General features: G+C 63.4%; 46 protein-coding genes and 5 pseudogenes. 31 read left to right on the top strand and 20 right to left on the bottom strand.

What is annotated here, in order from left to right:
* Positions 1 to 262 precede the first annotated feature (262 nt).
* From NDY25_RS11310 to NDY25_RS11300, 3 genes are all read right to left on the bottom strand, one after another.
* Positions 263 to 643, bottom strand: a complete 381-nt coding sequence (locus tag NDY25_RS11310; RefSeq protein ID WP_168959192.1) for a cupin domain-containing protein — start codon at positions 641 to 643, stop codon at positions 263 to 265.
* Between the two features lie 127 nt (positions 644 to 770).
* The gene (locus NDY25_RS11305) at positions 771 to 1,070 is read right to left on the bottom strand and encodes a hypothetical protein (RefSeq protein ID WP_168959191.1); all 300 of its coding nucleotides are present in this window, start codon (positions 1,068 to 1,070) and stop codon (positions 771 to 773) included.
* A gap of 148 nt (positions 1,071 to 1,218) precedes the next feature.
* Positions 1,219 to 3,354 carry a TonB-dependent receptor family protein gene (locus tag NDY25_RS11300; protein ID WP_168959190.1) on the bottom strand — a complete coding sequence of 712 codons (2,136 nt, stop codon included), beginning with the start codon at positions 3,352 to 3,354 and terminating at the stop codon, positions 1,219 to 1,221.
* A gap of 156 nt (positions 3,355 to 3,510) precedes the next feature.
* On the opposite strand from NDY25_RS11300, the gene NDY25_RS11295 reads away from it, so the two are divergent.
* The 3 genes from NDY25_RS11295 (at position 3,511) to NDY25_RS11285 (ending at position 6,757) form a co-directional block, all read left to right on the top strand.
* Positions 3,511 to 4,713: an amino acid aminotransferase gene (locus tag NDY25_RS11295; protein WP_168959189.1), complete on the top strand. Its 1,203-nt coding sequence runs from the start codon at positions 3,511 to 3,513 to the stop codon at positions 4,711 to 4,713.
* 251 nt (positions 4,714 to 4,964) lie between these two features.
* Positions 4,965 to 5,981: a class 1 fructose-bisphosphatase gene (locus NDY25_RS11290; RefSeq protein ID WP_168959188.1), complete on the top strand. Its 1,017-nt coding sequence runs from the start codon at positions 4,965 to 4,967 to the stop codon at positions 5,979 to 5,981.
* Positions 5,982 to 6,289: 308 nt separating this feature from the next.
* The gene (locus tag NDY25_RS11285; protein ID WP_104551966.1) at positions 6,290 to 6,757 is read left to right on the top strand and encodes a LuxR family transcriptional regulator; all 468 of its coding nucleotides are present in this window, start codon (positions 6,290 to 6,292) and stop codon (positions 6,755 to 6,757) included.
* Between the two features lie 367 nt (positions 6,758 to 7,124).
* Here the strand turns inward: NDY25_RS11285 and NDY25_RS11280 are convergent, their stop codons facing one another.
* The 3 genes from NDY25_RS11280 to NDY25_RS11270 form a co-directional block, all read right to left on the bottom strand.
* Positions 7,125 to 8,672 carry a M61 metallopeptidase family protein gene (locus NDY25_RS11280; RefSeq protein WP_256627953.1) on the bottom strand — a complete coding sequence of 516 codons (1,548 nt, stop codon included), beginning with the start codon at positions 8,670 to 8,672 and terminating at the stop codon, positions 7,125 to 7,127.
* A 137-nt stretch (positions 8,673 to 8,809) separates the two neighbouring features.
* Entirely contained in the window at positions 8,810 to 9,199 is a 390-nt protein-coding gene (locus NDY25_RS11275; protein ID WP_168959233.1) for an MAPEG family protein, read from the bottom strand.
* Between the two features lie 2 nt (positions 9,200 to 9,201).
* Positions 9,202 to 10,002, bottom strand: a complete 801-nt coding sequence (locus NDY25_RS11270; protein ID WP_233366600.1) for an alpha/beta fold hydrolase — start codon at positions 10,000 to 10,002, stop codon at positions 9,202 to 9,204.
* An 80-nt stretch (positions 10,003 to 10,082) separates the two neighbouring features.
* Between NDY25_RS11270 and NDY25_RS11265 the strand changes: the two genes are divergently transcribed.
* The 10 genes and pseudogenes from NDY25_RS11265 (at position 10,083) to NDY25_RS11220 (ending at position 25,967) form a co-directional block, all read left to right on the top strand.
* Positions 10,083 to 11,039, top strand: a complete 957-nt coding sequence (locus NDY25_RS11265; RefSeq protein WP_168959187.1) for an AraC family transcriptional regulator — start codon at positions 10,083 to 10,085, stop codon at positions 11,037 to 11,039.
* Between the two features lie 201 nt (positions 11,040 to 11,240).
* On the top strand, positions 11,241 to 12,869 hold the full coding sequence (locus NDY25_RS11260) for a TldD/PmbA family protein (protein ID WP_168959186.1): 1,629 nt from the start codon (positions 11,241 to 11,243) through the stop codon (positions 12,867 to 12,869).
* A gap of 1,994 nt (positions 12,870 to 14,863) precedes the next feature.
* Positions 14,864 to 16,498 (top strand): TldD/PmbA family protein, encoded by a 1,635-nt coding sequence (locus NDY25_RS11255; RefSeq protein ID WP_168959185.1) that lies wholly within the window; start codon positions 14,864 to 14,866, stop codon positions 16,496 to 16,498.
* A 14-nt stretch (positions 16,499 to 16,512) separates the two neighbouring features.
* On the top strand, positions 16,513 to 17,847 hold the full coding sequence (locus NDY25_RS11250; RefSeq protein ID WP_168959184.1) for a TldD/PmbA family protein: 1,335 nt from the start codon (positions 16,513 to 16,515) through the stop codon (positions 17,845 to 17,847).
* Positions 17,848 to 17,991: 144 nt separating this feature from the next.
* Entirely contained in the window at positions 17,992 to 18,663 is a 672-nt protein-coding gene (locus NDY25_RS11245; RefSeq protein ID WP_256627987.1) for a DUF4159 domain-containing protein, read from the top strand.
* A gap of 101 nt (positions 18,664 to 18,764) precedes the next feature.
* The gene (locus tag NDY25_RS11240; protein ID WP_104551793.1) at positions 18,765 to 19,757 is read left to right on the top strand and encodes an AAA family ATPase; all 993 of its coding nucleotides are present in this window, start codon (positions 18,765 to 18,767) and stop codon (positions 19,755 to 19,757) included.
* 13 nt (positions 19,758 to 19,770) lie between these two features.
* A pseudogene (locus tag NDY25_RS11235) lies at positions 19,771 to 20,667 on the top strand (DUF58 domain-containing protein).
* Between the two features lie 70 nt (positions 20,668 to 20,737).
* On the top strand, positions 20,738 to 21,928 hold the full coding sequence (locus tag NDY25_RS11230; protein ID WP_168959181.1) for a BatA domain-containing protein: 1,191 nt from the start codon (positions 20,738 to 20,740) through the stop codon (positions 21,926 to 21,928).
* Positions 21,925 to 24,201, top strand: a complete 2,277-nt coding sequence (locus tag NDY25_RS11225) for a hypothetical protein (protein WP_168959180.1) — start codon at positions 21,925 to 21,927, stop codon at positions 24,199 to 24,201. Before NDY25_RS11230 ends, NDY25_RS11225 begins: the two co-directional genes overlap by 4 nt.
* Positions 24,198 to 25,967 (top strand): carboxypeptidase regulatory-like domain-containing protein, encoded by a 1,770-nt coding sequence (locus NDY25_RS11220; protein WP_256627952.1) that lies wholly within the window; start codon positions 24,198 to 24,200, stop codon positions 25,965 to 25,967. Before NDY25_RS11225 ends, NDY25_RS11220 begins: the two co-directional genes overlap by 4 nt.
* A gap of 287 nt (positions 25,968 to 26,254) precedes the next feature.
* Here the strand turns inward: NDY25_RS11220 and NDY25_RS11215 are convergent, their stop codons facing one another.
* A complete protein-coding gene (locus tag NDY25_RS11215) occupies positions 26,255 to 26,893 on the bottom strand; it encodes a DUF938 domain-containing protein (RefSeq protein ID WP_256627951.1) in 639 nt (212 codons plus the stop codon).
* 622 nt (positions 26,894 to 27,515) lie between these two features.
* Entirely contained in the window at positions 27,516 to 28,310 is a 795-nt protein-coding gene (locus tag NDY25_RS11210) for an EcsC family protein (RefSeq protein WP_168959231.1), read from the bottom strand.
* A gap of 171 nt (positions 28,311 to 28,481) precedes the next feature.
* Between NDY25_RS11210 and NDY25_RS11205 the strand changes: the two genes are divergently transcribed.
* Positions 28,482 to 28,931: an SRPBCC family protein gene (locus NDY25_RS11205; RefSeq protein ID WP_168959177.1), complete on the top strand. Its 450-nt coding sequence runs from the start codon at positions 28,482 to 28,484 to the stop codon at positions 28,929 to 28,931.
* 42 nt (positions 28,932 to 28,973) lie between these two features.
* On the opposite strand, the gene proP is transcribed toward NDY25_RS11205, so the two are convergent.
* The 5 genes from proP to NDY25_RS11180 all read right to left on the bottom strand — a co-directional run bounded on the left by proP (position 28,974) and on the right by NDY25_RS11180 (position 33,305).
* On the bottom strand, positions 28,974 to 30,464 hold the full coding sequence (proP, locus tag NDY25_RS11200; RefSeq protein ID WP_168959230.1) for a glycine betaine/L-proline transporter ProP: 1,491 nt from the start codon (positions 30,462 to 30,464) through the stop codon (positions 28,974 to 28,976).
* Between the two features lie 325 nt (positions 30,465 to 30,789).
* Entirely contained in the window at positions 30,790 to 31,134 is a 345-nt protein-coding gene (locus tag NDY25_RS11195) for a thioredoxin family protein (protein ID WP_168959176.1), read from the bottom strand.
* Positions 31,135 to 31,152: 18 nt separating this feature from the next.
* Positions 31,153 to 31,551 carry a host attachment family protein gene (locus tag NDY25_RS11190; protein WP_006453262.1) on the bottom strand — a complete coding sequence of 133 codons (399 nt, stop codon included), beginning with the start codon at positions 31,549 to 31,551 and terminating at the stop codon, positions 31,153 to 31,155.
* A 102-nt stretch (positions 31,552 to 31,653) separates the two neighbouring features.
* Positions 31,654 to 32,793 carry an alpha/beta hydrolase gene (locus NDY25_RS11185; RefSeq protein ID WP_256627950.1) on the bottom strand — a complete coding sequence of 380 codons (1,140 nt, stop codon included), beginning with the start codon at positions 32,791 to 32,793 and terminating at the stop codon, positions 31,654 to 31,656.
* Positions 32,794 to 32,858: 65 nt separating this feature from the next.
* Positions 32,859 to 33,305, bottom strand: a complete 447-nt coding sequence (locus tag NDY25_RS11180) for an NUDIX hydrolase (protein ID WP_425510764.1) — start codon at positions 33,303 to 33,305, stop codon at positions 32,859 to 32,861.
* 242 nt (positions 33,306 to 33,547) lie between these two features.
* Here NDY25_RS11180 and NDY25_RS11175 point away from each other — a divergent pair, with 242 nt between their 5' ends.
* The 4 genes from NDY25_RS11175 (at position 33,548) to NDY25_RS11160 (ending at position 37,186) form a co-directional block, all read left to right on the top strand.
* Entirely contained in the window at positions 33,548 to 34,204 is a 657-nt protein-coding gene (locus tag NDY25_RS11175) for an SDR family oxidoreductase (RefSeq protein ID WP_168959173.1), read from the top strand.
* 110 nt (positions 34,205 to 34,314) lie between these two features.
* On the top strand, positions 34,315 to 35,379 hold the full coding sequence (locus tag NDY25_RS11170; protein WP_168959172.1) for a M4 family metallopeptidase: 1,065 nt from the start codon (positions 34,315 to 34,317) through the stop codon (positions 35,377 to 35,379).
* A complete protein-coding gene (locus NDY25_RS11165; RefSeq protein WP_115036813.1) occupies positions 35,376 to 35,687 on the top strand; it encodes a protealysin inhibitor emfourin in 312 nt (103 codons plus the stop codon). Before NDY25_RS11170 ends, NDY25_RS11165 begins: the two co-directional genes overlap by 4 nt.
* Positions 35,688 to 36,007: 320 nt before the next feature.
* Positions 36,008 to 37,186: an HDOD domain-containing protein gene (locus tag NDY25_RS11160; RefSeq protein ID WP_168959171.1), complete on the top strand. Its 1,179-nt coding sequence runs from the start codon at positions 36,008 to 36,010 to the stop codon at positions 37,184 to 37,186.
* Positions 37,187 to 37,973: 787 nt separating this feature from the next.
* On the opposite strand, the gene NDY25_RS11155 is transcribed toward NDY25_RS11160, so the two are convergent.
* Entirely contained in the window at positions 37,974 to 38,957 is a 984-nt protein-coding gene (locus NDY25_RS11155) for a hypothetical protein (RefSeq protein ID WP_168959170.1), read from the bottom strand.
* A 163-nt stretch (positions 38,958 to 39,120) separates the two neighbouring features.
* On the opposite strand from NDY25_RS11155, the gene NDY25_RS11150 reads away from it, so the two are divergent.
* The 4 genes from NDY25_RS11150 to NDY25_RS11135 all read left to right on the top strand — a co-directional run bounded on the left by NDY25_RS11150 (position 39,121) and on the right by NDY25_RS11135 (position 42,661).
* Positions 39,121 to 40,641: a helix-turn-helix transcriptional regulator gene (locus NDY25_RS11150; RefSeq protein ID WP_168959169.1), complete on the top strand. Its 1,521-nt coding sequence runs from the start codon at positions 39,121 to 39,123 to the stop codon at positions 40,639 to 40,641.
* A 132-nt stretch (positions 40,642 to 40,773) separates the two neighbouring features.
* Positions 40,774 to 40,962: a CsbD family protein gene (locus NDY25_RS11145; RefSeq protein ID WP_006451426.1), complete on the top strand. Its 189-nt coding sequence runs from the start codon at positions 40,774 to 40,776 to the stop codon at positions 40,960 to 40,962.
* Between the two features lie 358 nt (positions 40,963 to 41,320).
* Positions 41,321 to 41,605 carry a hypothetical protein gene (locus NDY25_RS11140; RefSeq protein ID WP_168959168.1) on the top strand — a complete coding sequence of 95 codons (285 nt, stop codon included), beginning with the start codon at positions 41,321 to 41,323 and terminating at the stop codon, positions 41,603 to 41,605.
* A gap of 21 nt (positions 41,606 to 41,626) precedes the next feature.
* The gene (locus NDY25_RS11135) at positions 41,627 to 42,661 is read left to right on the top strand and encodes a serine hydrolase domain-containing protein (protein ID WP_168959167.1); all 1,035 of its coding nucleotides are present in this window, start codon (positions 41,627 to 41,629) and stop codon (positions 42,659 to 42,661) included.
* Between the two features lie 817 nt (positions 42,662 to 43,478).
* Here NDY25_RS11135 and NDY25_RS11130 read toward each other — a convergent pair.
* From NDY25_RS11130 to NDY25_RS11115, 5 genes and pseudogenes are all read right to left on the bottom strand, one after another.
* Positions 43,479 to 43,901, bottom strand: a complete 423-nt coding sequence (locus NDY25_RS11130; protein ID WP_256628028.1) for a hypothetical protein — start codon at positions 43,899 to 43,901, stop codon at positions 43,479 to 43,481.
* A 15-nt stretch (positions 43,902 to 43,916) separates the two neighbouring features.
* Positions 43,917 to 44,087, bottom strand: a pseudogene (locus tag NDY25_RS23165) (type III secretion system effector XopAI); the annotation flags it as partial.
* A 256-nt stretch (positions 44,088 to 44,343) separates the two neighbouring features.
* Positions 44,344 to 46,431: pseudogene (gene xopAA / locus NDY25_RS11125) on the bottom strand (type III secretion system effector XopAA).
* Between the two features lie 592 nt (positions 46,432 to 47,023).
* Positions 47,024 to 47,494: a hypothetical protein gene (locus NDY25_RS11120; protein ID WP_256627949.1), complete on the bottom strand. Its 471-nt coding sequence runs from the start codon at positions 47,492 to 47,494 to the stop codon at positions 47,024 to 47,026.
* 983 nt (positions 47,495 to 48,477) lie between these two features.
* The gene (locus tag NDY25_RS11115; RefSeq protein WP_168959163.1) at positions 48,478 to 49,515 is read right to left on the bottom strand and encodes a hypothetical protein; all 1,038 of its coding nucleotides are present in this window, start codon (positions 49,513 to 49,515) and stop codon (positions 48,478 to 48,480) included.
* A 94-nt stretch (positions 49,516 to 49,609) separates the two neighbouring features.
* On the opposite strand from NDY25_RS11115, the gene NDY25_RS11110 reads away from it, so the two are divergent.
* The 9 genes and pseudogenes from NDY25_RS11110 to NDY25_RS11070 all read left to right on the top strand — a co-directional run bounded on the left by NDY25_RS11110 (position 49,610) and on the right by NDY25_RS11070 (position 56,658).
* Complete coding sequence (locus NDY25_RS11110) at positions 49,610 to 49,801, top strand: hypothetical protein (protein WP_168959162.1); 192 nt, start codon at positions 49,610 to 49,612, stop codon at positions 49,799 to 49,801.
* Complete coding sequence (gene istA, locus NDY25_RS11105; protein WP_168959161.1) at positions 49,798 to 51,333, top strand: IS21 family transposase; 1,536 nt, start codon at positions 49,798 to 49,800, stop codon at positions 51,331 to 51,333. Before NDY25_RS11110 ends, istA begins: the two co-directional genes overlap by 4 nt.
* A gap of 15 nt (positions 51,334 to 51,348) precedes the next feature.
* Positions 51,349 to 52,092 (top strand): IS21-like element helper ATPase IstB, encoded by a 744-nt coding sequence (gene istB, locus NDY25_RS11100; RefSeq protein ID WP_011347650.1) that lies wholly within the window; start codon positions 51,349 to 51,351, stop codon positions 52,090 to 52,092.
* Positions 52,093 to 52,196: 104 nt separating this feature from the next.
* Positions 52,197 to 52,337, top strand: a pseudogene (locus tag NDY25_RS23160) (serine hydrolase domain-containing protein); the annotation flags it as partial.
* A gap of 53 nt (positions 52,338 to 52,390) precedes the next feature.
* Positions 52,391 to 52,666 carry a hypothetical protein gene (locus NDY25_RS11090; RefSeq protein ID WP_256627948.1) on the top strand — a complete coding sequence of 92 codons (276 nt, stop codon included), beginning with the start codon at positions 52,391 to 52,393 and terminating at the stop codon, positions 52,664 to 52,666.
* Between the two features lie 70 nt (positions 52,667 to 52,736).
* Positions 52,737 to 53,444: a hypothetical protein gene (locus tag NDY25_RS11085; protein WP_233366649.1), complete on the top strand. Its 708-nt coding sequence runs from the start codon at positions 52,737 to 52,739 to the stop codon at positions 53,442 to 53,444.
* 98 nt (positions 53,445 to 53,542) lie between these two features.
* A pseudogene (locus NDY25_RS11080) lies at positions 53,543 to 54,192 on the top strand (hypothetical protein).
* A 20-nt stretch (positions 54,193 to 54,212) separates the two neighbouring features.
* Entirely contained in the window at positions 54,213 to 56,108 is a 1,896-nt protein-coding gene (locus NDY25_RS11075; protein ID WP_168959159.1) for an XVIPCD domain-containing protein, read from the top strand.
* Positions 56,109 to 56,211: 103 nt separating this feature from the next.
* Positions 56,212 to 56,658 (top strand): hypothetical protein, encoded by a 447-nt coding sequence (locus tag NDY25_RS11070; protein WP_168959158.1) that lies wholly within the window; start codon positions 56,212 to 56,214, stop codon positions 56,656 to 56,658.
* Positions 56,659 to 56,926: 268 nt separating this feature from the next.
* Here the strand turns inward: NDY25_RS11070 and NDY25_RS11065 are convergent, their stop codons facing one another.
* Positions 56,927 to 57,334, bottom strand: a complete 408-nt coding sequence (locus NDY25_RS11065; RefSeq protein WP_256627946.1) for a hypothetical protein — start codon at positions 57,332 to 57,334, stop codon at positions 56,927 to 56,929.
* Positions 57,335 to 57,671 lie beyond the last annotated feature (337 nt).

Below are 57,671 nucleotides of genomic sequence, written 5' to 3'. Positions count from 1 at the left end.
AGTGGCTGCGATGATAGGTGTCATGCAAAGTTGGTTGCGTGCCCTGCAACTTACTGGCATGCACTACTCACAACCAAGCACACCGACCATGTCGACAGGTCCTTGCCCGCCCACCGTCGCGGGACCTTACGCGGCATGGATGCCGCGTAAGAGCCTACACGGACGTACTTGCGGCGTGTCCCGCGACGGTGGGCGGGCAAGGGCCCTGCAACTAACCCCCAGATCAGCCGCTCTGCACCCGCACGCACGCACCGCACAACAATCAAATCCAGACGTCGTTGTCAGCCGTGTACGCACCACCCGCCTCACCGGTGTTGACCACGCCGCGCGGCTCGACCAGCAACACGCTGCATTCCTGCTCCGCCACCGGCCGGTGTTCGACACCCTTGGGCACCACATGCATCTGCCCGGCCGACAGCGCCACCACACCATCGCGAAATTCGATCGACATGTTGCCGTCCAGCACGATAAACACCTCGTCCGTGTCCGCATGCTGATGCCACACGAAGGCGCCTTGCAGCTTGACCAGCTTGAACTGGTAGTCGTTCATTTCCGCCACCACACGTGGCGACCAGTGCTGCGACAGCATGGCGAGCTTGTCGCTGAAATCGATCGGGGCGTAGCGCGTGTTCAACGGAAACATCCTTGTGCGGTGAATGCGCTTGCAAGCTTAGTGCATCGCATTGCCGGCAGTCACCGCTGCATCAACGCAACGCCTTGGAGCGACGCGCGGCAAACAGCGCGAGCGGTTTGCCCGGCGCGATGCGCGCTCATGCGCGAGTGGTGCCGGTGTCTGCCGCGCGCCACGCCTGCACGGCCGCGGTGACCTGCGCACCGTGACTGGCGCTGACATCACGCGCGGCAAAGTCGTGCGGCCGCCATTGCACCTGCGCGGCCAGCCGTGCGCAGGCGGCATGCCCGTCTGCCAGCACATCGGCCTGCTCGGTTGCGTTCAATGCCAGCAGGAGCGAGAAGCCGGTGGCCGAGATTGTGCAGTTGATGTCCAGCCAGTAGCGGTTGTCCTCGCGCAGGAGAAACCAGTCTGCGGGGGCGTGATCGATGACGATCATGTGGGGCCTGGGGTGGTGTTGGAGATGCAATTGCGCTGCTGTGGCCGTTGCTTGGCGACGCGCGTGTTATCGGGAAGGCTTCGTCGCGCCCGGGTGCGCTCCTACGGGGCAGCGGCGCGTTGTTGGACGCGCGCCGCCTGCGGCCTGCTCAGCCGCCGAAATCCCACTGCAGCCCCACCGTATACGTGCGATCCGGGCCCGGCTCGTAATAGCGCCCGTTGCCGTCGTTGACGATCACCGAACCCACATATTGCCGGTCCAGCACATTGTCGATGCGTGCGAACGTGCGCAGCCCGCCCAGCGTGGTGGTCCAGCGCCTGGAGGCTTCCAGATTGACCAGCGCATAGCCCGGTGCGCGTTCGGTAGCCAGGTCGTTGACCACGGTGGCGTCGGAGGCCACCGTTTCGGCGGCGAACTGCCATTGCATCGGCTGCCACTGCCAGCGTGCGAACAATTGTTGACGCGGCACGCCCGGCAGGCGCGCGCCGCTTGCCACTGGCGCGGTGGGTGTGGCGCAGCCGCTGCTGGCGCAGGTGAGATAGCCATCGCGCACGGTGGCATCGACGAAGGTATAGGCCAGCTGCACTTGCTGGGTGTCGCCCACCGGTTGATTCCAGCTCAGCTCCGCGCCCTGGCGGCGGGTGGCGCCGATGTTGCGAAAGGTGCTGCGCCCGTTGGTGTTGCTGGCCACTGCCAGTTCGTTATCGGTGTCGGCGCGGAACAGCGCGAACTCCACCGCTGCACCGCTTTGCGCGCGCCACTTGCTGCCGACTTCATAGTTGCGGCTTGTCGCCGCGCCCAGATCCAGCGCCAGGCCGGCGCCGCCGTCGTTGCGATAACCCAACTCGTTGAAGGTGGGCGTTTCGAAACCGCGTCCCACCGAGGCGTAGAAACGCAGATCCTCGGCAGCACGGAACACGATGCCAGCCACCGGCGTGGTTGCCGAATAATCGCGCTGGCCGCTGTCGTCGGGATTGCGGCCGACGATGTAATGGTCGTCCGAGTCGAAGCGCACCTCGCTATGGCGCACGCCCAGCAGTGCCGACCAGCGGTCGCTCCACTGCCACCACAGCTGCGCGAACTGATCCACGTTCTCGACCTGGTCACGCTGATTGCGGCGCAGTGCGCCTTTGGCGCCGAGCGTGTCACCAACAAAATTTTCGTAACCGGTGCGGTGCTGACGCTGGCGATCGACATTGGCGCCCACGGTCAGCTGCAGCGGCCGGCCCAACGCGTCGCCCTGCCAGGCCCAACGTGCATCGGCACCTTCGTAATTGCTGTCCAGATCGATCAGCCCACCCGAATGCAGCGGATTGCGCTGCACCGCCACCGGGATCGCCAGATACTGCTCCACGCTGCGCTGCCCGCCGTAGGCCATCAGCCGCAGCGTCTGGCTGTCGAACTGCTGGGTCAAGATCGCCCCGGCCTGCGATTGGCGCACCGATTTGCGGGTATTGAACTGGGTGGCCACCGCCGTGGCCTGGGCCGGGTCGGCATTGAACTGGGCGCGGGTCAGCCCGAGTGGGTCCTGCGCATCCGGTGCGTCCAGATAATTGAGCACCAGGTCCAGCCGGCGGCCCTCGGCCAGATCGAAGCCGAGCTTGGCGTTGACCGAATCGCGTTTGGCGCGGCTATGGTCGCGGAAGCCGTCGGTTTCGAAGTGATTGGCGGCCAGGCTGTAGTGCACCGCGCCCTGCTGGCCGAGCAATTGCGCGCCCACGTTGACGGTGGCATTGCTGCCATAGGTGGCACGCAGCCGCCACGGGTCGCCCGGCTTGCCGTCGGCACTCCACAGCTGCAGCACCCCGCCCGAAGAGTTGCCGTACAGCGCCGAGAACGGCCCGCGCAGCACTTCCACCCGCTCGGCGCCCAGCACGTTGAAGTGCGAGAGCTGGCCCTGGCCATCGGGCATGCTGGCCGGGATGCCGTCCACCAGCAGCCGCACGCCGCGCACGCCGAAGGTGGAGCGTGCGCCGAAGCCGCGGATCGACAGCTGGGTGTCTTGCGCGTAGTTCTGGCGGTCGCGCGCCACCAGGCCGGGGATGCCATCGAGCAGCTCGGATACCTGCGCGCCGCGGCGGTTGTCGTCGTCGGCCGCCACCACGGTGAAGGAGGCCGGCAGGTCGAAGTCGTCCACCCCGTGCACGCGCGCGGCGTCCACCTGCACGGTGGGCAAGCGCTGGATCGGTGTAGACGACGGCGCCGTGTCGGCGGCCAGGGCGAGCGGCGCGGCGCTCGTCGCGAACAGGCCGCACGCGGCGGCCAACAAGGTGAGTCTGGGCATGGGCGTAGTGTCCCTCATCCGTACTGCGAGCGCATTGTTGCGTACGGAACGAAGCATGCTACGCCCGCCATGGGCTGCTACGATGAAGTGGTTTGGCCCAGCCGCGGTCAAGCACCCGGAAGTCCCTCACTCTTTCGTCCTTCAGCGAGTCATGCCGTGTCCTTCTTTGCAAATGTGGAACAGGTTCCAGGCGACCCCATCCTGGGCCTGACCGAGGCCTATAACGCCGATAGCCGCCCCAACAAGGTCAACCTGGGTGTGGGCATCTATTACGACGAAAACGGGCGCATCCCGCTGTTGCGTGCCGTGCACAAGATCGAGCAGCAGCTCGCGCTGGAGGCCAAACCGCGCGGCTATCTGCCCATCGACGGCCTGGCCGCTTACGACAAGGCCACCCAGGAGCTGCTGTTCGGCGCCGAGTCGGCGCTGGTGGCCTCCGGCCGCGTGGCGACCTCGCAGACCGTTGGCGGCAGCGGCGCGTTGCGCGTGGGCGCGGACCTGCTCAAGAAGCTGCTGCCCACCTCCACCATCGCCATCAGCAACCCGAGCTGGGAAAACCATCGCGCGGTGTTCGGCGCGGCCGGCTTCGAGGTCGTGGATTACACCTATTTCGACGCCGCCAGCCATGGCCTGAATTTCGACGGCATGCTGGCCGATCTGGCCAAGCTCGAGCCGGGCACGGTGGTGCTGTTGCACGCCTGCTGCCACAACCCGACCGGCGCCGACCTGACCAAGGAGCAGTGGAAGCAGGTCGCCGGCGTGTTGAAGGAGCGCAACCTGTTCCCGTTCGTCGACATCGCCTACCAGGGCTTCGACAAGGGCATCGAGGCCGATGCGTACGCGGTGCGCCTGCTGGCTGCCGAAGGCATCGACAGCTACGTGGTCGCCAGCTCCTATTCCAAGTCGTTCTCGCTGTATGGCGAGCGCGTGGGTGCGTTGTCGGTGGTCTCGGCTACCGCGACCGAAGCCAAGGCCGTGCAGTCGCAGGTCAAGCGCATCATCCGCACGATCTACTCCAGCCCGTCCACGCACGGCGCCGCCCTGGTGGCCGGCGTGCTGACCAGCCCGGAGCTGCGCGATCTGTGGGAGCAGGAACTTACCGAAATGCGCGAGCGCATCCACGCCTTGCGCGCGGGCCTGGTCGCCAAGCTCGCCACGCTGGGCGCGCCGGAGTTCGACTTCATCCAGCGCCAGGCCGGTATGTTCTCGTACTCGGGCCTGACCAGGACCCAGGTCGACCGCCTGCGCGACGAGTTCGCGATCTACGCCGTCGGCACGGGCCGCATCTGTGTGGCCGCATTGAGCCAGCGCAACCTGGAATACGTGGCACAAGCGGTGGCCACCGTTAGCCGCATGTGACTGCAGCCGTTGGTTGAAACGCCTAAACCGGGAGCGCGCAAGCCTCCCGGTTTTTTTGTGCTTGTTCGCCGCCCTTGCCGCCGCGCAAAGGCGCTCAAACGGCGAGTGCTACATACCGGTAGCCCATGTCGTCGGCAACACATTCGCGCACGTTCGATCAGGTTTGCTGCAAAACGCGCATCAAGTGATCGAAATCTAACGGCGCAATGGCGACAATGGCGGACCACTTCCTACACAGGCTGCCCGTTCCCATGTCGCGTCCCTCGCTGACCCGCTTCCTGATCGAAGAGCAACACGCCGGCCGTATCGATGCGGAATTGCGCCAGCTGATCACCATCGTCTCGCGCGCCTGCAAGCGCATTTCCATCGCCGTGAGCAAGGGCGCTCTGGGCGGCGTGCTTGGCGATGCCGGCACCGGCAACGTGCAGGGCGAGGCACAGAAGAAGCTCGACGTACTGAGCAACGACATCCTGCTCGAAGCCAACGCCTGGGGTGGCCACCTGGCCGCATGCGCGTCCGAAGAGATGGATCACAGCCAGCCGGTGCCCGACCAGTACCCCAGTGGCGACTTCCTGCTGCTGTTCGACCCGCTCGATGGCAGCTCCAATATCGACGTCAACGTCTCGGTGGGCACCATCTTCTCGGTGCTGCGCGCCCCCGAGGGCACCGACAAGCCCGGCGACGAGCACTTCCTGCAGCCGGGCACCAAGCAGGTCGCCGCCGGCTACTGCATCTACGGCCCCAGCACGATGCTGGTGCTCACGCTCGGACACGGCACTCACGCCTTCACCCTGGAGCGCGAGGAAGGCAGCTTCCTGCTGACCCAGGCCAATATGCGCGTGCCCGACGACACCGCCGAGTACGCAATCAACATGTCCAACCAGCGCCACTGGGAACCGGCCATGCAGGCCTACGTGAGCGACCTGCTGGCCGGCAAGGACGGCACCCGCGGCAAGGACTTCAACATGCGCTGGATCGCCAGCATGGTCGCCGATGTGCACCGCATCCTCACCCGCGGCGGCATCTTCATCTACCCCTGGGACAAGAAGGACGCCACCAAGCCCGGCAAGCTGCGCCTGATGTACGAAGCCAACCCGATGAGCATGCTGGTGGAACAGGCCGGCGGCGCCGCGACCACGGGGCGCGAACGTATTCTGGATATTCAACCGACGCAACTGCATCAGCGTGTGCCGGTGTTCTTGGGGTCGAAGAATGAGGTGGTTGAGGCGACGCGGTATCACGTTGAGTTCGACAAGGCGCAGGGCTGAGGTTTCGGCTCACGCGACAAGCAACGTTGATTGATGCAAGACACCCGCCCAGTGCGGGTGTCTTTTATGGAACGCATGCTGATTGCGCCGCTGGCGATGCGCTGGGACGCGAGACCTGCGCCAACGGCGACCTTGTGCCCTGAGTTGACTCACCAGCGCTCGGCGGGGAGTATCGCCCTCGGGCCGGAGTGGGACGGTCTACGGGAAGTCGATCTCTACGCGCAATGCCTTGCAAGCAGTCGCCTGACTGCCCGCAGGGATCACGTATCGATAAGGGAATTCTCATGAAGACCGCATGCGTTGCACTGGTGGCTGCCGTCATGTTGCAAGCCACCCCCGCCTTCTCCGCATCAACCGCGCCATCGCCACTGGTCGGAACCTGGCTACTGGATACCAGCAGCCTGCCGATGCCAGCAGCGGTACGACCCAAACGTGTCGTCCTGAATTTCAAACAGGTTCCAGGCAACAAGTGGGCAACCAGCGCCGAGATCATCGAACACGACAACAAGACGCTGCAGGCACAATCCACGCTGCTGCTGGACGGCACGCCGGGTAAGGCATCCGGCACCTACCTAGTCGATCGTGCCGCCGTTAAAATGCCCGAGCCAGGCGTGCTGGTCATGCAGTTGATGTATCAAGGTGTCCCGGCATCCACACGCACCTATACGGTCAGCGCCGACGGCAAGGTCATGACCGAGATTGAAGCGTACTTCAAGGACGGCAACCCGGTAATGCGCACCGCGTATTTCAAACGCGCGGCAAGTCAGTCCAAGTGAACACTGGCGAGCGAGCGCCTGTCAGTGAGTGCAGTGGTTTTGTCGGCGGTCTCTTGGTGGATGCAGTCAGAGGTCCAGATCAAACACTGAGTGGGTCGAATGCGCGGTGCCCTCACCGCTCGCGGGACACGCCGTGAACCCGTCCCTGGGGGCTCGGTGGCGGCATCCATGCCGCCACACGGTCCCGCAATCGGTGAGGACACCGCACCAGAGAGTTGGTCGGTAGCTTTTTAAAGCCTGCAGGTTGATCGCGTTGCGTTGCGAAGATGATCCGACGCGGCGTTATCCAAACAACACACATGCCTTGCTTGCAACCATGCGCACCGACCATCTCAACTGGTCCTTGCCCGCCCACCGTCGCGGGACCTTACGCGGCATGGATGCCGCGTAAGAGCCTACACGGACGTACTTGCGGCGTGTCCCGCGACGGTGGGCGGGCAAGGGCCCTGCAGCGCACCGGCTCCCACACATAGCCCTCAATGTCCTTACCCTCACTACTCCAGCGCCGCTCCTCGCGCTGCAGGCAGGCGCCGAACGCGTTAGAAGGCGGCACGATCAGTTGCGTGCCCTCGATGACGACCTGGCGAAAAGTGGTGACCTCGGCCTCGCCGAGTTCACGGCGCAGCAGGGCTTCGATGTCGCTGCGTTCGAAGCGTTTGCCTGCATGTCGCGCGATGTAGAGCGGGCGCATGGCATCCAGCAGGCCGTGCTTGCCAGCAGAGCGCTTGCGCAAGGCGGCGTCGACGCTGGCGAAGTACAGCATGCCGCGTGCATAGGGAATGCGGCGGACGGCTTCCTGTTCGAAACCGGCAGCATCGATCTGCTGCAGCGACCAGTGCCGCGCCGGGCTGGTGTAGTAGTAACGCGCCCAGTCGTTGATGGTCTTTGCGCAGGCCGCGATCGGGTGCAGCCCGGAGGCGCACGGCAGGGTCGCCTGCACGAAGACGTTCATGCCTTCCGCATACCACGGCTCGACGCCGTTGCTGAGTTGGCCCACCCATTGGTGCCCCATCTCGTGAAAGATCGTGCTCTGCACAGTTTGCACATCCTGCGATGGCGAGAACACGCTGCCCACCGTCATCAGACTGCCGCCGCCGGCCAGACGAGCGGTGCCGGTTTCGTACGAGGCAACCGACAGGGCGCGGATCAACAATTCGTAATGCGGCGCCTGCATGTAGCCGAACGCGCTTGTCGGTACCTCGTAGGCGCGTCGCGACCAGGCCATGGTGGCTGCCGCATCGAACGGTGGTTGACCGATGGTGTAGGCATTGAACACGGCATCGGTTTGCGTCTGGCCGGCGAGTGCAGGGCCGGCGAGCAACCACAGATCGTCCATGACCATGGGCGAGCCGGGGACACGCAGCGTTCCGGCCCCGCCGGTGGCTACGCCGATCGAACCGGCCACAAGCTCGGACAGATCCCACATCAGTACACTCGCATCGCTGCTCAGCGCTTCGGGCAGCAACACGAAACTCTTGGTACTGCCTGCAACGCCCTGCCCGGCCGCCTTCATGCCATACGGTGGGCCGCCGGTCTGCGCGGGCTGCAGCGCGGCGCGATAGCGCACTGTCACCTGCGGACCGACTGGCCGGCCGGTGGTCCAGCGTCGCAAGGCAAAACCTTGCGACGGCCCACCGTCATCGATCGCCAGTGCAACCTCGCCGCGTGCATCGGTGACGTGTAACTCGCTCACTGCCTCGGCATTACGCGGCACTGCGGGCAATGCCAAAGGCAACACCAAGGTCAACGGCGCGCGCGCGTCCGGCAGAACGATTTGCTCGGTCACAGCCAGGCCATTGACCGTGCCGTCCTGCGCGGCCAGGGGTTTGATGGTGACGCTGAAATTGACGCGCTCCGGCACGTCTGCAGCACGCGCGGCGTGTGACGGCAACAGCGTGACCATCAGCGCCAGCACTGCACCGCTGCACCAACCGAGCGCCTTCGGTATTGCGTCGATGCCAGCGGCAGCAGGGTGAGAAAGCGCTGCGCGTCGCCTGCGCGCAGCATCGTGCAAACATCCGCTGGACACGTTTCTGGCGCGCATTGTGATCCTCACAGAAACAACTGCACTGCATAGGCCAGCGTCGCCCACAGGCCGACGTGATAGGCGAGCGTGCGCAGTCCGGGAATGCCGAAAAGATAGCAAACCGCATGCACAACGCGCGCACCCAAAAACACCAACGACGCGATCACCGTGATGCTGGTGGACACCTGCAGCGTCATGGCAGCGAGCACGACTGCGGCAAACGGCAGCAGGTTTTCCAGCAAGTTGCGGTGCGCACGTTGCGCGCGCCCCGCGGCACCGCTCGGCTCGGGCAACCCCTCGCGATTGCCGATCAACGCCTTGGCTCCGACCTGGCGTGCGTACAGCGCAGAGGACAGCAAAGGCATGCACAGGCACAGCAGCGCGGTGGTCACCAACGCGATCAATTCGATGGGCATGCTCACTGCGCAGCCTGCTCGATGGCGGCGACCAGCGCGCCAGGCGCGGTGAGAAATGGCGAATGGCCGGTGTCCAGATCGATGGTCATCCGCATGGGAGCGGCAGCGATCGTCCTGGACTGGAACGCCAAACTCAACGCGTTGTCCTGCAACGTGCGGATATACACCCGATCCACACCACTCGAGCGCGCGGTCAGATGCACCGGCGTCATCATCGGTTGCAGTGGCTCGTCCACGATCATGTGTTGCATGCGGGCCTGCTGTGCGGTGGTGGCGTCGTTGGCGAACAGCTCGCCGCGTGCAGATGCCTCCACCGACATTGCCTTCTTGTGCGTGTTCACTGTCAGGTAGGGTGGCATCTTGCTTGCCGTGTCCGCTTGCGCGAGCGCCAGCAGCGTGCGTCCGTCTTGTGGAACGAACGCAGCCAGATACACCAGGGTCTTGATCTTCTCCGGTGCGGCCTCGGCCACGTTGGTGACGGTGATACCGCCAAAGCTATGCCCGACCAGCACCACCGGTGCGCGCTCGCCAGCGATCGCGGCCAGCACCGTGTCGCGATACGCATCAAGGCTGATCGCCTCCGGCTCGTGCGTTGCACCGGGGCGGCCCGGCAGATTCACTGCGATGACGCGATAACCATGCGCACGCAATTGGCCGGCGACCGGTCGCCAGATGGCAGAGGTTTCCCAGGCGCCATGCACCAGCACGATGGTGGGATGCGTGACCGGCTTTGCGGTGACGGCGCCGGAACACAGCGCGCACAACAGCAGCGTGGTCATGGTCATGCAGGTCTTGTTTTTCATCGGTGCATCTCGGGTCTGTGTGGATGCACTAAGGTTCCCCCTGCGCGCCGCACGACTCCATGACCCGGACACCGTCTTCCATGACCGATCCTCTACCGCTGCATGCAACACACGTTGCGCAGCCCGCACGCGCCGACATCCTGTCGCAATTGCTCACGTTGATCCGCCTGCACGGCGAGGGCGTCTATACCGCAGAGGTCGCTGCGCATTTCCATGCGCATCTGCCGGCGGGGCCATCGCATCTGCACTTTATCGAAGCAGGCGCGTTGTGGATCACACCCGATGGCGGTGCACCGTTGCAGCTGCACACCGGCGATCTGGTAGTGCTGCCGCACGGGCGTGGGCATCGCTTGTCGCATTGCGCACAGGTGAAACGCGCTGCCGATGATTTCTTCGCAGCCGGGCAGTTCGACGCTGCAACGCTGAAGATCCGGCATGGCGAGGGCGCACCGCTGGCCACTGTCATCGGCGGCATTTTTCGCTACGAACGGTTGCCGCTGCCGCCGATCATGCGCGCGCTGCCAACCCTGATCCATATCCCCGGCGATGGCGGGCGCGTGCCGGAGTGGCTGCGCCTGCTCTCGCATTTTTTGATGGCCGAAGCGCACGAGGTGCGCCCCGGTGCGCGCTTGATGGTCTCGCGCATCATCGACCTGCTGGTGATCCGCGCCTTGCGCAGCTGGGCGGAGCTGCATCCGCAGCAATCGCGCTGGCTTGCCAGTCCGGCCGGCGAGCGGATCGGGCTGGCCTTGCATGCGATCCATGCCGATCCGTACCGCAGCTGGAAGGTGGAGCAACTCGCACGCCATGCCGGGTTGTCGCGCTCGCTGTTTGCGCAGCAGTTTGCGCAGATCACCGGCGAGTCACCGATGCGCTACATCGCGCTGTGGCGTCTGAGCGTGGCAGACGATCTGATCCGCTCAGGCAACGTCAGCGTGGGCGATGCCGCGCGCCGGGTGGGCTATCACTCCGAAGCCGGCTTCAGCCGCGCGTTCAAGGCGTATTTCGGCCATGCGCCCAAGCAGGTCAAGCCATAGCGCGACCGACACAGCGACAGCGCGCTGGTCTGTCCGGGCACATCGAACACTCACATGCGCGGTGTAGATCGACCCGGCCCGCACGATTGCACGCGAGCCGCGCCAACCGCCATGCACATCGTCACTTGACCACTTTCACGCCTCTACGCCACCCTCGGGGTTTGGCACGTGCGCAGCGTGCGCTTCAGCGGAGAACGCCACGTGGACCGTCGTACCTTCCTCACCTTGTCCGGCATCGGTGCTGCCGGGTTGCTGCTGCCGCATACGCGCCTGATCGCGGCCGAGCAATTACTTACCCCGGTGGATGCAGCGCGCAACCGGCGCCTGTCGGATACCGCGTTGACCACCGCCAAGGCGGCTGGTGCCAGCTACTGCGATGTGCGCGTGGGCCGCTATTTGCGCCAGTTTGTGATCACCCGCGAGGCGCAGGTGGAGAATGTGGTCAACGCCGAATCCAGCGGTGTGGGCGTGCGCGTGCTGGCCGATGGTGCGTGGGGCTTTGCGGCCACCAACACGCTCACCAGCGATGGTGTGGCCACTGCTACGCGCCAGGCGGTAGCGATCGCCAAGGCCAACGCGCGGCTGGGCGGTGCGCCGGTGCAGTTGGCACCGGTAACCCCGGCCGGGCAGGTGAGCTGGAAGACACCGATCAAGAAGAACGCGATGGAAGTGCCGCTGCAGGACAAGGTAGCGCTGCTGATGGACGTCAACGCGGCCGCGCTCACTGCCGGCGCCACCTTCGTGGCCTCGCGCATGTTTGCGATCAACGAGCAGAAGTATTTCGCAAGCAGCGACGGCTCCTACATCGATCAGGACGTGCACCGGTTGTGGTTGCCGTTTACCGTCACCGCGGTGGACAAGGCCAGCGGCACCTTCCGCACCCGCGACGGGCTGTCGTCGCCAATGGGCATGGGCTACGAATATCTGGATGGCGATGCCAGCCAGAAGCATCAGTTGCCTGGCGGACTCATCGGCTACGGCCACAGCTACGACGCGCGCGAAGATGCGATTGCCGCGGCCAAACAGGCGCGCGCCAAACTCACCGCACCCTCGGTGAAGGCCGGCAAATACGATCTGGTGATCGACCCGAGCAATCTGTTTCTCACCATCCACGAGTCGGTGGGCCACCCGCTCGAGCTCGATCGCGTACTCGGCTACGAGGCCAACTACGCCGGCACCAGCTTCGCCACGCTGGACAAGCGCGATGCGGGTTTCCGCTGGGGCAGCGATGCAGTGACCTTCGTCGCCGACCGCACCCAGCCCGGCAGCCTGGGCGCAGTGGGTTACGACGATGAGGGGGTCAAGAGCAAGCAGTGGGAGCTGGTGAAAGACGGCATCCTGGTCGATTACCAATGCACGCGCGATCAGGCGCACCTGCTCGGCAAGACCGCCTCCGATGGCTGCAGCTATGCAGATTCCTGGTCCAGCGTGCAGTTCCAGCGCATGCCCAATGTGTCGCTGGCCGCAGGCAAACAACCACTTGGCGTTGCCGAGATGATCAAGAACGTGGAGCGCGGGTTGTATATCCACGGGCGCGGTTCGTATTCGATCGACCAGCAGCGCTACAACGCGCAGTTCGGCGGGCAGTTGTTCTACGAAATCGAGAACGGCCAGGTCACGCGGCTGGTGGAAGACGCTGCCTATCAAATCCGCACGCCAGAATTCTGGAATGCCTGCAGCGCAGTCTGCGATCAACGCGACTTCCGTTTGGGCGGCTCGTTCTTCGATGGCAAGGGCCAGCCCAGCCAGGTGTCGGCGGTGTCGCATGGCTCGTCCACCGCACGCTTCGATGGCATCAACGTGATCAATACCGCGCGCTCGTTGGGGTGAGAGCTGCCAACAAACGTTGGGAGTTGCTTTGCTGAAAACCATACGCACCGACCATCTCGACTGGTCCTTGCCCGCCCACCGTCGCGGGACCTTACGCGGCATGGATGCCGCGTAAGAGCCTACACGGACGTACTTGCGGCGTGTCCTGCGATGGTGGGCGGGCAAGGACCCTGCAGCGGAGTTGCAGCCCTATCGGTCTGCCGCTGAAGCCCTTACCTCGTTCAATCAGCTCACAACAACAAAGATATCGAGTGATGTTGTTTAGATGCATCAAAAATGCTGTAAGTCAAAAGCATGGTCAGTCGAGCGCGCGGTGCCCTCGCCGCTCGCGGGACACGCCGCAAGTACGTCCATGTAGGCTCGGTGGCGGCATCCATGCCGCCACACGGTCCCGCAAGCGGCGAGGACACCGCACCAGAGAGTGAATCGGTTGCTTTTTTGAAGCCTCAGGTTGATCGCCTTGCGTTGCGAAGCTGATCGGACACGGCGTTATTCAAACAGCACCCGTCACGCCTTGCTTGCAACCATGCACACCGACCATCTCGACTGGTCCTTGCCCGCCCACCGTCGCGGGACCTTATGCGGCATGGATGCCGCGTAAGAGCCTACACGGACGTACTTGCGGCGTGTCCTGCGATGGTGGGCGGGCAAGGGCCCTGCAGCGAAGTTGCAGCCCTATCGCTCTGCCGCTGAAGCCCTTACCTCGTTCAATCAGCTCACAACAACAAAGATATCGAGTGATGTTGTTTAGATGCATTCAAACGCTGTAGGTCAAAAGCATGGTCAGTTGAGCGCGCGGTGCCCTCGCCGCTCGCGGGACACGCCGCAAGTACCTCCATGTAGGCTCGGTGGCGGCATCCATGCCGCCACACGGTCCCGCAATCGGTGAGGACACCGCACCAGAGAGTGAGTCGGTAGCTTTTTAAAGCCTGCAGGTTGATCGCCTTGCGTTGCGAAGATGATCCGATGCGGCGTTATTCAAACAGCACCCGTCACGCCTTGCTTGCAACCATGCACGCCGACCATCTCGACTGGTCCTTGCCCGCCCACCGTCGCGGGACCTTACGCGGCATGGATGCCGCGTAAGAGCCTACACGGACGTACTTGCGGCGTGTCCTGCGATGGTGGGCGGGCAAGGGCCCTGCAGCGAAGTTGCAGCCCTATCGCTCTGCCGCTGAAGCGTCTACATCGTTCAATCAGCTCACCGCAACAAAGATATCGACTTATGTTGTTTAGATGCATTCAAACGCTGTAGGTCAAAAGCATGGTCAGTCGAGCGCGCGGTGCCCTCGCCGCTCACGGGACACGCCGCAAGTACGTCCATACAGGCTCGGTGGCGGCATCCATGCCGCCACACGGTCCCGCAAGCGACGAGGACACCGCACCAGAGAGTGAGCCGGTAGCTTTTTAAAGCCTGCAGGTTGATCGGCTTGCGTAGCGAAGATGATCCGACGCGGCGTTATTCAAACAGCACCCGTCACGCCTCGCTTGCAACCACGCACGCCGACCATCTCGACTGGTCCTTGCCCGCCTACCGTCGCGGGACCTTACGCGGCATGGATGCCGCGTAAGAGCCTACACGGACGTACTTGCGGCATGTCCCGCGATGGTAGGCGGGCAAGGGCCCTGCAGCCAGCGCGCAGATCACCTCCTTAGTTTGTCAGCCGCTCTGAACCTGTGAAGCAAATACTGCGCATGATGGCGTGATGTGTGCTGATAGCGCATCGCATAATCGTCGATAAGGCAAGCATGCATGGCATCCGCTACGTGCTCCCGCGCAAATGCATCCATCGCACGCTGTCGGCCGCGCTCGCCACACCTGCATGCATGTTGTGCCACTCAATCTATGCGGGCACAGCATTTACCCACACCCCTGCCGAAAGTCATTTGACGCAGCATTCATCACCCGGCAAGAATCGGCGATACCGCACAGATAACCATCTGCGCGTCACCAGATCACCCGCGCGCCGCGCGGGACTATTGGGGAGTTGCCCGTGCAGCGACGTGATTTCCTGGCCCTGACCGGGCTGACCATGGGTGGGCTGATTGTGCCCGCCTACTTCGGCAAGGCCATCGCCGCCGAGCAGTTGTTGACGCAATTGGATGTCGGCCGCAAGAAGCGCCTGACCGATGCCGGCCTCAACGCCGCACGTCAGGCCGGCGCGAGCTATTGCGATGTGCGTATCGGCCGCTATCTGCGCCAGTTCGTCATCACCCGGGAGGACAAGGTGCAGAACGTGGTCAACACCGAGTCCATCGGTGTGGGCATCCGCGTCCTGGTGGCCGGTGCCTGGGGGTTTGCCGCCACCAACGAACTCACCGAACAAGGCGTGGCCAAGGCAGCCGCGCAGGCCGCCGCGATCGCCAAGGCCAATGCCAAGGTGCAGGGCACCCCCGTGCAGCTGGCGCCCACGCCCGGCGTGGGCGAGGTGAGCTGGAAGACGCCGATCAAAAAGAACGCGATGGAAGTGCCGATCAAGGACAAGGTGGACCTGCTGCTCGGCGTCAATGCCGCCGCCACTGCGGCCGGCGCCAACTTCGTCAACTCGATGCTGTTCGTGGTCAACGAGCAGAAGTACTTCGCCAGCACCGATGGTTCCTACATCGATCAGGACGTGCACCGCATCTGGGCGCCGATGAGCGTGACTGCCATCGACAAGGCCAGCGGCAAGTTCCGCACCCGCGACGGACTCTCCGCACCGATGGGCCTGGGCTATGAATATCTGGATGGCGCGGCCTCGGGCAAGTTCGTCTCGCCCAACGGCGTGGTCAATTACGGCCTGTCCTACGACATGAAGGAAGACGCCATTGCGGCGGCCAAGCAGGCGCAGGAAAAGCTCAAGGCGCCGTCTGTGAAACCGGGCAAGTACGACCTGGTGCTGGACCCCTCGCACACCTGGCTCACCATCCACGAATCGGTCGGCCACCCGCTGGAACTGGACCGCGTGCTCGGCTACGAAGCCAACTACGCCGGTACCAGTTTCGCCACGCTCGACAAGCTCAAGGCCGGGTTCCAGTACGGCAGCGACAAGGTGCATATCCTGGCCGACAAGATTCAGCCCGGCAGCCTGGGCGCGGTGGGGTACGACGATGAAGGCGTCAAGACCAAACAATGGGATCTGATCCGCGACGGCAAGCTGGTGGACTACCAGGCCATTCGCGATCAGGCGCATATCCTCGGCAAGACCGCCTCCGATGGCTGCTGCTACGCCGACTCGTGGTCGAGCGTGCAGTTCCAGCGCATGGCCAACGTCTCGCTGGCCGCCGGCAAGACGCCGTTGAGCGTGAGCGATTTGATCAAGAACGTGGAAAACGGCATCTACATCATCGGCGACGGCTCGTTCTCCATCGACCAGCAGCGCTACAACGCGCAGTTCGGTGGCCAGCTGTTCTATGAAATCAAGAACGGTGCGATCACCCGCATGCTCGAGGACGTGGCTTACCAGATCCGCACGCCGGAATTCTGGAACGCCTGCAGCGCGGTCGCCGATCAACGCGACTACCGCCTGGGCGGCTCGTTCTTCGATGGCAAGGGCCAGCCGGCGCAGGTGTCGGCGGTCTCGCATGGTTCGTCCACCGCTCGCTTCGATGGCATCAACGTCATCAGCACCGCCCGCTCGCTCGGCTAACAGGAGAAACCCACATGAGCATCCTTACCGAAGCGCAGGCCAATGCCATTCTGGACAAGGTCATCAAACTGTCCAAGGCCGATGAGTGCACCGCACAGCTCACCGGCTCGATCGACGGCAACATCCGTTTTGCGCTCAACAACGTGTCCACCAGCGGCATTGTCGACAACACCGATCTGCAGGTGCAGGTGGCGTTCGGCAAGCGCGTGGGCGTGGCCACCATCAACGAGTTCGACGACGCCTCGCTGGAGCGCGTAGTACGGCGCGCGGAAGATCTGGCGCGGCTGGCGCCGGAAAACCCGGAGTTCATGCCGGCGGTCGAGAAGCAGACCTATACGGCCAGCCCGACCTTCAGCGAATCCACCGCCGCCATCGACCCGGCGTTTCGTGCGCAGGTGGCCGCCGATTCGATCGCGCCGTGCAAAGGCAAAGGCCTGATCGCTGCCGGCTTTCTCGAGGATGGCCAGAGCTTCACCGCATTCGCCAACAGCAAGGGCAACTTCGGCTATCAACGTGGCGCGCGTTTCGACTACACCTGCACCGTGCGCACCGAAGACGGCCGCGGCTCGGGCTGGGTGGGGCGCAACTTGAAAGATGCTGCCGACTTCAAGGCCGAGCAGGACATCCGCATCGCCATGCGCAAGGCCAGCGATTCGGCCGAAGCCAAGGCACTGGAACCGGGCAAATACACGGTGATTCTGGAGCCGGCCGCCGCTGCGGGGCTGATCTCGTTCATGATGAATTTCTTCGACGCGCGCCGCGCCGATGAAGGCCGCAGCTTTCTGTCCAAGAAGGGCGGCGGCAACAAGCTCGGCGAACAGGTCTACGACCCGCGCGTGAACATCACCGCCGACCCGTGGGATGCGCGTGCGGCAGTGTTGCCGTGGGACGAAGAGGGCCTGCCGCGCGAGAAGATGTCGATCGTGGAAAACGGCAAGATCGCCAACCTGCAGTATTCGCGCTACTGGGCGCAGAAGAACGGCAAGCGTGCGATCGGCGAGCCGGGCAATCTGCTGATGGCCGGCGGCGACAAGAACATCGCCGAGCTGGTGCGCGGCACCGAGAAGGGCATCCTGGTCACGCGCACCTGGTACATCCGCATGGTCGACCCGCAGACCGTGCTGCTCACCGGCCTGACCCGCGACGGCACCTTCTACATCGAGAACGGGCAGATCAAGTACCCGGTGAAGAATTTCCGCTTCAACGAATCGCCGGTGATCATGCTCAACAACATCGACGAGTTGGGCAAGCCGGTGCGGGTGGCCGGTGACGAATCCAACTTCGTGATGATGATCCCGCCGATGCGGCTGCGCGACTTTACGTTTACTTCGTTGTCGGATGCGGTGTGAGTCGGAGCCGGGATTCGGGAGTGGGGATTCGGGAATCGGAGAGCAGAAGCTGCTCTTTGCAGACTGATACCTCGCAGGCGCTTGCGTGCGGCTCCCGTTCCCGGTCTCCCGGCTCCCACTTCGCGGCGCCACTTCCTAGGCTTGCTGCTCGGTAGCGCCGCCACGCTGGTGCTACCGCTGCGTGCACGCGCGGCCGGCAACTACGATTTCTGGTTCACCCGGCTGCGTTACGACTCCGGCGATTGGGATGTGGATGCGCGCATGCCGTCCAACCTGATCACCTCGCTGATCGACTACACCCAGCTACGCGTGGACCCGCAGGAACACGTGCTGGACCTGGCCGATCCGCGCATGTTGCAGGCGCCGTTCTGCTATCTGGCCGGGCACAAGCTGGTGGAGTTCAATCCGGCCGAGCGGCGCAACTTCGAGCGCTATGTGCGCAATGGCGGTTTCGTGTTCGTGGACGATTGCAATCACGATATCGATGGCCTGTTCGCCACCTCGTTCGAAGCGCAGATGGTTTCCATCTTCGGCAAGACCGCGCTGCAGAAGTTGCCCAAGAGTCATCGCCTCTACAACGCGTTTTTCAAGTTTCCCGATGGCCCACCGGCTACCAGTTTCGAACTCAATGGCTGGGGCGACGATCTGGTGCACGATTATCTCAAGGGCATCAGCATCGATGGCCGGCTCGGCGTGTTGTACAGCAACAAGGATTACGGCTGCGAATGGGATTACGACTGGCGCAACAAGCGGTTTCTGGCGGAAGACAACACCAGGTTCGGCGTCAACATCGTGATGTATGCGCTGACCAATTGACCGCCGTGTAGGAGCGCGCTGGCGCGCGATGAAGATTTCCCGGTGAAGCCTCGCGCGCAAGCGCGCTCCTACGCCAGCAGTCACATAACGAGACTTTCCCCATGACTTCCCCCAACGACGACATTCTCGCCAACCAGCTCTCCCAACTCGGCGCGTTGCGCGCGGCCCTGGCCCAGGCGGTGGTGGGCCAGGACGCGGTGGTGGAGCAACTGCTGATCGGCCTGCTGGCCGGCGGCCACTGCCTGCTGGAAGGCGCGCCCGGCCTGGGCAAGACGCTACTGGTGCGCTCGCTCGGGCAAGCGCTGGAGCTGCAGTTCCGCCGCGTGCAGTTCACTCCCGATCTGATGCCAAGCGACATTCTCGGCACCGAGCTGCTGGAAGAAGATCACGGCACCGGGCATCGGCAGTTCCGTTTCCAGCAGGGGCCGATCTTCACCAATCTGCTGCTGGCCGACGAACTCAATCGCACCCCGCCCAAGACCCAGGCTGCGTTGCTGGAAGCGATGAGCGAGCGCACGGTGAGTTACGCCGGCACCACCTATGCGCTGCCGGCGCCGTTCTTCGTGCTGGCCACACAGAACCCGATCGAACAGGCCGGCACCTATCCGCTGCCGGAAGCGCAGCTGGACCGCTTCCTGCTGCATGTGCGCGTCGATTACCCCAGCGAGCAGGAAGAGCGCGACATCCTCACCCAGACCACCGGCACCGCAACTGCGCAGGTGCCGGTGGTGATGGACGCGGACAGCGTGTTGGCGCTGCAGCAACAGGTGCGGCAGGTGCATGTCGGCGCGGATCTGCTGACCTGGATCAATCGCCTGGTGCGCGCCAGCCGGCCCGGCCCGCAGGCCAGCGACGAGGTGCGTCAATGGATCCGATGGGGCGCCGGCCCGCGCGCCGGGCAATCGCTGGTGCTCGCGTCCAAGGCACGCGCATTGCTGCACGGCCGCTTTGCCGCCACCCGCGACGATGTCATTGCGCTCGCAGCGCCAGTGATGCGCCACCGCCTGCTGCTGTCGTTTGCGGCCGAGGCCGAACAACGCAGCGCCGACGATGTGGTCGCAGCGCTGTTGCGCGCCGTGCCGTTCCCGGCGTGAGGCGCGCAGTAGCGTGAGCGTGGACCTGCCGGCGTTGATTCCTGCCGAGCTGCGCAGCCGCTTGCGCGGTTTGCAGCTGCATGCGCGCCACGCGCAGGGCGCGCACGGCATCGGCCAGCACGCCAGCCGCAACCGTGGTGCCGGGCTGGAATTTTCGCAATACCGCGCTTAGGAACCCGGCGATGCGTTGCGCCAGATCGACTGGAAACTCTACGCACGCTCGGACCGCTTCTTCGTGCGCGAAGCCGAGCGCGAAAGCCCGCTCACGCTGTGGCTGTTGCTCGATGCCACCGCCTCCGCAGGCCAGGCCGATCAGGCGCGCCCTGCCTACACGCGCTTGCAGGCGATGGCGACCTTGGCCGCGTGCGCTGCCGAAGTGGCGCTGCGCCAGGGCGATCAAGTCGGGCTATTCGCCGTGCATGGCGATGGCCTGGTGGCAGTGCCGGCAGGCGGCGGTCCACGTCAACGCGACCGGCTCTGGCTGGCCTTGCAGCGTCTGCGCGCCGGTGGACGCTGGCCCGGCATGGATGCGCTACGCCCGCTGTGGGAACGCATCGCCGCACATGCGCTGGTGCTGTCGATCGGCGATGGCTTCGACGAAGAATTGGTCGGCGCGCTGGAAAAACTTGCCGCCGCACGCCGCGAAGTGATCCAGCTGCAAGTGCTGACCTGCGACGAACGCGATTTCACTTTCAGCGGCGGGCACCGCTTCCGCGATCCGGAAACCGGCGAAGAATTGCTCGGCGATGGCGCCGCGATGCGCGATGCGTATCTGCAACGCTTCGGCGATGCACAGCGCGCGCGGCAGGCCCGCTGGCAGGCCGCCGGCATTGCGCATGCGCTGCATTATCTGGATGCACCACCCGACGCGGCGTTGCGCGCGTTGTTCGGGCAGGGTGCGCGGCGATGAGCCAATACTCCCGTCTCGGCGAGGTACCGTCATTGCACCTCATCGCGCACGCCGCTGGGGTGGCGCAGCCGTGAACCTGCTCCTGCTCTTTCCCGCCGGCCTGGCCGCGTTGGCCGCACTGCTGCTGCCGCTGCTGATCCACCTGGCACGCCGCAGCGAACACCGGCCCACCGACTTCGCCGCACTGCGCTGGCTGCGTGCGCTGCCGCGCCCACGGCATCGTGTGCGCTTCGACGAATGGCCGCTGCTGCTGGTACGCCTGCTGTTGCTCGCCGCGTTGGCGCTGCTGCTGGCCGAGCCGGCCTTGCGCGACCATCAGGATGTGCGCCCGCGGATTGCGGTGAGTCCTGGCGTGGATGTGGCCGCGGCGCGCGCGCTCAGCCACGCAGCGAACGCGCAGTGGGTGTGGCTGGCGCCGGGCTTCCCGCCGATCGATGCCGATGCGACCAACCCATACACCGCGACCGCCGGCACCGCGCAGCCGGTCGGCAGCCTGCTGCGCGAACTCGATGCCAGCCTGCCGGCGGACACCGCACTCAGCGTAATCGTGCCAAGCCACTGGGGGCCGCTGGATGCACAGCGCCTGCAGCTGTCGCGCAACGTGCAATGGCAGGTGCTACCAGGCCAATCGCCGCTCGCCACTGCCGCAGCCATCGCGCCGCTGCGGCTGCAGGCGATCACCGATGACCCCGCCGAGCCGGCGCTGCGCTATCTGCGCGCCGTACACGCTGCGTGGGCAGTGCCCGGCGCGTTGCCAGTCAGCGCCCCCGACGCCGCAGTGCCAGCTCGCTGGGCACCCGGCACGGTGGTGGTCTGGCTATCGCACAGCGCACCACCTGCGCCGGTCATCGCCTGGGTCGCGGCCGGAGGGCAACTGCTGATCGCTGCGCAAACGCCGGCCCCGCCCGCACTCGCCGGCCCGCGGCAGGCAGTGCTGCAAGACACGCACGGCGTGCCGCTGATCGACGCCATCGCATTCGGGCGCGGGCGCCTGTTGCGCTGGTCCGTGCCGCTGCAGCCGCAGCACCTGCCCGCCTTGCTGGACGCCGATTTCCCCACCCGCCTGCACGATGCCCTGCAACCGCCACCCGCACCACAGCGCGCGCTGGCACAGACCCAGCAACCACAGCGCGGCCCTGCGGCCATTCGCCTGACCACCGCACCGTGGTCGCTGGCGCCATTGCTGATCGGCTTGGTGCTGCTGCTGTTCGCGGCCGAACGCTGGCTGGCCACATCGCCACGCCGGAGCAACGCGGCATGAGCACGCCGGCGCCGCACCACGCATGGCAGGCCGCGCGAAGGCGGCAGGCCGCAGGCGTGCTGCTGTTCGGGCTACCGCTGGCTGTCCTCCCGGCGCTGCTGGCCTGGCGCACCGGCGCGCATGTGGCGATCGTGCCGTTGCTCATTGCCGGTGTGTTGGCAATGGCCGGCGTGGCGGTGCTGGCGGCACGCCGGCTGGACCAGACCTGGCTGATCCGCCGGCTGGATCGCGAAGCAGATCTGGAAGACAGCAGCGACCTGCTGTTCGCCTCGACCGCGCAGCTCGGCCCCTTGCAGGCCCTGCAACGGCAGCGCCTGGAACAGCGCCTGCGCAACACCCCGCGCGATCTCCGCCCAGCCTGGCCGTGGCAGCGTGCCTGGCCATGGAGCCTGCTCGGCCTGCTGGCCTGCGTCGCGCTACTGCTTTGGCCACACCGCGCCACCCAGCCCGCGCCGAGCAACGACCGCGTCGCCGCCGCCCGTGCCGGCAACGGCGCTCCCACACTGCGTCATTCCCGGCTACACAGTACCCCGCCCGCTTACACCGGCCTGCCGTCCACACGCCTGCCCGGCCTGGATGCGCGCGTGCCAACCGGCACCCAGCTGGAGTGGCAGCTGCAGGTCAGCCCCGCCCCGCGCAGCGTGGCGCTGCGGCTCACCGACGGCCGCCTCATCGCGCTGGCCCGGCAAGGCAGCAGCGATCAGTGGCAAGGCCAGTGGATCGCCGAGCGCGCCAGCCTGTATCGCATCCTCATCGACGGTGCGCCGGCAGACCGCCAGCTGCATCGGCTCGACGTGCTGCCGGATCGCCCGCCGCAGGTGCGCGTATTGGCGCCCGAACAAAGCCTGGTGCTGTGGACGCCCACCAATGCCGGCTGGACGCTGCGCTTCGAAGCCAGCGACGACTACGCGGTGGCCGCCACCGCCGAGCTGCGCCTGACCCTGGCCCAGGGCAGCGGCGAGAACATCACCTTCAAGACCCAGCGCCGCACCCTCACCGGCAGCGGCCCGGCCAGGCAACGCAGCTTTTCCACCACGCTGCAGCCGCAGGCCCTGGGCATGGCGGCCGGCGACGACCTGATCGCCCAATTGATCGTCCACGACACCCGCCAACCCGGGCCGCAGGAAGGCCGCAGCGCCAGCGTGATCCTGCGCTGGCCGCCGCCCGAACAGACCATGGCCGCCGGCCTGGAGGCCAGCGTCAAACAAACCTTGCCGGCTTACTTCCGCAGCCAGCGCCAGATCATCATCGACGCCGAGGCGCTGCTGAAGGAAAAGCCGCGCCTGGACCCGGATGCCTATCTCAAGCGGTCCGACGCCATCGGCGTGGACCAGCGCCTGTTGCGACTGCGCTACGGCCAGTTCCTCGGCGAAGAGAGCGAAGGCGCACCCAAGGGCCCGCCGACCGCCGACGCCCCGCCCACCAGCGACGCACCGGCCGACGATCTGCCCACCGCCGACATGCCCACTGCGGATGCGCCGGCAACGCCTGCGGCAGCGGCGCAGGCGCCCGCCCAGGACGAACACGGGCACGACGACCACAAGCATGACGCCGCATCCGAACCCGGCGCCGCCGCGCTGGATGATCACGACCATGACCACGGCAACAACAACGGCCGGCCCGAGCGCAGCAGCTTCGGCCAGGCGCAGGATGTGCTCTCCGAGTTCGGGCATACCCACGACCACGCCGAAGCCGCCACCCTGCTCGACCCGCAAACGCGCGCCCTGCTGCGCGCCGCGCTGGATCAGATGTGGCAGTCCGAGGGCGCGCTGCGCCAGGGCCACCCCGAGCGTGCGCTGCCTTATGCCAACAAGGCGCTGGGCTTCATCAAGCAGGTGCAGCAGGCCGAACGCATCTACCTGGCGCGGGTCGGCACCCAGCTACCTCCGATCGACCCCAGCCGACGCCTGAGCGGCGACCGCGCCGGCCTGGGCGACCGTGCCGCCGGGCTGGACACCCGCCCGGATCCCGACCCGTCCGCCCTGCAGTTGTGGGACGCGCTGGGCGAACAGGCGCCGGTAGCGGACGCCACCCTGGCTCGCTACGCGCAGTGGCTGCAGCGCCAGCAAGACCGACTGCACGACCCGCTGAGCCTGGCCGCCGCAGTGGAAACCCTGCGCGCCGAACCGGACTGCGCCAGCTGCCGCGCCCAACTGCGTACCCAGGTCTGGCGCACCCTCATCGCCCCGCCCGCGCCCGTCCACCGACGCGCCACACCGGACGCGCGCGGCCAACGCTATCTGGATGCACTGCGCCGGGAGCCGCAGCCATGACGCTGTCACTGCCCTGGCTGGTCGGTTCGGCACTCTTTCTGGTGGTCGTCGTCGGCTGGTTCCGGCTGTCACGCGCACACGCTCGGCAACCACATTCGCGCGCCAGGCTGTGGCTGTTGCTTGCCGCCCAACCGCTGCTCGCCGGCCTGCTCTACCCGGTGCTGCTGCCGCCCCCGCGCGCTGGCAGCACGAGCGAGCTGCACGTCGCCACCGCGGGCACCACGGCAGCACAGGTCGGCCCGAATGCGGCGCAGTGGGTCGCCTTGCCCGAAGCGCCTGCGCTGGCAGGCGTGGCACGCGTACCGGATCTGGCCACCGCCCTGCGCCGCGCACCCGGCACCACCGCAGTGGTCGTGCATGGCACCGGCCTGCCGGCACGCGACCGCGATGCACTTGGCGTACCGCTGCGACTGGCGCTGAACCCGGCACCGCAAGGTTTGGTCGCCGTCTCGACACCGCCACCGGTCGCCCCCGGCGAAACCTTCGCCATCAGCGCCCGCGTCCAGGGCCTGCCGGCAGCACGGGTGGAGCTACTCGACCCCGCCGGCCAGGTGGTCGACACCGCCGTAGCCAACGTAACCGGTCAGGTGCATCTGCGTGGCCTGGCGCGCGCACCCGGGCAGGTGGTGTTCGCGCTGCGCCTGCGCGATGCCGCAGGCGCCGAACGCAGCCGCGTACAGGTGCCGGTGCTGATCACCGTAGTGCCGCCCGCGCGTGTGCTGTTGCTGGCCGGCGCACCGCAGCCGGAACTGAAATACCTGCGCCGCTGGGCCAGCGATGCCGGGCTGGACGTGCGCAGCCAGATCGCGGTCGGCCCCGGCGTGCAACTGGGCGAGAGCGCCGCACTGGACGCCACCAGCCTGGACACACTCGACCTGCTGGTCATCGACCAACGCCGCCTGGTCACGCTGGGCAGCACGCAACGCCAGAGCGTGCGTGCCGCGATCGACCGCGGCCTGGGCGTGCTGGTACGCACCGACGGACCACTGGATGCCGGCACCCGCGCAGCACTCAACGCGCTCGGCTTTGCGACAACCGGCGGAACGACCAGCACTGCAATCGCCGCCCCGCGATCGCTGTCATCGGCCGCACCGTCCATCGATCCAGCTGCAGCCCCTGCCGACACTCCCGCACTTCCACCGCTGCAACGCCGCGATCTGCAACCGCAAGATGCCGAGGCAGTGATTGCAGCACGCGCAGACGACGGCAGCGCGCTGGGCTGGTGGCACGCACAAGGCCGCGGCCGCATCGGCATCGCCCTGATCGAAGACAGCTTCGCGTTGGTATTGGCCGGCCGCAGCGACCTGCATGCCGCGCTGTGGGCGCAGCTGTTCGGCGCCGTCGCCCGCGCGGGCGACACCGCACCCGCCCCGGTGCAAGAAGGCTGGTCGCAACAGCGCATGTCACTGTGCGGTATCGCTGCAGACGCGCATGTCACCGGCCCCACCGGTCCAGCCCAACCGTTGCTGATCGACCCCACCAGCAGCGCCCAAACCTGCGCCGCCTACTGGCCCACAAGCGCAGGCTGGCATCGCCTGCAAACCGGCAAAGACCAACGCTGGCTTTACGTCCGCGCGCCCGCCGACGCACCCACCGTGCATACCCAACAAACCCGCGACGCCACCCTTGCGATGGCCGCCACAGCAACCAACACAAACGCGACCCTCAGCACGCCAATAGCCCAACCCGGCACCCGCTGGCCGTGGCTACTGGCCTGGCTCACGCTAGCCACGGCGTTGTGGTGGCTGGAACGACGCAGGCGCTGAGTTGCTGCCGCGTCAACCCCCATCAGCATATGGGTGCGATGCCGCTTTCACGACTCGAAATTTTGAGTGCCCTGTCGTGGTTGTACCAAGCGGATGGATCAGGTGTAGAGCGGCTGATCTGCGGCCTGGCTGCAGGGTCCTTGCCCGCCCACCATCGCGGGACACGCTGCAAGTACGTCCTTGTAAGCTCTTACGCGGCATCCATGCCGCGTAAGGTCCCGCGACGGTGCGCGGGCAAGGACCAGTCGGGAATGTCGGTGTGCATGCTTTTCAAAAAAGCAACCGACTTACGCTCGCCGCCACACCCGACATACATTATTTGCCGGCAATGCCACATCGTCGATCAATTGCAATCCAACCGAAGCCGCCAGCGCATCCACCGCCTCTGCATCGCGGATCCCCGAGGCCGCATCGCGCTCGCGCAACATCGCATCGAATGCGCGATTGCTGTCGCTGGTGAATTGTCCATCACGATTAAACGGCCCGTAGATCACTAGTACCGCCTGCGGCGCCATCACTGTGGGCAATCCCGCGAACAACGCCTGCACTTGCGGCCAGCCCATGATATGCAAGGTATTGGCGCTATATACAGCGTCATAGCCGGCAGGCTCGCCTGCCTGCACCGGCGGCAACGGCGGTGCCGGTGCCAGACCAGGCGTCGGCGTCAGCACCGCCTGCAACGGAATCGGTGGCGGCGTATTTGGCAATGCAGCCTCGTCCAGCCACTGCGTCATGCCCGGCAAATGATCGGGATGATCGCTCGCCTGCCAACGCAGCCACGGCATCGCCGCCGCAAAATGCACCGCGTGCTGCCCGGTGCCTGCACCGATCTCCAACACATGACGACGGTCGGCAAAGTGCCGCTGCAATACCGCAAGAATCGGGTCACGATTGCGCGCGGACGCTGGCGAAAAAGGTTTGCTCATGGACGAGGTCCGACATAGGCGAAAGTGATTGTGACGTGTCGCAGTGGCATCGTGCATCCAAAGCTCTGCTGGCAAGCGATCAACGCGCAGATCAGCGGGAATGACCGACGGAGCAACACAAGACTTGGAGGTCAGTGAACTACTACGTCCAAAAAGTAAGTGAGCGCAGTCGGCTTTGTAGTTCCCATCAGCACACAGCCAAATGAGCAGGTGCGATGCGCTCACCGGTTGCGGGACCGTGTGGCGGCATGGATGCCGCCACCGAGCCTACAGGGACGTACTTGCGGCGTGTCCCGCAAGCGGTGAGCGCATCGCGCCCTCGACTCACTAAGCTTTTAACTGCATCAAACCACGCTACGACTCGAAATCTCAGTTGTCTTGGTGTGATTGGGCAGTGCTGATAGATCAGTCGTAGAGTGGCTGATCTGCGGCCTGGTTGCAGGGCCCTTGCCCGCCCACCATCGCAGGACACGCTGCAAGTACGTCCCTGTAAGCTCTTACGCGGCATCCATGCCGCGTAAGGTCCCGCGACGGTGGGCGGGCAAGGACCAGTCGAAATGGTCGGTGCGCAGGTGAGAGCAGTACATGCCGCGCGAGCGTCCTATGAGGTGCTATCTGAATCTCAACGCGGTGCAGGCAATGCGTCATACGCACGCCGCACGGCCTCTTCTCCAAAGCGCCGCTCCAATCGACGCACGATGAAATGCCCGCGTGCCATCGCCTGGAAGTGGCGCATGAACACGGTATTGAGCGTTGCGCCACTTACGGCACCTACCAGCGGCACCGCCTGCACGGCGAGTTTTTCGCCCACGTTGACCGAGAACTTGGCCGCAACGCGCGAGACCAACGACACCAGTGCGGGCGCACCCTTGCTGGCGAACCCATGTGCGGCCACGTAATGCGCGGCGGCGCTGAGTTGCTGCGCCATCGCCGCGCGCACGGCGAAATAGCCGGATTCGGCACCATCGTCGCTGACGCTGCGCCCGCCATGCGCCAGCACTTCCAGACAGGCCAGCGCCGTTTCCGGATCGTGCAGCGATTCGCCTTCCGAGCGTGCAATATCGGCGATGGAGCGCAGCATCACCGTGGTGGTGACCGGCAGCTCCACCAGCAGCCCGGGCAATCCGAAAAATCCGCCTGCACCGCCCGCGACAGCCACCACCATGGTGTGCCGCGCGGTGGAGGCGGGTCGCTGCGTATCGGCCTGGCCGCGCAAGCTGAGCAATGCCGATTTCATTGCCACCTGCAATGCGCGGCGAGTGACCCCATCGATGCTGCGGGTCAGCATTTTCGGTAGCCGCTTGGTGATCAGACTTTCGATCGGCGCGCCCAGCGCGTTGGCAAGTTGCGCTGCCACACCGGGGTTTTCCAACAGCGCGTGCGCCGTGGCCAGATCGCGTTGCGCGGCAACGTCCATCACTGGTATCGGAAGCGTCGTCATGCCTGTTCTTCGTCGTTAGGGGTCCGCCCCGATGGTACCCAGCGCCATGTGAGCGTTAGACGAGCGAACTGTGCAGTGCCAAGACAATCCTGCAATTGGCCTACAAAATGCGCGATCATCGGGATCTACGCTGCGAATGCCCACCCGATGAATCGTGAGATCCGCCACAGCATCGTCATTGCCGCCGCGCCGGAAGTGGTTTCCGCTGCGCTGTCCGAGCCAATGCAGCTGGCCCGCTGGTGGACGCGCGAAGTGAGCCTGGTCAACGACCGGGTGCGGCTGGACTGGAGCCGTCAGGGCTGGCGGGTGGAGTTGAGCATCGACGACGGCGCCGACCATCGGCTGGTGTGCTGGCGTTGCCACGACTCCAACATGCTCGATTCGGATGCATGGAAAGGCACCGTGATGCGCTTCGAGCTGCACTCCACCAGCCAGGGCACGCAGGTGGAGTTCGTCCAGTCCGGTTATCGCGAATCGCCATGCAAGGAGGCATGCGCGCGCGGCTGGCGCTTCTTCCTGGGCAGCAGCCTCAAACGCTATGTGGAAACCGGCGAAGGCATGCCCTCGGCCGACATGCTTGCGCCCAACGTGCACTGAGCCCAATGCGCATCACGCGCATCCACGCCGCGCCGAGCCCGCTTACGCCGTGCGCGGCTGGCCCATGGAGGGCACGGGACGCAGTGGCAGCTGTGCATCCACCGTCACCGGGCTATCGGCCTGCAACAGCGCGCGTGCTTCGGCATCGGTGGCCACGGCCGGCGGTGAGCCACGCAACGGCAAGCCGGCGGTTTCGCGTACGAACAACATGGTCACCAACCCGATCGCAGCCGCGCCCATCAGGTAGTACGCCGGCACCAGCGGGTCGCCGGTGCGCTCCACTAGCCAGGCGGTGACCAATGGCGTGGTACCGCCGAACAACGACACCGAGACGTTGAAGCCGATCGACAGCGCGCTGTAGCGCACCGGTGTGTAGAACAGCGCCGGCAACGTGGAGGGCATCGAACTGGTGAAGCACACCAGCGCCAGGCCGAGCAGCATCAGCCCGGCGAAGATCAGCCCATCGTGGCCGCTGCCGATCAGCAGCAGGCACGGGATCGCCAACACGAACAAGGCAATGCAGGCACCGATGATCATCGGGCGGCGGCCCAGCTTGTCGCTGAACAGGCCGCCGACGATGTTGAGCGGCATCATCACCAGCATCACCAGAATAATCAGCAACAGTCCCTTGCTCTCGGCATAGCCCATGGTGACGCTGAGGTAGCTGGGCATGTAGGTCAGCAACATGTAGTCGGTAACGTTGAACACCAGCACCAGCCCAACGCACTTGAGCAACTGCGGCCAATGCAGGCGCAGCAGCGTGAGCAGGCCTTGCCCTGCGGTTTGCCGTTCGCGCTGTTCCGATTGCGCGGTATAGGCACGAAACGCCGGGGTTTCTTCCAGTTTCATGCGCATGTACAGGCCCAGCAACCCCAACGGGCCGGCGACCAGAAACGGGATGCGCCAGCCCCAATCGAGCATCTGCGCCTGGTTCAAGGCCATGTGCAATGCGGTCACCGTGGCGGCACCGGCGATGTAACCGCCCAGCGTGCCGAATTCCAGCCAGCTGCCCATCAAGCCGCGATTGCGGTCGGTGGCATATTCGGCAATGAAGGTCGCTGCCCCGCCGTATTCGCCCCCGGTGGAAAAACCTTGCAGCAGCCGCGCCAACAGCAGCAACACCGGCGCCCACACGCCGATGGTCGCGTGGGACGGAATCAAGCCGATGCTGAAGGTGCCCAGCGCCATCAGGATCATGGTGGCCGCCAGCACTTTCTGCCGCCCGTAGCGGTCGCCGAGCGGGCCGAACACCAGCCCGCCGATCGGCCGCACCAAAAACGCGACGGTGAACGTGGCAAAGGTCGCAATCAACTGCGCGGTAGGATTGCTCGCGGGGAAGAACACCTGCCCCAGCGTCACCGCCAGATAGCCGTACACGCCGAAGTCGAACCACTCCATCGCATTGCCCAGTGCGGCCGCACCCACGGCCTTGCGCAGCATCGGGCGGTCGACCACGGTGACTTCGTCCAGTTGCAGTTGGCGGCGGCGCTTGAACCAACCGAAGTGCGAGGCAATCGCGCGCGTGTCGTGCATATGTTTGGTCTCCATGTGCGGCCATCGCTGCCCACTCGCCCTGGCAACGCACAGGACACAGCACATCGCGCGCGCATGGCAAACGCACATGCAGGGGATGACACCGGAGGCATTCCCGGACGGCCGCGAAAACTCAGCGACGCTGCGGGACAGACGACCAAGGGGTGGGCAAGTGCCCAGGGGCTTGATCAGCCGCACATGTTACTACAGCGTGCAGATCGCTGCAGGCGCGAGGGCGGAGCTTTGCCAAAACGCCCTGTTTTCAAGGCGTTTCAGCGCATACAGCGACAGCCGCGCCCACCTTGCAGTGAGCGCAGCAGTTTTGTCAGCCGCTCTGAATCGCAGGCTCACCCAGCACTGCCAACAACGGCAGTAAATCCTCGCGCGTCTGCGGGCGCACTGCGCGCGCGAGTTCTTCGCCATCGCGCAGCAGGATCATGGTTGGCCATAACTTCACGCGAAAAGAGCGGCCAAGCGGCCGCCCTTTTCCATCTTCGAACTTGCGGTAATCCACCGCCTCGAAACCACCCAGCAGTTTTTGCAATAGCGGCTGGGCGGCCATGCAGTGACCGCACCAATCGGTGCCGAATTCCAGCACCTGCAGCCCGGCATGTGCATCCACCTCGCTGCGCTCGGGTGCGTGCGTGGCGTACTCGCGAACAAACCCCATCGCGCGCGTGCTCCGCTATCAGGACAGCGCGCGCTGGATGTCTTCCAGCGGCAGATTGGTGAGGTCTTTGGCCAGATCGCCCACCAGGCGCTGCTGTGTTTCCTTGTGCAGCAACGGGCGCACGCGGCCCAACGTGGTCGGGTCGGCCACCAGCACCAGATGCGTGTATTCGTGCTTCAGCGCGCCATCGTTCAAGGCATGCGACAACTGCTTGGCGAAGGTCATTTCGTCCAGATCCGCGTTGCTCAGATCCTGCGGCGCCTTGCCGGCCGGGCCGTCGTCATCGACGTTCTGCACATCGGTGCGCGCGTGCTGACGCAGCACCACCTTGGCTTCGTTGCCGGTGTTGGTGAACCAACGTGCTTCGCCGCCATCGGCCACAACCACCAGTGCACCCTGAGGAATTTGCAGACTCATCCGACTCTCCTGATCAATGTCGGCACTGCAAGTGCAGTACCGGTGCATCTCAACCTAGGCGAGAAGATGTAAGCGCGGTGCCTAGTCGATGTCAGCGTGGCGTTAGTGTGGCGCGGCCAATGCCGGTGGTGGCAGGCCCAGATGCTTGCTGAAGAAGCGTGCAGTGACCCGCAGCGCCTGCTGGCTTTCCGGCAGTGTCTCGGTGAGGTGGAAACCGTGGCCCAGCCCGTCCCAGACGTGCAAGTCCGATTCGCGACCCAGATCCACCAGCCGCGCATGCGTATAGGCCGTGGCGCTCAGCTCGGCCGCACGCGTGGCGGTGAGAAACAAGGTCGGCGGAAACTGGCGCAGCACCGCATCGGAGAACACCGGCGACACCAGCGGGTCGCGGAAGTCCACGTTCTCGCCGTAATACAGGTCTTCCATGATCGGCAGCGCCCCGGCCTTGTCCGGCAGCAAGGCATCGTTCACCGCGGCGACCACCACACGCGAATCGCCGCGATAACGCGCATCGCCAGCGGCGCAGAACATGCCTGCCGCCGCCGGCATCGGCAGGCGCTCCTTGGCAAACCATGCCAGCGACTCGCCGGTGAGCACACCGCCGGCCGAGCAGCCGAAGATGCCGATACGCTCCGGTGCGTAGGTCTTCTTGAGCGCGGCGCGATACACCGTCGCCACATCTTCGCTGGCTGCCGGGAAGCGATGCTCCGGACCCATTCGGTAGTCCACCGCAACCACGCTCATGCCGGTCATCGCCGCGATCGGGATGGCTTCCATCAGGCCGAACGAGGCAGCGCTACCCATCACGAATCCGCCGCCATGCAGCTCGATCAGCAAACGCTTTGCCTGTTCGGGTGTGCGCGTGCGTGGCTCCACCCGCAACACCGGCACGCCGTTCCAGGTCTCGGGCGTGATCTCCACCGCGTAGCGCGTGCGCAGCTGCGCGATCACCCCTTTGGCCCAGCGTTCGGTGTCGGCGCGGATGCTGGGCAATTGCGTCAGCAGAGTGGCGTTGTCGGCCTTGGCCAACGGATCGACGCGCGCGACCTCTGCAGCCACATGCGCACGTGCCTCCGGGCTCAGATACTCAGAGACCGGCAGCGCGAATGCACTCACATGCCGGATGCCGTCCTGTGCGGTTGCAGCAGCGGGTTGTGCCGTCTCTGCCGCTGCCGCGTATGCAATGCCTACGCTGCCGATCAGCAGCAAAACAACCGTTCGTGTCCAGCAATGTTGTGCCATGCGTTGCCCTCCCAGGCAGTCAGCCGGCGAGGATAACGCCAGACAGGTGCGATGACCTGCCGCACTCAGCCTGTAGAGGCCGGCAGGCCTTGCGCGTGCAGATGCTGCAATGCCTGCACCGTGGAGGTGGTCAGCGGCGATGGCAGTGCGTCCAGCGCGAACCAACCGATAGCGAGGATTGCCTCAGGCTCGCGCCGCACGGCGTGTTCGCTGCCTTGGATGGCGGCCAGATACACCGGCGCGACCCAATGCTCCGGTGGCGTCAGATCCGGCTCGAAGTAGCTGACGATGCACAGCACGCGTTGCAGGTGCACATGCAGGCCGGTTTCTTCCAGCACTTCGCGCACCACGGCGTTTTCGACGGTTTCCATCCAGTCCACTTTGCCACCTGGCAAGCCCCAATGGCCTTGCTCCGGCGCACGCCCGCGTTGCACCAGCAGCAAGTGGCCATCGGCACGGCGGATGAAGGCGCCACATCCAACGCGTGGACGCAAATCAGGGGAGGTGGTCATCGGCATTTCGCACACACAGGGGCCGCATAGTGTCCCAGATGCGATCACTGCGGTCATTGCGCCTTGTGCATTTTTAGCGCTGTCTCGATGGCTGCCGATGCATTGCACGCAGCAGGCAACGCGAGTTGGATGGATGCCAAAGATCGATGCGCGTATGCCGCTGCGATAACACCGCCTTAGCACCGCATTAGCGAGGATGGTGGCATTCCGCGCCCTTGCGGTGCGCCGTGTTGGAGTGGTGGATGTCTCGTATCGTGTTGATTGGCGGCCATGGCAAGGTCGCGCGTTTGCTTACTCCGCTATTGGTGCGCGGTGGGCATCAAGTGACTGCGTTGTTCCGCAATCCCGAGCACACCGACGATGTGATTGCCGATGGCGCCACGCCGTTGCTGTTCGACATCGAACACGCCGATACCGATGCGATTGCCGCTGCGTTCTCCGCCCACGATGCGGTGGTGTGGTCGGCCGGCGCCGGCGGTGGCGATGCAGCGCGCACCTATGCGGTGGATCGCGATGCGGCAATCCGTTCGATGCATGCCGCCGAACAGGCGCGCGTGCGCCGTTACGTGATGGTGTCCTATCTCGGTGCCGGCCTGGAACACGGCATCGGGCCGGACGATGGCTTCTTCGCCTACGCGCAGGCCAAGGCCGCCGCCGATGCACATCTGCGCGATACCACGCTGGACTGGACCGTGCTGGGGCCGGGACGACTGACCCAGGAGGCGCCAACGGGCCGCATCACCCGCGACCCGGGCGGCGATGCCGACGGTGGCGTCTCGCGCGGCAACGTGGCGCAGGTGATCGCGGCGGCATTGGCAACACCGGCCACCATCGGCAAGACTGTCGGCTTCATCGATGGGCAGACGCCGATCCAGCAGGCATTGGCGCAGCTGGAATGAACGCCAGACCTATCGCAACACGCCACAGGCGTGTGATCCGGGCCGGCCTAACGTTTTCCTAAACCAGGCCTGGGCATAGTCGCGAGCGCATCCCACTGTGGAGACCGCTTATGTCTGCGTCCGTCGCCCCGCGTCGTGCCGGCATTCTGCCGCCGTATTTGCTGGACCATGTGGCGCAGGCGGCGCCCGAGCATGCACGCCATTGCGCGCAGCTGTCCCGCCACATCACCGCGTTCTTGCGGCAGCAGCGTGCGCGGGGCCTGCTCGCACGCGCAGAGGCGCTCGTCGCGGATGCCGCACCGGCCACGCAAGCGGTGCAGCGGCGTATTTACGATGCGCAACAAGGCACCGCATTACCCGGCACCCTGGTGCGCGACGAAGGCGCTGCAGCCACCGACGATGTGGCAGTGACCGAGGCGTATGACTATCTCGGTGCCACGCATGATTTCTTCCAGACGGTGTACGGGCGCAACTCGATCGATGGCGCGGGCATGCCGTTGATCGGCAGCGTGCATTACGAGCGCGGCTACGACAACGCGTTTTGGGATGGCGAGCAGATGGTGTTCGGCGATGGCGACGGCGAGGTCTTCAACCGCTTCACCATCGCCATCGATGTGGTCGGCCATGAGCTCACGCACGGCGTCACCGAGCGCAGCGCCAACCTGATTTATCAGGGGCAATCGGGTGCATTGAACGAATCGGTCTCGGATGTGTTCGGAGTGCTGATCAAGCAGTACACATTGCGCCAGAGCGCAAGCGAGGCCGACTGGATCATCGGCGCAGGTTTATTGATGCCCGGCATCAACGGTGTGGGCCTGCGCTCGATGCAGGCGCCCGGCACCGCGTACGATGACACTGCACTGGGCAAAGATCCGCAACCGGCCACCATGGCCGGCTACGTCAACACGCAGGAGGACGATGGCGGCGTGCATTACAACTCCGGCATTCCCAATCATGCGTTCTATCGCGCTGCGGTGGCGATCGGCGGCGCTGCGTGGGAGACAACCGGCCGCATCTGGTACCGCACGCTCACCGGTGGCGAGTTAGCTGCGGGTGCGGATTTCGCCACCTTTGCCGCGCTCACTGTCACTGTCGCCAGCGCCGATTACGGCGCCACCAGTGTGGAGACACTCGCCGTGCAACAGGCCTGGCGCGACGTGGGCGTGCTGGCGTGAGTCCACAGCGGCCGCCGGTAGAGTTGGGCGTGACCCTGCGGCTTGCACGCGAGGGCGGCGTGGCCGCGTTCCCGGCCATGCGCCGCGAGCGGCAACTGGTGATGGATGAACTGGACGATGCACAGCGCCTGCACCTGCGCACCTTGCTGGACCAATGCCTGGTGCATGCACTGCCGCGCCCGCAGGCCGGTGGCGGCGACCGACGCTATTTCAGCATCGCCTGGGACGGTGCCAGCGAACCGTTGCGCATTCCCGAAGAACATGCCCCGGCCGAAATCGTGCGGCTGTGGAAGCAGGGCACGCTGTAGCGCGGCTGTGCCGCGATGACGGTGCCCGCTAACCAGCGCGCGTGTCCATCACCACACACAAACGAAGACACCGCGCAGTGCGCGGTGTCTTCGTGAAAGATGGTCCAACTGCGGATGCCTGCACCCTTTAAGCTGCCTAGATGCTCTAGGGCTGCACAGCTGGTGACGCATAGTGGTCCCCGCTGCGTTAGCGTGACGTGCAGCGCAGCGGTCAATCTGAAGACACGCCATGCATCGCTGCACTGCAGCAGCTCCTTGCGCCCACGTTGCCGCCGCGACCGGCTTCGCGGATAGTCGCAGCACTACTCAGACAAATTCCCATGACGCCCGTGATTGTGTTGCTGCTTGCTGCCGGACTCCTTGCCGGCTTGGTACTCGCCGGTGTCATTGCCTGGCTGCTGCTGCGCCATCGTGCCCAAACGATCAGCGCAGCTGCCGCGCCTGCCGCGGCTATCGCACCCACTCCGCACGCCGCGCCAGCGGTCACGCCGGAGCTGGCGCCTGTGCGCGAGCAGACGCAAGCGCACACGCAGGCGCACACCGCTCCTGCACCGCAGCCATTGCCGTCCGGGCCGCCACCGATGCGCCCGTTGCTGCGGCGCATGTACGCCGCGGTGATGTCCACCCCGTCGCTGGCCGATGGCAGCCTGCCGGTCGATCCCGCGCAGGCCGATGTGCTGGCGGCGGTGGCCAGCGCGCTCGAACACGTGGACCTGCGGCCGCAGCTGTTGCCGCGCCGCCCGCAGCTGTTGCCGCAGCTGATGCGTGCGGTCAACGACCCGGATGCCTCCGGCCGCGGCATCGCCGCGATCATCGCGCAGGACCCGGCGCTGGCCGCCAACCTGTTGCGCATCGCCAACAGCGCCCTGTATCGCCCGCAAGGCGGCCCGCTGGAAAGCCTGGAACGGGCGGTGGTGCATATCGGTACCGAGGGTGTGCGCCAGATCGTTGCCGCTGCGGTCATGCAGCCAGTGCTGAGCCTGGATGGCGGCCTGTACTCGCGCCTGCCGGCGGCGGTGTGGGATTACGCCCTGCGCACCGCCACCGCTGCGGCCGCCTACATGCGCGAGCGCGGCGGCGACACCTTGTCGGCGCAGCTGGCCGGCCTGCTGCAGGGCCTGGGCGCGGTGGTAATCCTGCGTGTGTTGCGCGACACCTACGCCGAACGCCCGGCGCTGCCCTACAGCCTGGAAGTGGCCGCCGCCCTGGTAGAACGCCACACCGCCACGGTGGCCAAGACCATCGCCACCGCCTGGGAGCTGCCGGCCTCGCTGAGCACCGCGCTGGACGAGCAGCGCCCCGAACACGACACCACCCTGCTGGCCACCTCGCTCGGCATGGCGCTGCGTTACGGCCGGCTGGCCGCCGCGCTGGCCATGCTCGCCCGCCACGGCGCCGAGCATCAAGACCACGCGCTGAGCGTGCTGGCCACGTTGGAACCGGACAACGAGGCCAACGCCGCGCTGTGGCAGCGGCTGGTAGCGTCCAGCGTGGAGTGAGGGGTTACGCAACGCGTCTGAAACACGCGTACAGCGCAGCGATCGATACACGCTCCTGCGCAGGTATCGCGAAGGGACTATCAGCGTGCATGCGGATCCATCGCGTCCATGCAAGCGCCCTCGGTGAACCAAGCAGTCGCGTAAAACTGGCAGGCGTCATGTGGGGGCTCGGCTTGTGCGCGGTGCCGCATCCAGTGTCGGGACACGCCGTGAATCCGTCCGTGGAGGCTCAGTGGTGGCATCCATGCCGCCACATGGTCCCAACACCGGATACGACACCGCGCCCCCACTTTTCGCGGCTGCTGATAGGCAAGCAATGCCGTCGCTTTTCCATCAGCCACCGACAACATCCGAAGGTGCTTGCACGCGTACCGGCGTGGGACCTTACGCGGCATGGATGCCGCGTAAGAGCCTACACGGACGTACTTGCGGCGTGTCCCACGCCGGTACGCGTGCAAGCGCCCGCAGCAGACCGAAGCACTCGCACAAAACCGGCAGACCTAGTGTCAACGCAAACCGCAAAAAATAGCACACAGAAAGTCGAGTAATCAACCCACTTCCAAGCCCAGAAGACACAGCGGCAAACACGCAATATCTCCACGCAAAAAAACACCGGACCATCCCTAGATGGCCCGGTGGAGAGCGAGTCTTGGCATCCTTCGCCGAGAAGGGGTTACCCCGTTTGCTTGCTCAGTGTCACTCCTAACTCGGCGCACCTTGGGACCAAGGACGCCTTGCAGCAGGCGACGGTTCCCCAACCGTCAACCTGACACTTCGACAAGAAAGCTCACACCCCCACAACCGGGTCGATCACAACAGGATCGGTACGGCGACCGGCACGCCCGGCGGCAAACGCAATGCCCGCGCCCAGGATCAGCAACACCAAGGTGCTCCAGGCCGCGCGCGAGATACCGCGTGCGGCGACATCGCCGGCCTCGCGCGCCTTCTGCTCGGCGGTGCGCTTGAGCGCTTCGTACTGCGCCACGGCCTTCTGGTAGCTCTGCGCATAGTTGTCGGCAATCTGCTCGGCTTCTGCGCGCGATTTACCGGTGCGCGCCACGATCAGGTTGATCAACGCATCGCGGTCGGCCGCATCGATGGCCGGCTTGGCCTGCGCACGCACACGGTCGAACCACGCGGCCAGTTCGTCCGAAGCGGCCTGCGGGGTCTGCGCCGCATCGGTGGCGGTGGCCTTGCCGTCTTCGCCCGCGGTCGCTGCCTGATCCTTCAGACGCTCAGGATCGAGTTCGGCCTTGCCGGTCTGGCGCAGTACCGTGTCCAGCTGGCCGCGCAGGTCACCCCAATCCAGCGCGATGCCCTGCTTCTTCAATTCATCCTGCACCCCATTGCCCAACGCTGGCGCCGCAGCGGCGATGCCCTGGCCGGTCAGCGACAAGCCCTTGCCGACCACGCCCGACACCGCGCCTACCGCGTTGCTGGCCAGCGCCGCCACCAACCAGGTGGTGATCAGCGAAGTGACCGCCCAGCTCAACAGACCGTGCAGCCCGCCGCGTACCGTAGCCAGGCGGCCGGCGACGAACGCGCCTACGCCGATCGAGATCAACGTGCTCAACGCCAGCCAGATACCCGCACCGGTGCCCAGCCCGCTGACCGGGTTGGCTTCACGCAGCGGGTCGATGGTGGAAGCGCCGATCGCGGTGCCCAACACGCTCAGCGTCAGATAGGTCACCAGCGCGAAGGTGCAGCCGGCGAGCACGGCGCCCCACGACATCCTGGGGGCAAGAGTGGACTGGCGAACGACCTGTGCCATGGGAATGCCTCACAACGGTAGAAATGGGCGCTCAGTGTGTAAGGCGTGCCGCGCCCATGCCTGAGCCGAATGCACCAGTGCGGCTAGTGCATTCGCGTCAGGCAGCGGCTACCGTGTGCCGCCACCCTTGGTTTCCATTGCCGTTGTTACCCGAGGTCACCCCATGTCGTCAGCGAGTGAAACCGCGCCGCCCAGCAGCCCGCCGCAGTCCACCAACCGCCGCCAGCTGCAGCAGATCATCACCGGGCTGAGCGAAGGCGTGATTCTGGTCGAGCCGAATCAGTCCATCACCTGGGCCAACGAGGCCGCGCTGGCCATGCATGGCGCAAGCGTGCTGGAAGACCTGGGCGCCACGGTGAGCGAATACCGCGAGCGCTTCCAGCTGCGCTATCGCAACAACCATCGCCTGAGCGCCGGCAATTACCCCATCGACCGCGTCATCGCCGGCGAAGTCTTCAACGATGTGGTGGTGGAAGTGGTGCGCGCCGGCACCGACGAACAATGGGTGCACCGCGTGCGCAGCCTGGTGCTGACCGATGCACAAGGCGCGCCGGATTGCCTGGTGCTGATCGTCGCCGACGCCAGCGACTGGGCCAGCGCCGAGCAACGCTTCGAACGCACCTTCAATGCCAACCCGGCGCCTGCGGTGATCTGCCGGCTTGCCGATCAGCGCTACATCAAGGTCAATCAGGGCTTTGTGGAAATGACCGGCTACACGCGCGAAGCGGTGGTGGGCAAGAGCGTGTTCGAGGTGGATGTGCTGGAACTGGCCGACCGCCGCGAACTGGCGCTGGAGCGCCTCAACGAGGGCACCACCATCCCGCAGATGCAGGCCGAACTCAGCCTGCCCGACGGCACCACCAAGATGGTGGTGGTGGCCGGCCAGCCGATCGAAATCGGCGAAGAAGCCTGCATGCTGTTCACCTTCATGGACCTGGAGCCGCGGCGTCGCGCCGAGGTGGCCTTGCGGCAAAGCGAAGAACGCTTCGCCAAGGCCTTCCGCATTACTCCGGTGCCGACGCTGATCTGCAATGCCGACACCTTGCAGATAGTGGAAATCAACGACGCGGTGGCGCAGACCACCCAGTACGCCAGCGAAGACATCATCGGCAAACCCATCGAAGAGATCGGCCTGTTTCCCACTCGCCAGGCGTATCAGCAGTTCTGCCACGCGCTGCAGCAAAGCGGCAGCATGCTCAATATGGAATACGCCATCGCGCGCAAGGATGGCGAGCAGCTCGATTGCCTGATCTCTGCCGAAACGGTCAGCATCCACGGCGTGCCGTGTTACCTGTTGTCGCTGATGGACATCACCGACCGCAAACGTACCGAGATGGAATTGGTCGCCGCCATCGAAGAAGTGATGCAGGACGCCTCCTGGTTCAGCCAGACCCTGTTGGAAAAGCTGGCCAATGTGCGCCGCGCCAATCGCCCCAGCCAGGCGCAGAGCTGCGGCATCGCCGAACTCACCGGACGCGAGCGTGACGTGTTGGGCTTGCTCGCCGAAGGCCTGGCCGACAAGGAAATCGCACAGCAACTCAGCGTTGCGCCCAATACCGTGCGCAACCACGTGGCCGCGCTGTATTCCAAGATCGACGTGCACAGCCGCGGCGAAGCCATCGTGTGGGCACGCGAGCGCGGCTTTGCCGGCCGCAGCGCCAAAAAGCCAGCGCGCAAGGCCTGAGCGGCACAAGCTGGGCCGGATGCACTAGCCGCCCTGGTGCATCCGCATGTGGGCGGGCACCGCGCGGGCCGACACCATGCTCACACCGGCCCGCACAGACTAAGCCGGTTCCCCAACTACGAGAAACGTCCCATGGATAAGAACCGTATCGAAGGTACCGCCAAGCAGGTCAAGGGCTCGGTCAAGGAAGCCATCGGCCGCGTCACCGGCGACAAGAGCACCGAGCTGGAAGGCGCCGCCGAAAAGAATATCGGCAAGGTGCAGAGCAAGGCCGGCGAAGTGGCCGACAAGGTGCGTGACGCGTCCAAGTCGACCAAGTAACTCCGTTGGCCGGAGCAAGGGTTGGCTGTTTTGCGTAGTCCACTACTTTGCAAACGGCGCTACCGAGTTTTAGCGATAGATCGCACCAACGCCCCGACTTGATCGGGGCGTTGGCGTTTGTGGAGGTTGGATAAAGTGCAGCACTCCTCCGTCATTGCTGCGCGGAAGTAAATCTTGCAATCGTCTGCGTTGGCTAGCACTGCTGCTTTCCACTGCATGACGCAGCAGTGACGTCCCGCCAGAAATAAGCGACGTCGGTGAGATAGACACGGCCACCTGGACGCCCGAAAGCATTCACACAAACTGCTGGACTTGCGTCATCAGCACTGTCGCTTTGTACTCAGCCCCACTTCCTGTGATGATCGGCGAGCCGACATGGCTGCAACGACAGGCTGATTGGATGACGCGTTTCAAGCTGCTCGCCGCCGTTTTTCTTCTCTGGACTGCCGAGGGCTGGAGCATGCAGCCCTCGCCAATCGAGACACCCCAACAAATCTTCAATCGCTGGCTATCTGCGTTCAACCGGGGCAATCAGCAAGAGTTGCAGGAGGTCATCGCCGCGTACAAGATCGACCGCAACGCGCAGCGCGATACCGACCTGCATGCCTCCATGGGCAACTTCAACGTGCTGACTGTGAGATGAAGCAGCCCCAAGAAAGTCGAAATGATCGTACAGGTGCAGCCGAGCGAACGTGCGCTGTTGGTGACCGTTGAGCTGGACCAGACCGACCCCTCGGATGTGCACGTTTTCCAGATCGAAGGCGTGGAAATGCCGCCCGAATTCCGGCCCAAACGTGTGCAGATTCCCACTCTTGCAAAAATGACAAAGCAACGGCTGGATGCTTTGGTCGCCGCAGACACATTGTCCGGCGCACTATTGGTGGCCAAGGACGGCAAGGTACTCCTGCAATGGCAAGGCGGATTGGCAAATCGATCAGCCGTGCTGGCAGTTACCCCGGAAACACAGTTCAGACTTGCATCGTTGAACAAAATGTTCACCGCCGTGGCCGTGTTGCAGTTGGTGGATGCCGGCAAGCTGTCGCTTGATGGCACCATCAACGACTATCTGCCTGATTATCCCGACCAAGCCATCGCCCGTTCCATTACGCTGCGGCAACTGCTCAATCATACCAGTGGGCTCGGCGAGATCTTCGGTGACGAGTTCAGTAGCTATTCGCAGACCTTGAAAACGCATGCCGATTACATCAAACGGTTCGGCGCCACTCCGCCAGAGCAGGCGCCAGGCAGTCAGGATGGCTATTCCAACTATGGCTACGTCGTGCTTGGCGCGATCATCGAAGCGGTCAGCGGCCAGTCCTACTACGACTATGTCGATCAGCACATCTACCGCATCGCCGGCATGACATCGACAGGGTCAGAGCCGGAGTCAAAATCAGTCGCAAGCCGCGCCCTTGCATATGCCAAACAAGGTGGTGCCTGGCAGGTGGAAACTGCATCGCTTCCATGGCGCGGAACGGCAGCCGGTGGTGGCTACAGCACGGTGGGCGACATGCTCAAGTTCAGTGAAGCACTGCGCACGGGCAAGCTTCTGTCTCCCGCATTACTGGAAGCGGCCACCTCGCCACAAAATCACAAGCACTGGTACGGATATGGTTTCATGGTCAGTGGCCAAGGCGAAGCGAAGCAGTACGGGCACGAAGTACATACAGCCAAGCAAGTGGACGCTGACACTAAATAAACTGGACGAAGCTATCAGCCAAACTGGACGGCGGCGTCATTTAGGCTGGACGGTTGTGACTTGCAAAGTCAGCGCAGCCAGGCAACTCGCACAGCACCGGCTGGCCTGCTGCTGGTCAGAAGCAGCGCTTATAGAGCGCCCAGCGCCGCCTGCGGGAGGAGTGCGCGGCAGCGTACTGCTAGCGAGGGATTCTCACGGAGCCTATGGGCGATCGCCGGCAGCCGTTGGTGACTTGGTCGTAGATCTGTACGGCGGTGGCCCTCGCCGCTCTTAGTGCGCGTTGCCTGCGCCAGGGACGTACGGCTGCTGTCATGGCGCAGCGCTGCGACTGGAACAAAGTGACCGCAACTGACAGGCAAGCGCATTGCCTGTCAGCAGCGCGCTTGGCCTGTGAGCTGAGAACCCCTTGTCGAGCCGTCCGTTTGCCGTTTCGCGTGGCAGATGATTCTTCAGCAGCCTGTTGCTGCGAAGTTCAGTTCGCTCGAATACCATCCACACCGCCCACATCCGTACTTCTGGTAAATCCTTCTCCAGGGCGATTCAGGATGCCTACGTGATCTGGTTTTGATAAATCTTCAGGCGGGGATGCGTCCCAACCTCCTCAATGTGATTTACCAAGAAGCGGGTACCCGGAGGGAAGAGAACTTCCTGCTCATTCGGGTGCTCTGAAAACATGGAGATGCGCTTCCCATTTACTGAATTGCTTTCCCACTCGACTGACATTCCTAGCCAGGATGCTTCCTTGGTTTCGGAGGTGGCAAAAATCGACGATCCGTGGTTTCGCGTCCCTTCTGGTAGCGCTCGGCCACCCATTTCGTCAACTGATCTTCACCGGTAAAGACAGTCCCTCGATATGAATATTCTTCGGGAAGGGAGTGCAGTGCCGAAATGATGCATTTTGCAAAAGCAAGGCCATGTGCAGTAGGGGCTCACATTCCTCCAAAACATTCTGTACCACTTGGTAAGCGTCATCCGCTGTCCATGCCTGCAGCGCCACAAGATCCTCGGTTGCCATGTGTTCGAGTTCTGGGTGAATCCTCTGCATCTCTGCCATTCTTTGCTTCATTTCATTCCACCGCTGCTGCCTTTGTTGGCGGGATTTTTCGCTCGGTAGAGTTATGAACGCAGTCTTGAACTGCTTCCGCTCTTCATGTGTGGTTCGGAACTGCGGCCCATCGTGTTGGATCCGCTGCCAAAGTCGCTTTTTTTGCTTTACCAGATCGCTGGTGTTCAACTCCACCAGGGGACTTAATGGACGACGGCTCGAGCTCGCTCTGGGAGACCCGAGTGACGCCAAGCCATACAGGCCGGCTGACATGGGCGCCTCGGGAGATGAAGGCGTAGAGGGCGTGGCCTGCTCTGTGCCGTGGGCTGAATAATGCTCAGGTGAGCCTGCCACGCTCGGCTTTGAAACGCATAGACCCATGTTGATCTCCTACAGTGATTGTCGGAGCAAGTTTGGCGAGAAGCTCTCCGATTCGCGCTGGCTCACCGAAGTCATAGCTGGGACGACGAAGCATTGACGCGCGGGATTCTCGAGCCTCTATAAAGGCTTGGCAAGGATTCGCGTACAAAACAACCAAAAGTGAGCTAACTCGCTTTCAGTAAAGGTTTCTTACACGAATCCCTACCGACCCTCCCGCTCAGGAATCCCGCCCGACCCCATACGCGTGCAGGGCTGCTTATTCCGACTGAGGCGCCGGCTGCATGGGCAGCTGCGCCGGTGCGTCGACCCAGGGGTCGTCCCTACCCGCCGTCCCCTCCGATTCGCCTCCCCATTCGTCGCGCGCGTCGTGCCACTCGTCGCCGATCTGCTCAAGCGTGCCGACCAGGGTGCGTTCGGCGGACGCCCGCTGTGAGGGGCTGAAGAACAGCGGCTCATGCGGCACACCCGCCATCTCGACCCCGGCTACGTCGTGCACATCCGTTGCAGCCGGCGAGCGGTGCCCGGCGACCAGTTCGAAACCCAAGGCCATCGCGCTCCGGCCGAGTCGGATCGCCTGCTGTTGGCCCCAGCCGAGCGCTCCGCTCGTCGCCATGAGGCCCTTGGACAGGACGTCGCCGGCCACCCGGCCGAAGAGCAGGTAGGCCGCCGTGTAGCCGACGGTCCCGGCTATGAAGCCCGATGGGTTGGCCCTGGGTCGTCCATGTAGCTGCTCATCACAGCGGCTACGGAGAAGGGCAGGCCGATCGTCATACCGCCGACGGTGTCGCTCACGCTGTCGTTCATCCCCGCGTGCGTGACGTGCGGGCTCAGCGCTTCACGGAGCAGGAACGTCGACGAGACGACCGCATCGGCGATGAAGTCAGGTAGGGCCAAGCCCGTTGTTGCGCATCAGGGCGATGTTTGATCCGAGGACGGCGAAGGCTACGGTCGCCAGCGCGAGCTTTCCCTTCAGGTCGGGGTTGTTTGCGAACGATGCGTCCAGGGTCCGGCGCACCGCCTCTAGGGGGCCTGGTGGGTTATCGCTTGCGGCGACCGGGCTCTCCTGCCGCGTCCCGGTCGCTACGAGCCGCTCAAGGCCCGTCACGATTCTGGACAGGTCCTGCTTGAAGAAGGTGAGCTGCCGATCCATGTGCGGCGTGATCCGCCGGTCCTGCTGGAATTCGCCGACGGAGCGGTTGACGTTGTTCAGACCCGCGCGCAGATCGCCCACGACTCCCTCAATGGCGTCCCTGAAGCCGTCGGGAAGATCACGCCTGCGGTTGAAGGCGCCGTTGAAGCGCAGCCGCATCGAGTCCATCAGGTCCTGCCCCAGCCGCAGGCCGAACATCATCGTCCCTTGCGCCACCGCCGCGCCGGCGACGAAGCCGGCGTTGCGCTGCAGCGGCGAGGCCTTGGCGTAGAAGGTGGGTACGGCATAGACCAGCGAGATGAAGAAGACGAGGCTGTGCCGGTTGATGGCGTGCTTCATGAACAGCTTGGCGTCCGTTGTCGGGCGTCGCATAAGCGAGACCAGTTGTATCGCCGTGTAAGTGTAGGAAGCAATGTTGAACGCAGCGTAGGTGCCAGTCTTCTGGGTAAACAGTGTGGCGAGCGGCAAGGGGTACAGCAGAAGGGTCAGCGCTCCCTGATATATCCGCTTTGCGGCACTCGCGTCGTGCTGCAAGGTGTGGATGTCGGTCTCTAAGCTGGTCATGACCGGCTCGAGATAGCGCCGGGCCTCGGCCAGGAACTCCGCCTCCTCTGGCGTCGACGCCTGCTTGTCCAGGTGCGACCGCAGTTCATCGACCTTCTCGCCCATGGCGGCCAGCAGCGTCTTCGGCTCTCGACATCCGGGCTCGGTGACCAGTTCGTTACGCAGCTTGCCCACGAACTCGCTGTCATCGAACTGCCGAAGCTCCTGGACGACCGACAGGTTGCCCAGGAAGGCGGCGATCCGCGACGAGCAATCGCGCATGAGCAACCCGCTCTCGACGTCCCTCGCTTCGCCGGGATTGGCCAGGCGCGGCTGGCTCGCCCCGGAACGGGCCGGTTGCGGAAGCGCATCCGGGACGCCTTCATCGTCCCCGGCTTGCACAATGGCCGGTATGATTTCGGGCCTCGAAGGCCGCTGCCTGGATATCGACAGCAGGTCCGCGAGGCACATCGTGGTTTCCGAAGCCGGTCTCGGGCACGCGCGTGCTTGCGTGCCGTCCGTGGGCAACAGAGTGCCGCTGCCGTGTCCCGCTTCGATCTCGATGCTGCGGTCGGCGGGTGACGATCCGTCGCCCGCAACCGGGTCGTGCGGATGCGCGTTAGGGCCAGGGCTTGCGGTTTTGATTTGCATGATGGAGTCCTTGCGAGGAAGAAGGCGTCGAGCGCGCTCGCGTGCGAATCGGCGTCGCGTGTCGGCGGTGGTTCAGCCTGAAGCCGGCGTCTGCGCTCAGGGCTCGGCGGAGGCTGCCGACACGGCGGGACGCGAGCATTGGGCCAAACATTCCGGGATGGCGGAAGTGTCCGCCGCGGCGGGGCGGCGAGCGCGGACGATGGCGACGCGCCCGCAGCTGATCCGCGATTGGAAGGCCGCATTGAACCGCTTTACGATCCAGTTCGAGGGGCGGATCCCTCCGCTGTAACCAAAATCCGGTTACACAAAAAATCTGCTCACGCTCGGCTAGAGGCGACCACGTATCGACTGGAGCGGCCGGGGACGCACAAGTCAGCGCGCCATGCCCATCAGGGACCAAACCATGACAGTCGCCCAGGTATTCTTGCCGGCCGCCAAAACCCTCATGGCCGGACCGTCCTGCCCATTGCCAATTGGGTGAGACCTGCGGTTCGGGAGAAGCGGCGTGACGCGGAGGGAAGTAAAGCATCGCGCAGTCATTGAGGATGTAGATGCCCTCGTGCATGCTGGCCTAGCATGGCAGATGCAGCGATCACATATTTCGTTTCGCGTACTCTTGCTCATACCGACCAAAATGACCGGTAGCCAATGAATTTGCCACTGCATCGTCCTCCGACCGGGTACTAGGCTCGATATGCCCCTGGGCTGTAACCATGCACTGCCATGCGTTGGGGTTGTCGAGACCAACCCGACGCAGCGTTTCGTGCGCTTCCATATAATAAGCCTGAACGTTGCGAGTTGAGTTGTATTCAACCTTTTCAAAGCTTTCCGCGAATTCGCGGGGGGAAAGCTGGGCGATGTCTGCATTGCGCTCGCATTCTTCGAATGCGCGATCCAGCGAAGCGTTGCTCAATTCAAAGGCAAGAACGCCCATTGCAATGGTGGGGTCGCGCGCCATCATCTCTCCCAGCACCACTACCCGCTGTTGCCTATGGAAATACGCTGTGGACACTTCGGGATCAACGCGAATCCCTACCTTGCCTTCCTTCTGGACGGTCTCCATGGTCTGCCGGAACGTTGGGAATCCGCGAATATCAGGAAAAGATCCTTGATAGCCTGCTCGAGTCGCGGGTCCTTACCATCGTGTTGCAAGGTAGTGGTGGTGAGGTGCACCCACTCTTGCGCCCGTTTTTGGAGTGCCTGATGGTGCGAAGAAGCTGCGCCAGTGTCAAAGCTGGCATAAGGGTTCCAGGCGGGCTGAGACCACATATCGGCAGGAGCGATCGGATACTCGCCGGTCGATACGCCCTGCCACTCATGGGCTGAGTCATGCAAGTTGCCCTGGTATTCTGACCAACCGCTAAAACCTTCATGGCCGGACCATCCTGCCCCTTGCCAACTGGGTGAGCCCTGCGGTTCGAGAGAAGCGGAGCGACGCGGTGGGGAAGGTAAAGCCTCGCGCAGTGCACTGGTCGAAGAAGAAGGCGAATCCCTGCGCGATGGCGACGGCGACTCAGATGGCGTGGCCTGCTCTGTGGTGGGGTTGCATAACGCGCAGGTGACCCTGCCACGCTCGGCTTTGAATTGCATAGTCCCATGTCGATCTTCTGCAGTGACTGTAGAAGCAAGTTTGCCCGGGGGAGCGCACCGACTCGTTTCGCCTCACCGAAGTTCTGGCTGGGACGACGAAGGCATTGACGCGGAGGATGACCCATAACTTCCCCAACAGGCTGAGCATCAGCCTCCTGGCGTTGCACTGCTGCGATGGTCTTTTCCTGTTCGCCAACGGAGTGCAGTGGCCGCAGCTGTTCCCGAGGGCCGGCAGGAATTCTTGAAATAATCCTTTTCTGACAAAAATTTAGCTTACTTTTTGCTTTTTTTATACGGATCCCTGCCGACCCTCGATCGGCTTGTATTACATCTCGATGTAATCGAACACTTCGGTGCGAAGTCTTGGAGCAGAGGGGTTCAATACCCGATTGCACGGGCGCTTACGAGAAGGCCGATTGAGGCCGTGAGGAGTGTTCATGTCAAAGCGAAGGAAGTTCAGGCGCCCGAAGCGGCAATTCGATCTCTCACCTCATCCGGCATCAGGCGCTCGCGCCTGCCGGCGTGAAGCGTCCTCAGTCCCCACTCCCATGCAATGTCTTGCTCTGCGACCCATCGCCTGGCGTTCTCGCTGGATTGTTCGACCGGCTGAGTCAGCCGAAAGCGTGGTCCGAGCCCAAAGAACAGATCGAAACCAAAATCAATCGTCAGCAACCGACGCAGCTGCCGGGTATGCCCGCCCGGGAGATAGCCATCCCATCCAGCGTCCTCTAGCTGCAGTACGACGCGGGAGAAGCAGAAAGCCTGCCTCTGCATGATCCTTGGATGCAGATCAAACGCAAGCTCCTTGTCTTCTGCCAACGGAAAAATGAAGCAGATGAAGTAGGCGAACAGCTCCTCTGCGATCTCCCACAGCGGACCCTCAATCGTGGCCAGGAACAGGCTGGCGTGCAGCGAACGCCCGAGTTCAAAAGCCCGCCCTTGATTTCCTGCTTCATGCGCTTCTCGAAGCAATACGACGAGCGCGGCTAGGCTATCCAGGCCCGCTTGTCCCTCCAGGCGTCGAGTCACTTGGCGCGTTGCTTTACGCCGCACATAGCGCCCGCGCTCCAACGCCTGCTGATCGAAGATCGCCATCTGGATCCCGGGTCCCAACCGCTTTAGCAGCGTGTCGGCACTTACCCCAACAGGGCGGGAGATGTCCAGCGCGTCCCAAGCTGCTGCCATGAGGATTTCACTGGAGCCTGCCATGGCTGCTTCTGTGGTGCGGAGAGTTTCGGCGCCGGGGACGTGCTTACCCAGGGCGTACTTGGCCCACAAATTGTGATGGTGCTCGCCCTTGAGGTAGGTGCCGGGCTGCAAAACCTGACCCAGGCGATAGGCCGTCGGACGGCCCATACGCGCCCGCAGCCCCTCGAACCATAAGCCAACCTTCAGCACGTTCAAGGCCTTCTCAGCGGAACGGTTTGCGTTCGATTCGGCTAAGCGAACTACCGCTTTTACCCGGCCAAGTTTGTAGTCCTTGATCTGTATCAATGGCTTATCGACTCATTGCGGTGCAATTTAGAGTAACGCGGAAGCCCTCAGTTTCCTTCTGGGCGACTATCGGTGCAATCGTTACGCTAGCGGCATGACAGAGCGTGACGAACACATCGGCGCGTTGGCCAAAGTCCTGGAGCAGGATCTGTTGCACCACTACGGCCCGGTGATCGGCCAGGATGATCTGCGCCAAGCACTGGGCTACACCTCGCTGGATGCGTTTGCCGCTGTTCTGGCCCGGATGCTGGTGCCTGGAACGAAGGCGGTGCAAGGAGTGCCATGAATCCGTTGAAAGACCTGTGCCGGTGCCTGCTGCGCACTGACCTGACCGATCGGCAGGTTGGTCAAAAGTTGAATCGCTCGCCGACCACGGTCGGCCGCTATCGCAAACGCCTGCGAGCCCTCTCACAATCGTGGGATGACATCGAGAGCATGGACGAAGTCGCGCTGGCGCGCCGATTGAATCCGGGCAAAAGTAGTGCGAAGAAGTTGCTCGTTGAACCGGATTGGTCGTATGTGCACGCCGAGCTGCAGCGGCGCGGCATGACGATCACGCTATTGCATGAGGAATATGCCCTTGGCTTGGAAGCCGGGGCGATGTCAGAGACCGAGTTCCGACGCCGCTACCGCCGCTATGCGCGTAAGCGAGGACTGGTCATGCGTCAGGTGCGTGTACCGGGACAACAGCTGTTTCTGGACTTCTCCGGAGTGCGCCCTTCGATCACTGATCAGATGACCGGCGCAACAACCCCGGTGGAGCTCTTCGTGGCGGTCATGGGTGCCAGCCGCAAGACCTTCGTCTATGCCGTCGCAAACCAGAAATCGGTTGACTGGATCGCTTGCAATGCAAAGGCGCTGGAGTTCTTTGCGGGCGTGCCCACCTATCTGGTGCCGGATAACCTCAAGGCGGCGGTGACCTCCGTTTCCGGGCAGGACGGGGCACTGCTGAACATGACCTACGCCGAGTTTGCTGCGCACTACGACACCATGGTGCTGCCGGCACGTCCGCGCAAACCTAAGGACAAGGCGCCGGTGGAGATTGGGGTGCAACTGGCCCAGCGTTGGATCCTGGCGCGACTGCGCAATCGGGTGTTTTTCTCGCTGGAGGAACTGAATCGCGCCATTGCCGAGCTGGTGGACCGCATGAACCTTCGTCCGATGCGTGGGTCCGGCGGAAAAAGCCGTCAGCAACTGTTCGAGGAACTGGACGGCCCCGCGCTGCGTCCGTGTCCGCAGATGCCCTACGAGTACGCAGAGTGGAAGCTTAAGGTCCCTGTGGGACAGGATTACCACGTCCCTTGGCAGGGACACTTTTATTCGGTTCCTCACACATTGGTTGGCGCAAAGGTGAACTTGAAGGTCACCCGGGAGGCCGTGGCAGTCTTCCACCGCGACAAGCGGGTGGCTATGCATCCACGCAGCGGCGAAGTGGGTGGATGTAGCACGTCACCGGAGCACCAGCCCCCGGCTCATCGCGCTTACGCACAAGACACGCCGGATGTACTGATGACATGGGCGCGTCAGCAGGGAGGCGCCCTGCATAAGTTCGTGCAACGACATAGCGCGACTCATCGCCGACCGGCACTGACCCTGCAAGCCTGTCGAGGGCTGCAACGCCTTGCGCGTGAACACGGGATCGAAAGGCTGCAGGCGGCCTGTGACCGGGCCGTACGCATCCAAGCCAACAGCGTCAGCTCGGTGAAGTCGATCCTGGTGCGCCATCTGGATCGCAGCGCATCTTGCGATGACAGTGCAAGCAACGATGACGCTCCACAGGCGCACGAAAACGTGCGCGGTGCTAACTACTACTCATAATTCAGGGAGAACATTATGTCTTTGGAACATACGATTGATCAGCTACGAACGCTCAAATTGACCGGCATGGTGGCTGGCGTCGAACATCAGCTCGCCCAATCCAGCTACGGAGCACTCGGCTTCGATCAGCGCCTTGGCCATCTGGTTGACGCCGAGGTGAGTCAGCGCGACAGCAAGCGCTTCACGCGCCTGATTCGCAATGCCAAGCTCAAGGTCTACGCCGAACCGGAGGCTATTGACTATCGTGTTGGGCGCGGGTTGGATCGATCGGTGATCGCGGATTTGCTGACCTGTGGCTGGATTGAGCACCGCCAAAACGTTTTGGTCACTGGACAGACAGGTACTGGAAAGACCTGGTTGGCATGTGCCCTGGCCGTACAAGCTGCACGCCAAGGGATCACCGTAGGCTACCGGCGCGTAGGCCGCCTGTTGGAAGACATGGAGGTCGGGCATGCGGACGGCTCACTGGCCAAGCTTCGCAATCAACTCGCCAGGACCGGCCTACTAATCTTGGATGATTTCGGCCTGACGCCGCTGAGCAGCCGCGGACGTGCAGATCTACTGGAATTACTCGATGACCGTGTCGGCTCTGGCGCCACGATTGTGGCTGGCCAGATGCCAGTGCAGGACTGGCATGCGTTTATCCATGACCCTGCTTTGGCTGATGCCATCATGGATCGACTGATTCACAGCAGCCACAAACTAGCGCTCAAGGGTGAATCCATGCGAAAGACGAAGGCAGCCAAGTCCTGGAAGTGAGTGCTGGCGGCGCTGTCCAGCGCTTCTGGCGCTCGCATCCAATTCATTTGGCGGCGGTGTCCAGTTCCGTCGCCGATGAGTGTCCAGTTGGTTGGCTTTTCGTACACGAAGGCGGTGCGCCGGGCGCAAACACTGCATTCGTGGTGCTGCCATCGAATGGCTATGTGGTAGTGGGATTGAGTAACACCGATCCCGATGCCATGGAGAACGTGGTGAACTACATCGCGCGGCGGTTGCCTCTTTAAACGAGGTCGGGTGGCCGACTGCCAGCACCCCGACTACCAGGGTGCCCCCAACGATGGCAACGCCTGGCGCGACAACTGCGAGGGAAGGCGACTACTTCATCACCCGCGGCGGCAGCTTCGCTTCTTCGCGCCAGGTGCTGCGCAGCGCCGCGCGGGGACATGGTTGGCGGGCCAATGCAAGCAGCCTTGGTGAGGGTTTCCAGATTGCCGAAGATATCGGTGCCTGCACGGCAAGCGCGTGCGTTGATGCCGATGCCGGGTTTGTTGAGGCGCTGGAGTCAGCGCAGCGGCGCGAGCGCGAGGTGCAGGCGAGGACTGCAATAAAGTGAGAGTTGTCGGCCGGGCCGTTGTGGATCACACCGATGTTGCAGGCAAGCAATGCACCCCTGAGGAACACGCTTGTTGACAGCCGGCGTTAGCATAACTAACTTCACTGGACTAGCCACGGGTCAGTCAGCGATGCACATTGGGAAGGCAATCGGTTGGTTGGGGGCCGTGCTTTGCGGTCTGGGGCTGTGTGGCTGTGCGCATATCTCGGGCAACCCGGTGCCAGTGCCAAACGCACAGAGTGCCGCCAACGCCTCACCCAAAGGCGAGGCCCACGACAACCCGGTGCTAAGCGCCGAGCAAGTGGGCCAGCGGTTCCTGACAGTGTTTGAAGGGCTTACATCGCGGAATGACTTAAGCGTTGAACGTATACAAGCAGCCGTCGGTATCCATCTCAAACATGTTGCATATCCATCTGAAAAACTCGAAGCCTACTTCTACGGCCAGCCGCTCAAAGATGGCTGGAACTACATCTTAGATTTCAATCCGGCCTCAGCAAGTCTGAAACAAGGTGCCAGCCTATCGTTCGTCAAAGACGAAGATGAATTCTCAAGCATGGCCAACATTTGTGGCCTCGATTTTGACTATTATCGCGAAGCACTAAAGGTAAATGGATTTACCGATTATCCAGTCTACGGAGAAATTAGCCAATTACAGAGCTGGCGCTTTTCTAAAATATTAGATGATGGCAAGAACCTAACTCTCTCCATGCTTCTGCAGAATGAAGTGGTCGGTACGCACGGAAGGCTTTGCGTCCGATCACTTGGGACAATGAACTAGTCCGAACGCATAGATCCATTATGCTCTGGGAGTAATGTGGCGTGCTTACCGAAAGTGATGCATTGTATACCCCGTAGTCTACCCATCAGGACCTGCTAATGCGCTCCGCCCGAGTCGCCCTGCTCTTGCTAACTGCACTGTGCGGCACAGCTCTCTGCGCTTGTGCGCACACCCCGACTGATTCTCCAAAATTGCCTCCAAAGGAGCTCACTGTAATGAACACGTCCGAGGCCGATGTCGCGAACAAGCTCACGCTTAGTGCCGAAGAGGTCGGCAAGCGATTTTGAAATTGATCGCCGGGCTAGACTCGCGGGAAGATATAACTCCAACTCGCATTCAAGACGTTATGGGCTTTCCGGTCTCAGTTGCGCCTAGCGCACTGGGTGCAGTGGTATGGAGTACGGATCTGGGTGGTGGTTGGCGTTATGCTTTTGATTATGTCCCAGAATCCCCTTCTTTATTGAGAGGTGTGGGACTTTCATTTGAACATGACACCGATCGCTTTTCTGACATGGGAGCGATTTGTAGCCTCGATTTCGATCATTACGACAGTTCGCTTAAAAGCATGGGATTTGTTGCATCTCCAACGTATGGCCCGATCGGGCAGCTGGAAAATTGGCGCTATGCGAAGTTCGCGAAAGGCGGATCAGGTGGAGACATCCTTATCTCCATCATTCCACAGAATGTGGTCGCAGGTTCTGCGGGGAAGGTTTGCGTTAAATCCATCAGTACGTTGAACGGTCGATAACGCGCTACGGAGTAGTTCTCATGGCCAATCACAGCCCTCAGCTCGAAGCCGCGCTTTCTCAATTTTCCGCACAACAAGGCGTTACTCCCGATCAAACTACGCAGCTGCGCGACGCGCTAAGGGCTGACCCCAAGCTATTGAACCAATTGGACCGACAGGCCCAGTCGGGTCAACTACGCGGATTTGCCTTACAAGCTGCCAGTAGCGCACCAAATTTGGCCGGGACTTACGATATACAAAGCGGGGTCATCACCCTTCCCGCAACAAGCCTTCAACCTTCTGGAGCAACTGCAAGCAGCGACCTGAAGGCCACGTTGCAGGTCCAGCAGATGTCTGTCGCGTTTGCGCACAGCACATATCAGGATTCGGCGCGTAACAGTCATCCAGTCACACAGGACATGCTCAACAACTTGCAATCGAGTATCAATAGGTCTCCTTTTCTCGCGGCTGAGGTCAAGAGATCTGCCACTTCGATCGATGTATCAGATACGCATAATCCCAAAAGAGCGAATCTCGAAGGTTTTGGATTTGTCGGCCCCGGCGTTGCAGCAGGCGGAACTTATGACGGCAACAACAAGATCATGAACTTGCCACCGATCGGCTTGCAATCATTTTCGCCCGCAAGTCCATCAGGAAGATTTAATCCGCAAGACATGACTTTTGTGTTGGGGCATGAGATACAGCACAGCTTTAAACACACGTCTAAGAATCAAGCAACCACTAGGTTCTTGACTGAGGTTGATAACCAGTCAAAAACTCGGGGACCGGCTCACGATTACACCAATGAGCTTAAAGATTTCATACAGGCAGGGCGAGAGGATGAGGCTAAAGCTGAAATTGCTGGATGGAATGCTTTATTGAGTCGAGAGAAGCAAACTAATCCAAATGCAAACGGCATGGATGTAATGCTTGCCACTAAGCTCGATAGGACGCTCGATTTCGTTGAGCAGGATAAGACGTCGAGCTCGCTTAAAGCTGTGCCGAAATCCGGCCTCTCCTTCAACCAAGATGGCAGTCTCTCTCAATCAACCGGCAACATCGCAGCAATGGGGCAGCACTACTTTGATCGCCCTTCGCAGCTCTATGCACAACCCGGCCAACGCCCCGTAAGTCTTGGCGAGCACCGCAGTCAGGCGGGGCAACTTCAACCCACTGCGGACTACGCCAATTACTACGGCACATGGGCCGTGGAGCAAATCCTTCAGGCAGAAGATCGCGCAAACGTGCTGCATCAAGGTACCCGGCCGCAGGTGACGATCGATATGGCAGCGTTAGGCCTGAAAGAACATTTAATCGAGAACGAAGGTCTGGACCGAGGGCCGAACAAGGCGCCGTTTCCATATCATGACAGCAGCACCGCGCCACCCTCGCTGCACCATTTCGACCACACCCAGGATGGCAGCGTGAATCGGGCGCACGACCATACCTACGTGCCGGTGGTACCCGGCGCTCCTGCAGCAGCGGGACCACGCGGCCCGGACGATCCTGCACACCCAGACAACGCCATGCTCGAGCAAATTCGCGGTGGCGTGCGCAAGATCGATGAGAGTGTAGGCAAGCCCTATGACGATATGAGCGAACGGGTGAGCCGCAGCCTGCTGGCCGCATGCAAGGACAACAGTGAGGCACATCCGCACGTCACAGACTATGCGCTTGCCAGCAACGCGCTCAGCCGTGTGGACCATGTGGTGATGAGCAAGACTGGCAACGTGTTCGCAGTGGAGGGCCGGATGGACGATCCTGCGCATAAGCGCGCGCATGTGGAGATCGATCAGGCGATCCATATCCCCGTCGAACAGTCGGACCAGAAGTTGCTGGCGGCCAATCAAGCGATCGCGCAAGAAAGAGCGCTAGTGCAGCAGCAAGAACTGGCGCGCGGCATGAACGAACCTGGCTCGAACGTGCCGACCAGATAGTTCGCGGACTGCCAGAGAGTATGCATGGCCGTCAAAACCAAGCGGACTGAGCCACCTATGCCTGCAACGCATGCGCTAGGATCTTGCGTACAGGGGGAACACCATGGACAGGATCACCATCGCGCGCCATGTCGCGCTTGCACTGACAGCGCTATGCATACTTGCATGCGGACAAAGCGTGCCGGCACAGAGCATGCGCTCTGCCACGGGCAAATCGGCCAGCAAATACATCCCGCCCACGCAGCAGCCATACAACTCCATGGCGCGCGACACCACGCCGTTCAATTGCGACCAATACCGCACGCACCCGCATCCGGGCATGGCGCGCTACTGCCAAGGCATCGAGAACATGACGTTGCGTAACGAAGCGCATCGGCAGGGGCGGCCCGCTCCATCGGATTCCATCATCGCGCTGCCGGGCTTGGGCACGGCGGAGGCAAAGCAGCTGGGCTATGCGTGCGTGGGCGGGCAGGCGATGAAGCGGCTGCGCAATGGATGGGAGCAGGTATCTGCCGCTGCGGGTGGATGGCAGCGGTGTCAGGGTGGGTAAGTGACCCTATTCTCCGCTAGCTCTAAACGAAGCGAACAGACGCCAATAGATGGCGGCCCTGATCAACACTGAAATCCCCACTGCTAGCACCGGAGCGAAGCGGAGTGGCGTACGGCTAAAACCCGCCCACTAGATGCCCACTTGGCCAGGAGGCACGGACATTCCCGCACAAAGGCGAAGTGCACTACGGGTTTCGTTCCGTTGAAGACCAGCTCAAGGCAAACCTTGAGCACGTAGGCGGCAAGGCGCTGACCTGATCCCGATGCAGCTAGACCGCGCTGACGCCGACCAAAACTCGTGTCAGTAGCACATAGCCGATCATCGCCAGCGTTGCAAAAACAAAACCATTGGCGATGAGGTGAGAGCGGTTGCCACGGCTATCAGCTGCGGCACGTTGTACTGCCTGTGCCCGGTTAACGCGGTAAAGCAAGAATGCCGAGCCAGCCATGATCACTGCACTACAGCCGAAAGCGGCAGGATGATTGGAGATAAGATAGCCCTGCAAGAATTTCCCGTGACTCGGAACTGCAGCCTCCCAGCCGGCTGGTAGGGATTTACCTTGAAGATCGAGAGCAGCGATGGGCTTGGCTGAGAGGAACGTGGACGTAGCATAAAAGGAGACAATTAGCGGCAGCCATAGCAGCAGCTCAACTACGTACAGGAGTGGGAACTTCATATTTTTCAGCATATTTTTCGGATATCTCGACCTAGTAATCAGCTTTTTAATAATCGAGCTTTCGCTCTCAATCGCGCCTCAAACGGATGTTCCCACAACATCTCGCCAAGCTGTTGGTGATCCGAAGAGCCGCGCGCTACAAGCCTTGCTAACTTAACCGAATACGTAAGTGCAATGAATCCTGCCAGTTCCCAGCTGGTCGTGATGCACCGCCAAGGGGCGTACGGCATCGCCCTGCCATTACTCACCCACCGCAGCGCGGCGGGCGTCCACAAGCTGGCCCACCGCGCGGCTGGCTTAGAGCGGCTAGCACAACTACTGCGCGGCCTTCATGCGG

This window comes from Xanthomonas hortorum pv. pelargonii (assembly GCF_024499015.1).
GTDB classification, from domain to species: Bacteria; Pseudomonadota; Gammaproteobacteria; order Xanthomonadales; family Xanthomonadaceae; genus Xanthomonas; species Xanthomonas hortorum_B.
This window is presented reverse-complemented; position numbering and strand designations above follow the sequence as displayed.

Coding starts and splice junctions, on each gene's coding strand:
- NDY25_RS11310 (WP_168959192.1), bottom strand. CDS start 643: ATGTTTCCGTTGAACACGCGCTACGCCCCGATCGATTTCAGCGACAAG.
- NDY25_RS11305 (WP_168959191.1), bottom strand. CDS start 1,070: ATGATCGTCATCGATCACGCCCCCGCAGACTGGTTTCTCCTGCGCGAG.
- NDY25_RS11300 (WP_168959190.1), bottom strand. CDS start 3,354: ATGCCCAGACTCACCTTGTTGGCCGCCGCGTGCGGCCTGTTCGCGACG.
- NDY25_RS11290 (WP_168959188.1), top strand. CDS start 4,965: ATGTCGCGTCCCTCGCTGACCCGCTTCCTGATCGAAGAGCAACACGCC.
- NDY25_RS11275 (WP_168959233.1), bottom strand. CDS start 9,199: ATGCCCATCGAATTGATCGCGTTGGTGACCACCGCGCTGCTGTGCCTG.
- NDY25_RS11270 (WP_233366600.1), bottom strand. CDS start 10,002: ATGAAAAACAAGACCTGCATGACCATGACCACGCTGCTGTTGTGCGCG.
- NDY25_RS11265 (WP_168959187.1), top strand. CDS start 10,083: ATGACCGATCCTCTACCGCTGCATGCAACACACGTTGCGCAGCCCGCA.
- NDY25_RS11250 (WP_168959184.1), top strand. CDS start 16,513: ATGAGCATCCTTACCGAAGCGCAGGCCAATGCCATTCTGGACAAGGTC.
- NDY25_RS11240 (WP_104551793.1), top strand. CDS start 18,765: ATGACTTCCCCCAACGACGACATTCTCGCCAACCAGCTCTCCCAACTC.
- NDY25_RS11225 (WP_168959180.1), top strand. CDS start 21,925: ATGAGCACGCCGGCGCCGCACCACGCATGGCAGGCCGCGCGAAGGCGG.
- NDY25_RS11220 (WP_256627952.1), top strand. CDS start 24,198: ATGACGCTGTCACTGCCCTGGCTGGTCGGTTCGGCACTCTTTCTGGTG.
- NDY25_RS11215 (WP_256627951.1), bottom strand. CDS start 26,893: ATGAGCAAACCTTTTTCGCCAGCGTCCGCGCGCAATCGTGACCCGATT.
- NDY25_RS11210 (WP_168959231.1), bottom strand. CDS start 28,310: ATGGACGTTGCCGCGCAACGCGATCTGGCCACGGCGCACGCGCTGTTG.
- NDY25_RS11205 (WP_168959177.1), top strand. CDS start 28,482: ATGAATCGTGAGATCCGCCACAGCATCGTCATTGCCGCCGCGCCGGAA.
- proP (WP_168959230.1), bottom strand. CDS start 30,464: ATGCACGACACGCGCGCGATTGCCTCGCACTTCGGTTGGTTCAAGCGC.
- NDY25_RS11195 (WP_168959176.1), bottom strand. CDS start 31,134: ATGGGGTTTGTTCGCGAGTACGCCACGCACGCACCCGAGCGCAGCGAG.
- NDY25_RS11190 (WP_006453262.1), bottom strand. CDS start 31,551: ATGAGTCTGCAAATTCCTCAGGGTGCACTGGTGGTTGTGGCCGATGGC.
- NDY25_RS11185 (WP_256627950.1), bottom strand. CDS start 32,793: ATGGCACAACATTGCTGGACACGAACGGTTGTTTTGCTGCTGATCGGC.
- NDY25_RS11180 (WP_425510764.1), bottom strand. CDS start 33,305: ATGACCACCTCCCCTGATTTGCGTCCACGCGTTGGATGTGGCGCCTTC.
- NDY25_RS11175 (WP_168959173.1), top strand. CDS start 33,548: ATGTCTCGTATCGTGTTGATTGGCGGCCATGGCAAGGTCGCGCGTTTG.
- NDY25_RS11170 (WP_168959172.1), top strand. CDS start 34,315: ATGTCTGCGTCCGTCGCCCCGCGTCGTGCCGGCATTCTGCCGCCGTAT.
- NDY25_RS11160 (WP_168959171.1), top strand. CDS start 36,008: ATGACGCCCGTGATTGTGTTGCTGCTTGCTGCCGGACTCCTTGCCGGC.
- NDY25_RS11155 (WP_168959170.1), bottom strand. CDS start 38,957: ATGGCACAGGTCGTTCGCCAGTCCACTCTTGCCCCCAGGATGTCGTGG.
- NDY25_RS11150 (WP_168959169.1), top strand. CDS start 39,121: ATGTCGTCAGCGAGTGAAACCGCGCCGCCCAGCAGCCCGCCGCAGTCC.
- NDY25_RS11145 (WP_006451426.1), top strand. CDS start 40,774: ATGGATAAGAACCGTATCGAAGGTACCGCCAAGCAGGTCAAGGGCTCG.
- NDY25_RS11140 (WP_168959168.1), top strand. CDS start 41,321: ATGATCGGCGAGCCGACATGGCTGCAACGACAGGCTGATTGGATGACG.
- NDY25_RS11135 (WP_168959167.1), top strand. CDS start 41,627: ATGATCGTACAGGTGCAGCCGAGCGAACGTGCGCTGTTGGTGACCGTT.
- NDY25_RS11120 (WP_256627949.1), bottom strand. CDS start 47,494: ATGGAGACCGTCCAGAAGGAAGGCAAGGTAGGGATTCGCGTTGATCCC.
- NDY25_RS11110 (WP_168959162.1), top strand. CDS start 49,610: ATGACAGAGCGTGACGAACACATCGGCGCGTTGGCCAAAGTCCTGGAG.
- istA (WP_168959161.1), top strand. CDS start 49,798: ATGAATCCGTTGAAAGACCTGTGCCGGTGCCTGCTGCGCACTGACCTG.
- istB (WP_011347650.1), top strand. CDS start 51,349: ATGTCTTTGGAACATACGATTGATCAGCTACGAACGCTCAAATTGACC.
- NDY25_RS11090 (WP_256627948.1), top strand. CDS start 52,391: ATGGCAACGCCTGGCGCGACAACTGCGAGGGAAGGCGACTACTTCATC.
- NDY25_RS11075 (WP_168959159.1), top strand. CDS start 54,213: ATGGCCAATCACAGCCCTCAGCTCGAAGCCGCGCTTTCTCAATTTTCC.
- NDY25_RS11070 (WP_168959158.1), top strand. CDS start 56,212: ATGGACAGGATCACCATCGCGCGCCATGTCGCGCTTGCACTGACAGCG.
- NDY25_RS11065 (WP_256627946.1), bottom strand. CDS start 57,334: ATGAAGTTCCCACTCCTGTACGTAGTTGAGCTGCTGCTATGGCTGCCG.